Source organism: Eudoraea chungangensis (assembly GCF_029360665.1).
Taxonomy (GTDB): Bacteria; Bacteroidota; Bacteroidia; order Flavobacteriales; family Flavobacteriaceae; genus Eudoraea; species Eudoraea chungangensis.
Genome location: NZ_JARDUB010000008.1, coordinates 1 through 57671 on the forward strand (window position 1 = coordinate 1; position 57671 = coordinate 57671).

A 57671-nucleotide genomic window follows, 5' to 3' on the forward strand; every position below is an offset into this window, starting at 1 on the left:
TGTAGTTGGTTGGGGTAGCGGTAACCGGTACCAGGGCTGCTGTCTGTTCATCTGTATCATCCAAATAGATAGAAAGGTCGATTGGTGTTGCCGCGGGATTGTTACTAATCGTCAGGGTGTTAAGGGCAAGACTTAGGTCCTGAATTTCATCGGTTGGATTACCCCCTCCGCTGGCAAGCGCTGCATCAATTCCTTGTAAATGCGCTTCCACATCTGCCGTGGTGGTGCTGTAGTTGGTTGGGGTAGCGGTAACCGGTACCAGGGCTGCTGTCTGTTCATCTGTATCATCCAAATAGATAGAAAGGTCGATTGGTGTTGCCGCGGGATTGTTACTAATCGTCAGGGTGTTTAGGGCAAGACTTAGGTCCTGAATTTCATCGGTTGGATTACCCCCTCCGCTGGCAAGCGCTGCATCAATTCCTTGTAAATGTGCTTCCACATCTGCCGTGGTGGTGCTGTAGTTGGTTGGGGTAGCGGTAACCGGTACCAGGGCAGCTGTCTGTTCATCTGTATCATCCAAATAGATAGAAAGGTCGATTGGTGTTGCCGCGGGATTGTTACTAATCGTCAGGGTGTTTAGGGCAAGACTTAGGTCCTGAATTTCATTGATAGGATCGGCGTCGGCATCGTCAATAAAACCATCTAGATTAACAGAATTTCCAGAAGTCGCAGGGTTTGTTAAGCTTAAAATACTTCCTGAGAGTTGTAAATCTTGTAATTCATCAATAGGATTACCTCCGCCTCCGGTGACTATGGCGTCTAATTCGTCCTTTAGTTGAACAAGAGCTCCTTGTACATTAGGTGAAGTAATCGATGTATAGGCTGTAAAAGGTACTTCAGTAGCAATTTGATCATCTGATCCGGCCGCTGCTGCCAGGGCAGAGAGGTCTGCTGTCTGCGTATTGCCTCCTTCAAGGGTAATTGTTATTACATTCGTAAGATCATTAAAAGAGAAATTTGAAATGGTCTGATCGTCCGTATCCATATTGTCCAAAAATGGATTTAAATCTACCGTTCCTCCATTTTCGAGGGTTAAAATATTAGAGCCGGTTATGGTTAATTGTTGGTCATCTGTTCCTGCGGCGGTGGCAAGAGCAGATAGGTTAACGGTTTCTGTATTCCCATTTTCCAAGCTTATACTTAGGACATTCGATGGGTCATCAAAAGAGAAGTCGGTTATAGTTTGATTATCCGTATTGTCAAAAAAAGGATTAAGGTCTACACTACCTCCATTTTCGAGAGTTAAAACATTGCCTCCTGTTAATGATATTTGTTGGTCATCACTACCGGTACCGCTGAGGGAAGACAGGTCTACGATTGCGGAATTACCATCTTCAATATCTATTTGCAAGACATTCGTTGGACTAAGGCTTGCTCCCGTTAGGTTTTGATTATCTGTACCAGTTCCGCTTAGAGAAGATAGGTCTACTGAGGCAGAGGCACCATTTTCTATGTCAATTTGTAAAATATTTGTAGGACTTAGAGTAGCTGCGGTTAAGTCTTGTTCGTCTGAACCTACTCCCCTGAGATCAACGCTATTCGCATTGGTAAGCTGAAGTGTGTTTGCGGTAAGCTGAAGGTTTTGTATTTCATTTGTGGCATCTGTATCCTCATCGGCGGCAATGGCAGCCGTATTTGCTGCGATATTGTTCTGTAGTAAAGAATCGTCATAATATGCGCCGTTATTATCAATTATGGAATTGTTTAATTCGGAACTTACTATATTGGCGCCTGTAATATAGCCAGCGTCATTTGTAAAGTCATTCAAAGTAACTTCATTGTAATTTATTTCAGCGTCTCCCACCGTATTATCTTGTAATTCTTCACTGCCAACAGAATCTGCTGAGAGCTTTTCGGCTGAAATGGAATTATTCTGAATATCTATGCCCCCAATACTAAAATCAACTATGTTATTCCCTGTTATTTCTCCGACTTCAAAATTTCTATTATTACCATTTTCTGTTATTACTATGGTACTTATCGGGTTAACCAAAGGATCGGCCGTAAAAGAAAGTCCAAAGGTTTCACATAAGTTTGCCCAAGATATGCCGTCATAAAAAAATACACAGCCTACATCGGTATTATAAACCAAGGCTCCAGCTGAGGGAATAATAGAATTCATCTGACTCGTATTAATCCTGGTAATTACCAAAACACGCTCGTTACTTTCTAATTCTAAAACCGAACTAGGATTAATATTTTGAGGATTATCTCCGATTTTTATCTGGCCAGACAAAATATTACAGAGACAAAAACTTACTAGAAATACAACTTTTTTCATGGAGGTATTTTTTAAGAATTAAGATACTAGTATTCTGGATTTTATTGGAAATATTTATGTACTAGTTCAGTCTTTTATTCTGAATTTCAAATGGTTATGTATTGATTATTAGAGGGTTTACAAAAATAAGACTATCTAGTGTTATAATTAATTTTATACTCCAAAATACATGAATTGTAGTTGAAAGGCTTAAATAGTATTTAACAAATCAATTATAATCATTTGGACCGCACCTCGATTGCACAACTAAGGCAATTACTGCCTAATCTTAAAGAAATTAACAAAAGTTTTAAGGGTGCAAATTTTTTTATCAGGGAAACATACATTTTCTTTATAAACTGATATATTTAATAATGAAGATAGTTAATCAAGGTTGTCGTATTTTATTACTATTATTTGTTCTGGGGTCATTTAATCTGCAATCTCAGGAAGACGAGAGGACATTACTACGTGGCCAGGTACTATACCGTAATGTTAATGTGCCTAATGAGAATGTTATAAACAGTACCTCCCAAAGAGCAACTATAACTAATGATAATGGGGAGTTTGCTATACGCGTTAAGGTAGACGATGAGCTGGTATTTACTTCTATAAATTATCAAATAGAAATGATAAAAATCACACAAGAAATCCTGGATAATAACAGGCTTGTAGTAGAGGTTAATGAAAAAGTCACTGCCCTGGATGAAGTAGTTGTTAGTCCTGAAAACCAAGAAAGGTTTTTGCAATTACAGAATGAAGAGTTTAAAGGTTATGAATACGAAACAGATCAATCTACAGAGGTTGTGAACATTGCCCAAGATAAGATTTCCCGAGGGCTTTTAAAAGATGGAATAAATTTCGTAAATATTTTTAAAGCTCTAGTAAATACTGATGGAACTAAAAAAGATAATCCTGATGAGCCATTAAAGACTAGTGAGGTTTTAAGGCTGGTTTATGAGGATGACTTTTTTACGGAAGATCTTAATATACCAGAAGATAAAATTGATGCCTTTTTGTATTACTGTGACGAGCAGTTGCCACCCAAATCTTTGTTGAAAAAAGACAATGAGTTTGAACTGATTGATTTCTTGGTGAATCAAAGTAATTCTTTTTTAGAAATGTATGACAAGGATTAAATGGTTTATCCTACTATTATTTTTCGTCTGCATTAAAATTCAGGCCCAAACGAGTTATGATACTGAATTATCGGGAAAAGTAACTAATATGGGCGAAGGAGTCACGGATGTACATGTTTTAAATCTTACACAGAAACGAGCAACTATCACTAATAGTGAGGGAGAATTTTTAATACGTGCAGCCGTGAACGATACCCTGATGTTTTCGGCAATTCAACTTCAGAGAAAATCTTTAGTAATTACTCCCGCAATACTCAGTAGTGGTTATATTATAGTGCCACTTGGAGAATTTGTGAATGAATTGGATGAAGTAGTATTATTACCTTTTAATTTAACAGGTGACCTAAGCAGAGATATGAATAATATCGAGACTGACAAAGTTGTTGTTGCCTCTACGCTTGGTTTGCCTAATGCCTATGTAAAACCTATTACACAAGCAGAACGTAAATTGTTCGAAGCTACTACCGGAGGGGGCCTAGTGCCTTTAAATCCTATCTTGAATGCCATTACTGGAAGGACTAAATACTTAAAGAAGGTTCTGGCATATCAGGAAAAGTATGCCAGAACAAATAGGGTTCGTGATTTTTATGCGGATTCACTTTTTGTCCAAAATTTAGGAATCCCTTCAGATAAAATAGAAGATTTTATGTATTACTGTGAGATTGATTCCTCTTTTAGTTCTGTGGTAGACACCAGAGACCGACTTAAGATTTGGGAGTATCTAAAAAGACGAAGTAGTCAATACTTGGTATTATCGAATGAAGAATAAGCATGGGATTTTTTACTAAACCTGAATTTTGGAATTATTAGAAAGTTTTTTATGTATATAATAGGAAGACTAAAATTTATACCGTATGCGCTTTTAACCATGTTTATTCTGGGGGCATCATCTTTTACATACTATCATAAATTTTATGTAAGTGTTTCCCAGGTAGAATATTCTGAAAAAGACAAAGCAATTCAGGTAACTAGCAGATTATTTATTGATGATTTGGAAAAGGCTCTTCTAGAACGTTACGAGTTGGAAACGTATTTGGCTACGGAGAAAGAAGACATGAATTCTGATACTTGGATTGAAAAATACTTAACCAATAGATTGAAGTTTTCTATTGACGGGGTTTATACAAAAGCCAATTTTATTGGTAAGAAGTATGAAAATGACATGATTGTCTGTTTTTTAGAAATAGAGGATATTGATTTAGAAAGGATAAGTAATATCGAGGTAACAAACCTTATTCTTCTTGATGTTTTTCAGGAACAACAAAATATTACTCATCTGAGAATTGAGGATATAAAAAAGAGCTTCGTATTTAATAGTGACAATAATAAAGGAATGTTAAACTTGTAAGTTAGAACTATTATAATTTCTCATTTTTTCTATTTTCGCAGCTAAATTTTGATTTTATGTTGCGTAAGTTCTTTTTGGTTTTTTTGATTTCTACGGTTAGTATTACACTTATTAATGCACAAAATAACCAGCCTACTCCCCCCCAAGGACATTTAAATACTAACAAGTTTAAACAATTGTACGAAGAGTTCGCAACGCCCAATACTTATAGGTCTGCATCTGGGGCACCTGGACCAGATTATTATCAACAACAGGCAGACTACCAAATATCAATTGAATTAGACGACAAGGATGCCCGAATCTATGGGGAAGAAACTATAACCTATCACAATAATTCTCCGGATAACTTGGAATATTTATGGGTACAATTGGATCAGAACAGAAGGGCTAGAGATTCTAAAACTCCGTTACATGATCCCAGTAAAGGTCTTTCTTTGGCATATAGCTCTGATAAGTATGTGCAAAACATGATGTCAGAGACATTTGATGGAGGATTTAACATAGAATTCGTTAAAGATAACTCTGGAGATAATTTGCCTTTTACAATAAACCAGACAATGATGCGAATAGATCTTCCGGAAGTTCTTAAGAGCGGAGATCAAGTTAGTTTTTCTATAAAGTGGTGGTATAATATTCCAAATCATACCGTAGATAGAGCAAGATCTGGTTATGAATATTTTGAAGAAGACGGCAATAGATCTTATGTAATAGCACAGTTTTTTCCTAGAATGGCGGTTTATAATGATGTAGAAGGATGGCAAAATTTTCAGTTTTGGGGTGATGGGGAATTTGCCTTGCCTTTTGGGAACTATGAGGTAAGTATTACAGTTCCTGCGGATCATATTTTAGACGCTACTGGAGAATTAGCGAATAGAAAAGAGGTCTTTTCAAAGGAAATGATGAATCGTTATGAGAAAGCTAAAAAATCCTATGACAAGCCAGTTTTAATTGTTACTCAACAGGAAGCTGAAATTGCTGAGAAAGGGTTTTCTAAGGATAAAAAAACTTGGAAATTTAATGCGGAAAACGTTCGAGATTTTGGATTTGCCACGTCAAGAAAGTTTATTTGGGATATGCAGGCGGTAAAAATTGGAAACAGAGATGTTATGGCGGTTTCCCTGTATCCTAAGGAGGGTAATCCTCTGTGGGAAGATTATTCTACGAAGGCAGTTGCGCACACTTTAAAATCTTATTCTTCCCATACTTTTGATTATCCATATCACAAAGCAGTTTCTGTTCATGCCAAAAATCAAGGGATGGAATATCCTATGATTTGTTGGAATTATGGTAGGCCAGAGAAGGATGGTAGTTATTCTGACAGAGTAAAATTTGGGATGATAAGCGTAATTATACATGAAGTGGGACATAACTTTTTTCCCATGATTGTAAACTCTGATGAGAGACAATGGGCATGGATGGACGAAGGTTTGGATACATTTATGCAATATATGGCGGAACAGGAGTTCGGAGTGGCTTATCCGGATATTATTGCCCCAAATTTAGCATACCCATCAAGACGCGGGGCTCCGGCAAAGATTGTTCCTTATATGAAAGGAGAACAGAATACCTTATCGCCAATTATGTCTAATCCGGAAAACGTATTCCAGTTAGGTCCAAATGCTTATGGCAAACCTGCTACCGCCTTGAATATTTTAAGAGAAACCATTATGGGGCGCGAATTGTTTGATCATGCTTTTCGCGTTTATGCCAATAGATGGAAGTTTAAACATCCCTCTCCAGAAGACTTTTTTAGAACAATGGAGGATGCCTCAGCGGTAGATCTCGATTGGTATTGGAGAGGCTGGTTTTATTCAACAGATTATGTAGATATAGGAATACAATCTGTGAACAAATTCTATGTTAGTGATAAGCCCAATAAGAAAATGCAGGAGTATTTAAATTCTCGCGGATATTCAGAGGATAATTATCCTTCTTTTGTCTATCTCATGGATGAACAAGATGAGGATTTTAATGAAGAGCTTAAGGGAAAAGAAGCTTTTGAGACCGTCCCCACTTTAAATGAATATGTATTGGATAATTTATCAGTTCAGGAGCGAACTACTCTAAAGAACCCAAAGTATTTCTATGAAATAGTTTTTCAGAAGCCTGGAGGAATTCCAATGCCCATTATCGTAGAATATGCCTATGCGGATGGGACTAGCAAAAAAGTAACTTTTCCTGCTCAGATTTGGCGTTTGAATGATAAGTCGGTTAAACGTGTGATAGCATCTGAAAAGGAAATAATTGCCTTCACCATTGATCCGGATTTAGAAACAGCCGATATAGATCTTTCTAATAATAGCTGGCCGGCGAAAGAACAAAAATCAGAATTTGAGCGGTTTAAGAAGGAAATCAAAGGGAAATAGAGGTTATTTTCCTATCCTTAATTATTTAGTAGAAATAATGCCTGTTAAATGGACTTATTAGGCTTTTTTACAATAAATCTGTTGGTGTTTTAGGATCTTTTAAACGTTGGTATTTACGAAATCCAAAAGTTTTATTAGATCTTCTTCTTTGTTAAGTTTGATTTTATTCTGTTTTATAAAGGATTTTATTTCATCGGTTTTTTCACTGCCAAAAACGGCGCTTAATTCTTTTTTTGACCCTTTAAATAGAACAGGTATTTCCCTATCTACCGAAATAAAATATTCGTGCTTGTCGTCAAATTTAGGAGGGTAGGAAGGGTGCATGGATGTTGCAGCTTTTCTGCCTTCTATATATAGCTTACTTTTCTTTTCATAAAGGACAAATTTTGGCCCTTGATTAAGGCGGATTATATAACCCTCCTTAATTTCCCCCTTACCATCAAAATATTTTGAATATAAGTAGCTTTGATTGTCTACTATACATGTCAAAGAAGTACTCTTGTAAACAGATTCTAAGGGACTATCTTTAGATCTTCTTATTTCAATTTCATCATTGTAGGCGTTGTAACGCATAGGGTAACTATCGAATAGTTTATCCAGATAAAAAACATCCCCCTTAATAAATTCATCATTAAAATAGACAGAACCTTCTATGTTTTCAAGAGATATTTTAGAGGCAGAAGTTCTTATATTATTACTTGCATTATTAAGCCACCTTGTTAGCCGGTCTAAATCTCCAGAACCTCCAATACTTTGTAATCCTGTCGGTGATGCCCCGCCTGGCCCTGATTGAGCGTTTAGAGAAATGGTGATTATAAGAAAGAGTATTGCGAAACCTAAGGACTTTTTCATTTGATATATTCTTTTGTCTTCATAAGATAAAGAATATTCAGTATTAAAAAAAGGAGTCTCTACAAACTGATAGTTCCCTTAAACAGATAGCTATAGTTAAACCTAAATCAGAATAAACAGAAAAAGACGTTTTTGCATTGGAATACTTGAAGGAAAATGTTTGGCATCAACTATTCTAAAAGTTTGTAAAGCTCGGGTGAAAGCAAGAAAGTGTTTGTCCTTAAAACAGACGCTTTTTAGTCCTTGGGCGCAAAAAATCTTGGATTAATTTAGACAATTTGGATGACTACCTTTTTTATTAGGCATTGTCATTTACAAACTCCATAAGCTTAACTAAATCTTCTTCCTTGTTTAGTTTTATCTTATTTTTTTTGATAAAAGATTTTAATTCAGAAGCTTTTTCATTGCCAAATATGGCGGTTAACTCTTTCTTGGATCCTTTAAATTGCACAGGTACCTCGCCGTCAGCTGAAATAAAATAATCGTGCTTATCTTCAAATTTTGGCGGGTAGGTTGGATGCATAGAAGTTGCACCTTTTCTTCCTTCTTTATAGACTTTGGTTTTTTTCTCAAATAGGACGTACTTGGAACCTTCATTAAGACGAATAATATAACCCTCCTTAATTTCTCCTTTGCTATCGAAATATTTGGAATACACATAACTTTCATTGTCTATAATACATGTCAAAGAAGTGCTTTTATACACGGATTCTAAAGGACTGCCCTCCGTTCTTTGTATCTCTATTTCATCACTAAAAGCATTGTACCGCATCGGATAACTATCAAATAATTTTGTTAAATAAAACACGTCACCCTTGATAAAGTTTTCGTTGTAATATACAGAGCCTTCAATGGTACTAAGATCGAGTTTGCTTCTGCGGGCTCTATTCATATTATCAGCATTGTTTAACCATCTAAGTGCCATATCTCTGTCTAGAGGATTACCCTGCGCCCTGACGCTGCCTGGAGCCGTGCTTTGAGCGTTTAATGAGATGGAAATAAATAAAAAACTGAGAAAACTGAGGAGTGATTTTTGCATGATGAATTTTTTTTTTGAAGTTGCCAAATTACAAATAAGATTTAATATGAAAAAACAATTTTTAAAATGGACCACTAAACCAGTTGAAATACCTAGGCAAAGGGTCCTTTCTAACGAATCTATCTGTTTTAAAGCTTGTAATAACCTGTATTGATTTGAGAATTATTCGTAATACTCCATTCGGTTTAAAATCCATCAGAATACCCGAGGATGTTTCTTTTGTTATTTAATTTTTTTAATACGTAACCAACTTAACTATATTTGTTCTATGCAGGGAATGATTGTTTTATTTATTAGCGGCGCCGAGATTTTCTTTATTATGTTCATAGTAGTAATGGTTTTCGGTGCAGATAAAATTCCAGGGATAGCCAAGGGACTTGGGAAAGGGATGCGTCAATTAAGAGATGCTACGGACGATATTAAGAAAGAAATTCAAAAGAGTGCCGAAAAACAGGGTATAGATACCAGTTTTACCGATGATATTAAAAATGAAATTGACAAGGTGAAGAAAAATGTTGACGATGTCACGGGGACAATTAAGCGAAAATAAATCTATTTATGTTCAAAGATATTTTGATCTGGGACAAGAGAATATTAATTTATTTAAACAACCTAGGATCGGAGAGCTATGATTTATTTTGGATTAACACAACAGATATAGCTTCTTGGATTCCTCTCATAATTTCCTTAATTGTATTTGTGTTTATTAGGTACCCTAAGAAACGCGCTTCCATTATTATATCGGCCTTTGTTATACTTCTTCTATTTACCTTAGGCTTTACTGATCTGACCAAAAGTTATTTCGAAAGACTAAGACCTAATAACGACATGGATATTAAGCCCTTAATTAGAGTTTTAGTTAACGCACGCGGATTTAGTTTTTTTTCTGGCCATGCTTCTTCCTCTTTTGCAATGACCTCCTTCGCCATTTTACTTTTTAGGGAGAAAAATAAATGGGTTTGGAGCTTGCTTTTTTGGCCTATTATATTTGCGTATAGTAGAATTTATGTCGGTGTTCATTTTCCTTCAGATATTTTAGTCGGAGCGGTGGTTGGAATTTTTTTTGCTTATATCTTTTATGCAATTTTCAACTACCTTATTGCACTCTACAAAGTGTAAGTCCATCTCTTACAGAAAGCATTACTGTGGCCACTCGTGGATCATTTTTAAGATAGTTGTTGTATTCCAAAAGAGCCTTTGTAGCCTGGTCTTTTTTATTTAAAGGCTTGATAACCTTACCTGACCACAAAACGTTATCGCTGAGTATTAGTCCACCCTTAGCTGTCTTGGAAATTGCCGACTCATAGTATTTTTTGTATTCTTTCTTTTCGGCATCTATAAAGACTAAGTCAAAAGGTCCTTCTAATTCTGGAATAATAGTTAATGCATCTCCAGTATGCTGAATAATCCTATCCTCATTCCCACTTAAGGTAAAATACTTAGTTTGAATATTTAGGAGTTCCTCGTTAATATCAATTGTATGCAGAACACCTTTAGGAGCTAGTCCTTCTGCGAGGCATATAGCAGAATATCCGGTATATGTTCCAATTTCCAGTATTTTCTTCGGCTGAATAATTTTAGAGAGCATACTTAGAACTCTCCCTTGATAGTGCCCGGTAATCATTCTTGGCTGAATTACGGTTAAGTGTGTTTCACGCGTAAGACTTTTAAGGATTTCAGGCTCTTCCTGGCTGTGATCCGTTATATAATTCTCTAAAGATTCTTCGAGAAAATGCATTTTTACTTTTTGTAAAAATATAGATTAAAACATTATCTTGAATTAAAATATATTTAGATATGCTAAAGGATATTGTAGTTAGAAAGGCTACTTTGGACGATCTTCCAACCTTACAAAAGTTTGAGCAAGCTTTGATAAGGGCCGAGCGGCCTTTTGATCCCACAATACGAGAAGATCCTCTAAAGTATTATTCGCTTGAAAAAATCTTGACAGACAAAAATGCAGTGGTCTATGTAGCTGAGCATTTGAGTGAAATTGTTAGTTGTGGCAGTGTAACTATACGTGAGGCAAGACCCTATTTAGATCATGAGGAGTTTGCCAATTTTGGTTTTATGTTCACCTTGAAAAAGTATAGAGGTTTTGGTATTAATGGTATGATAATGGAGAATTGTAAAGAGTGGACTTCATTAAAAGGATTTAAGGAAATGAGATTAACGGTTTACACTGAAAACCAATCTGCAATCGCTGCTTATGAAAAAGTAGGCTTTAAAAGACATTTAATTCAAATGAGAATGCCAAGTAAATGAATTTTTTATACACTAAGCTTAGACAATTGGTATCATAAGATATCGTATTTTTGAAGTAAAATGCACTATGATATTTAAGAATTCACTTGAATTTGCGCAAAGTTTAGATAAAAAAGATCCTCTTAATAGATTTAAAGAGGCTTTCCATTTTCCCCAGATAGATGGGAAAGATGTTATTTATTTTACCGGAAATTCCTTGGGGCTTCAACCAAAATCTACTAAGAAATTTGTAGATGAAATAATGGAGGATTGGAAGAATCTTGCAGTAGATGGTCATTTTTATTCAAATAAACCGTGGTGGGATTACCATGAAAGACTGGCACCTCCTTTGGCAAAAGTAGTAGGTGCAAAAATTACAGAGATTTCAGTTATGAACAGTCTAACCATTAATTTACATCTTTTAATGGTGAGCTTCTACAGACCTAAAGGTAAAAGGTTTAAAATTCTATGTGAGGAAAAAGCATTTCCGTCAGACCAGTATATGTTTCAGAGTCAGGTTAAATTTCATGGGTATAATCCAGATGATGCTATTGTTGAAATAAAGAAGAGAGAAGGAGAGCATCATTGGCATATGGAAGATGTACTTAATAAAATTCAAGAAGTCGGTAATGAATTGGCCCTGGTTTTAATCGGCGGTGTCAACTATTACAATGGACAGGTGTTTGACATGCAAAAAATCACAAAGGCTGGTCGGGAACAAGGAGCATTGGTAGGATGGGATTTGGCACATGCAGTAGGCAATGTTAATTTGCAACTTCATTCTTGGGGTGTAGATTTTGCTGCCTGGTGTAGCTATAAATATATGAATAGCGGTCCAGGAAATGCCTCGGCGATTTTTGTGCATGAGAGGCATCTGACAGATGAGAATATGCCTAGATTTGAAGGTTGGTGGGGAACGAAGAAAGAGTCGAGATTTAAAATGGAACCCCAATTTGAACCTATTGGAACGGCAGATTCTTGGCAAATCAGTAACCCGCCAGTGCTGGCCTTAGCACCGTATTTGGCCTCTTTAGAAATGTTTGAAGAAGTAGGAATGGCTTCGTTGATAGAAAAGCGAGAGATATTGGTGGCCTATTTGGCGTTTATTCTGGAGGAAATTAGCCGGGAATTAGAAACCGATTTTGAAATTATTACTCCTGAAGACAGAGGATGTCAGCTATCTGTTTTCTTGCATGGAGAGGGTAAGTCTTTACATAAATATCTACATCAGAATGGGGTTATTACAGATTGGAGAGAACCTAATGTAATCAGGCTGGCACCGGCACCTTTTTATAGTAGTTTTGAGGATATGTTTAGGTTTGGGCAAATTCTAAAACAAGGAATACTTAACTAAATAATCCTCATTTTTTAATTTTAAAAGCAATTAATTGTACAAATGAAAATAGAACATATTGCACTATGGACCAATCAATTGGAAAAGATGAAAAAATTCTATGTAAACTGGTTCAGCGGTACTGCCAGTAATAAGTACCTCAATGACAAGACTGGTTTTAAGAGCTATTTCATTGATTTTATGTCTGGTAGTAGGCTAGAAATAATGCAAAAACAAGATATACCCGAAAATTCTAATGATACAGTCCATAAACAGCATATAGGATTAATTCATATAGCCTTTGGCGTTGATACTATGGAGGAAGTTGATTCTATGGCAATAAAAATGAAGAGTGCTGGCCTTAGAGTTCTTAGAGGTCCAAGAAAGACAGGAGACGGCTACTACGAATTTGAAACTTTGGACCCCGATAATAATAGGTTAGAAATCACTTCTGTTTTTAGGTAATACTTTATATTTGGCCTTTTCCATAGAAAACTATGAAATCCTTAAGGCTTATCCTTTCAAATCCAAGATACTTTGGCCCTGCCTGGGTTTTTGCAAGCCTTAATATTCTATTTGGCACATGGGCCATTTATATTCCTTCCGTAAAAGAAGATTTAGATATCAACAAGGCAACTCTTGGCATCGCTATTTTTTTTCTTTCTCTAGGGGTCTTTACTATTTTCCCAATAGCCTCCCGAATCATAAACAGTCTAGGAGTAGGAAGGGCAACGGTAATTGGTTTAGCATTAAGCTGTTTCTCCGCTTTGTTTCCTTTAATTGCACCTAGTTTTTATAGCCTGGCTTGTGCATTATTTGTCTTTGGAGCGGCAAATGGATTTACAGATATTTCTATGAATACTTTGGTAACTGAAATTGAAAAAGAAGACAGGCAGAATTTTATGTCCGCTTCGCATGGATTCTTTAGTTTAGGGGGTGTGTTGGCAGGTTTGGGGAGTTTTCTTATTCCAATATTGGCCAATAGATTTTTGCATATGACTATGGCGGTAAGCGTTGTTTTGCTAGTGAATCTATTATTTTTTAGATTCTATTATAGAATTACTGCTGCACCAATTGAAAAGGAAAAGTTTAGTTTTAAAAACTTTAGACCCTTATTACTTTTGGGAGTTATTTCTTTTATTGTCATGGGTAGTGAAGGAGCAATTGTTGATTGGAGCGGGTTATTCTTAAAGGAAGTATCCATGGCTCCGGTGGCGTTTTGGGGAGCAGGTTTTTTAGGGTTTCAAATATTTATGACCCTGGGCCGTTTTCTCGGAGATGCCATAAGCGCCAGAATAGGTTCTGTAAAGATAGTCGCTCTGGGATCTGCAATTGCCATATTGGGCTATGGCTTGGTATTAACGACTAGTCTTAACCTAGCCATTATAGGTTTTGCTTTAACCGGTTTGGGATTTTCGGTAATAGTTCCAGAATTATTTAGAATTGGCGGACATGTAAAAGGAGTGGAATCTTCTCAGGGCGTTGCATTTATTGCAGGAACTGGGTATGCAGGATTTTTAGTAGGCCCTGTTATACTGGGTTTTATAGCAGAAGAATTTTCATTAAGTTTTAGCTTTGTTTCTTTATTAATTTCTACGGTTGCTATATTACTTACCACATTTGTATTAAAGAGGACTGCAGATAAAAGACCGTAGTTAATTAACCTTTATATCTGTAAAATAAAGGGCGAAACTACCATCTTCATTTTTATGTCTTTTACCAATCTCAAGATTTTGGATAGCTTCATAGTCTTCCCATGTAGTAACTAAAGAATTCTCTTTTTGATTTCCTTTTCGAAATACCCATTCCCTTAGCAAATAATTATCTCCAAAATAAAAGTCATAGGCGTCGCCGGGGGTATACCCTCCGGAACCTCCATATACTATGGTTAGTTTTTGCATAGGACTTTTACTTATTGGAGCTATTTCCTCTGTACTATGGTCAAAGGAGTAAGCAGCCTGGTCCCAAATTAGATTGAAGGGAGCAAGTAGCCAATATTTATCATTTATAAAACCTGCATCCACCTTGGCGGTTAGAGAGTCTATTTCGGATCTGCTATAAGTCGTTGTGTCCAATTCGGTGATGGAAGTGACTTGGTTTTGTTTTAGATCCCAGATCCAAGTCCGCTGGAAATGCGAGGTGTCTCTATCAACATTAAAAGTAAACCTAATCTTGTCAACCTTTTTCCAATAATCTATACCATGAGCATGGGCGATTTTTTCCGGAATGCTTTTTTGAGGTTCCGGAGCTGTTTTTTCTTTTTTTGGCTCTGTTTTACAACTGAATATTAATAAGCAGGCAACTAATGGAATTAGGATAGATAATTTCATCTAAGTGTTTTTTTCAAAGATAAGTGGTTTTAGAATTTAATGGAAGTATAATACTTGGAATAATGAAGGTTCGAAATCCCAATAAAATGATTAATTTTGGTTTTTATCAAATCAGAAAAAATGAGTAAGAAAAAAGGAAAAGTTCAAGAAGCTATAGAGGATAAACTATTAAGTGAGCGTAAGGTCTTCTTATGGGGCATGGTCGATGACGATTCAGCAAAACATGTAATTGACAGATTATTATTTCTAGATTCTGAAAATAATAAAGAAATACAATTAATTATTAATAGTCCAGGAGGATATGTAACCTCGGGCTTTGCCATATACGATACTATTACATCTCTAAAAAGTCCTGTTTCTACGGTTTGTTCGGGCTTAGCGGCATCCATGGGTTCTATTTTATTGTCGGTTGGAAAAAAAGGACGTCGTTTTATTCAACCACATGCAAGAGTAATGATTCACCAGCCAAGTGGTGGGGCAAGAGGCCAGGCCTCGAATATAGAAATTCAGGCAAAAGAAATTATAAAGACGAAGGAAATTGGAGCACAGATTTTGGCAGATAATTGTGGTCAGTCTTTTGATAAAATCATGAAAGATTTTAATCGCGATTATTGGATGGATGCGGAAGAATCTGTCGCATATGGAATAGTAGATGGAGTTTTGGAATAACCCCAATATTAATCTATAAAGGGAAGGCCTTCTTAAATATAAAGAAGGCCTTTTTTATATATAGACGCCGTAGCGGATGGTGTAATAGATACGAGTTATTGAGATCAATTGGATTTTTAGAATCCAAATTTCTTAAACCCACAGTTATGTGTACTTTGAGATGTCCTAAGACTACCTGAAGATTAATTTTAGTACATTTACTCTTAAACCCCGGCATCACTTTTTTAATTATGACGCAACTAACTAAGAATATTGCCATTACTGGTTCGGGACTTATTGGCTCACTTTTGGCCATATACCTTAGACGGCATGGTCATCAGATTACCGTTTTCGACAGAAGACCAGATATTAGAACTATAAAGTTTTCCGGGCGCTCTATTAACCTAGCAATGAGCAACAGAGGTTGGAAAGCCCTAAAAGAAGTAGGTCTTGAAAAAGAAATAAAGGAAATCGCTATACCCTTATATCGCCGAGCGATGCATGTAAAAGGAAAGCCAATCTATTATCAGAATTACGGAAAAGAAAATGAAGCTATATGGTCTATTTCCCGAGGCTTACTGAATAAAAGAATGATTGAGCTTTCAGAGGCCGAAGGGGTTGAATTTCGTTTTAATGAAAAGGTCTGGGATATTGATTTACCAGACGCCCAGATTTTCACTGGTGACACGGAAAAGGGCGCTTGGAAAGAGTATGCATTTGATTTGGTTTTTGGCTGTGATGGGGCTTTTTCAAGAATCCGGCATAAAATGCAAAGGAGGAGCAGATTTGATTATTCACAAGACTTTATAGATGTAGGGTACAAAGAACTCACTATTGCTCCTAATGCAGATGGTTCGCATAAACTTGACAAAAATTCTTTTCATATATGGCCTAGAGACACGTTTATGTTTATCGCCATGCCTAATCTAGACGGAAGTTTTACCTGTACATTGTTTTTACCGTTCGAGGGGGATATAAGTTTTGAGCAGCTTCAAGAAAAGAAAGATGTTATACGGTTTTTTAAGGAATACTTTCCAGATGTCAAAGACCAAATTCAGGATTTGCAAGAAGACTTTTTTAAGAATCCCACAAGTGCCATGGTTACTATGAAATGCTACCCATGGACTTACTGGGATAAGGTAGCCTTAGTTGGTGATTCTGCCCATGCAATAGTTCCTTTTTACGGACAAGGTATGAATGCCGGTTTTGAAGATATTTATGTGTTAAATCAGTTAATCTTAGAACATGGAGATGAATGGGAGACAATTTTTCAAGCCTATCAGAAAAGTAGAAAGCCCAATGCAGATGCCATTGCAGAATTGAGTTATAGAAATTTCATTGAAATGAGCAGCAAAACTGCAAATCCCAGCTTTTTACTTCAAAAGAAAATTGAAAAGTCTTTCACAGAAAAGCACCCGGATAAGTGGATTCCAGTTTATTCAAGAGTAACATTCTCTGATCAACCATATGCCGAAGCCATGGCGATTGGTGATAAGCAAGAAAAAATTATGCAAAAAATAATGGCTATAGAAAATATAGAAGAAATTTGGGATAGTAGAGAAGTAGAAAACCAATTGCTTCAGTACCTGGCAGTGGAAGAAATAGCAGTTTAATTAGGCTTGTTTCGTATTTCCGATTGTCTCATGGGCATTTGATCTATTATCATGTATATTTCCCTAGGTTCTACGGGTAGCGGACTTCTGTATTTTACATAACCGTCTTTGCCTAGGAGAACAAGTTCTGAATTGGTTCGAAAAAATCCCTCAGGGAGAACAAGACTTTCATAAAAACCCTCCGTATCTTTCAATGTTTTACCATTGTAGAATAGTACGAGAATGTCTCTATCTTCAGTTTTTTCAAAGCTCTCTTTAAAAAGTGCAATCTGAGGACAGGAACTAGCGTCCTCATAAGCTGTATCTGCTATTACAACCAATCTTTTTTTCCATTTAAAACCAGCTAATTCCTGACTGCTCATAATAGAGGTACATAAGGTTAAAAATAGGCTAATAAGTATTCTTTGTACCATAAAGTAAAGAATCAAAAAAGCCACCCCATGGGTGGCTTAAGTTGTGTATAATAAATGCTTAAATCTTTTTAAACAATTTGTGCATTTTCTCTTGTTCTTCTTCCGCCAAAACAGGATCTACTAAAATACGACCACTATGCTCATCGGTGATGATCTTTTTTCTAGATGCTATTTCCACCTGCACCTGGGGAGGTATAGTAAAAAAAGAACCTCCGGAAGCACCCCTTTCAATTGGTACAACTGCAAGACCATTTTTAACATTATTGCGAATTCTTTTATACGCTAGCACCAATCTTTCTTCAATTTGTTTTTCGTAATCTTCAGATTTAGCTAAAAGGGCCTTTTCTTCTTTATCTGTTTCGGCAAGAATAGCATCTAATTCACTCTTTTTGTGCTTTAAATGAGCATCTCGTTCGCTAAGCCTTTCTTTAGTTTCACTAATGACTTCCTTCTTTTGGTCTATCTGAGCCTTGAATTCTTTAATGTTTTTCTCGGCTAGTTCAATTTCTAATTCCTGAAATTCTACTTCCTTAGCTAAGGAATTAAATTCCCTGCTGTTTCTTACGTTTTTTTGTTGTTCGGCATATTTTTTAATTAGCACTTTCGATTCTTCGATTAGATTCTTCTTTGCGCTAATTTCGTAGTTGATAGTTTCCAAATCGGTTTTAAGCTTGTCCAATCTAGTTTTAAGACCAAGTACATCATCTTCAAGATCTTCTACTTCAAGAGGTAATTCCCCTCTTACATTTCTTATTTCATCTACCCTTGAATCAATTAGTTGTAAATCATACAATGCTCTTAGTTTTTCCTCAACGGTCGTTTCTGCTTTTGCTGCCATATTTAATAATACTTGATAGGATTTGTTATACTCTCCGATAAAGAGATTGCAAAATTAGGTAATTTTTTTGTAAGATACTCAACCAATAGATTTTTTGTAAACTGCTCAGTTTCATAGTGTCCAATATCCGCTATAATAATCTTCCCTTCAGCTTGATAAAACTGATGGTATTTAATATCTGAGGTGATAAAGATGTCGGCCCCAGCTTTTTTGGCATCTTCGATAGCAAAAGCTCCACTACCTCCTAGTACAGCTACTTTAGAGATTTTTCTATTAATAAAATCGCTATGTCTTATCAGGGCAACATGCATTTTTTCTTTAAGTATGTCAAAGAACTCCTTTTCTTTTAAGGCAGGAGACAATTCTCCAAGCATGCCCATCCCAATGGTCCCTGTTGTATTGTCCAAAGTACTAATTTCATAGGCGACTTCCTCGTAAGGATGATGTTCTAATAGTTGCTTTATAATATTATTTTCTTTTTCTCTGGTAAAAACCACATTTATTTGGACTTCTTTTTCATAATGCTGTTTCCCAATGTCCCCTTTAAATGGTTTGGCATTACTGACTGGCAAATAGCTGCCCGTACCTTCTAGCAGAAAACTACAATTACTGTAATTACCCACCTTTCCGGCTCCTTCGGCATACAGTTTATTAAGGATAAATTCGGCCTGTTTTTCAGGCACATAGGTTATGAGTTTCTTTAGAGAAGCTTTCTGAGGAATAAGAACTTTGGTATTTGTTAATCCTAAAACTTCGCAAATTTTGGCGTTTACCCCGTCCTTGGCATTATCCAAGGCGGTATGCAGGCAATAAATGGCAATGTTATTTTGAATTGCTTTTATAATGGTTCGTTCCACATAGGTCTCTCCGTTTAACTTTTTAATACCCTTAAAGACAATCGGATGAAAACTGATAATTAAATTACAATCTTTAGATATTGCCTCCTCAACTACATTTTCTAAAGAATCTAAAGTCACCAAAATGCCATTAATTTCTTTATCCATATTGCCTAATAGTAAGCCAACATTATCAAAGTCTTCTGCAAAGGATAAGGGAGCCAGTTCTTCTAGGATCGTGGCTATTTCTCTTATAGTCATATTTTAAGCAAATATTTATGTGGTTTATTGCCATGAGGGTTTTATCAAAGATAAAATATTATATTTTCGTTCTTATGCAACTTCTTCGAAAATTGACTTGGCCGCTTTCGCTTCTTTATGGAGCAATAGTTTATGGTAGAAATTTGTTATATGATAAGGGATACTTTAAATCCAATACTTTTCTAACACCAACCTTGTGTATTGGAAATCTGTCTGTAGGTGGAACTGGCAAAACCCCAATGGTTGAATGGGTGTTAAATCAACTTCTAAATAAGAAGAAGGTTGCCGTTTTAAGTAGGGGATATAAGCGGAAGTCTAAGGGGTTCGTTTTAGCTCAGCCTTCTAGCAGTGCAGAAGATATTGGTGATGAGCCCTTACAGATATACAACAAATTTCCAAAGGCCACAGTTGCCGTTGATGCAAATAGGACTAATGGAATTGAGAAATTAGAAGATATATGTAAACCGGATCTTATATTGTTAGATGATGCATATCAGCATAGGAGGGTACAACCTACTGCATCGGTATTGCTTACTTCATTTGGAGATCTTTACACAGATGATATGTACTTGCCCGCGGGCAACCTAAGAGATAGTAAGAAGGCTGCTAATCGTGCAGATTTGATTATTATAACCAAATGTCCTCCTTTACTCGATAAATCAATTAAAACGTCTATTCGTGAAAAGTTAAGCCCCCAAAATAAGCAAAGAGTTATTTTTTGTAAGTTTTTATATAGTTCGGAGGTAAAAAATGAGCAAAAAGAATTAAAGATAGAATCTTTGTTAACAAAAAAGGTAACTGTGGTTACGGGAATCGCTAATCCCAATCCCCTGCTCGGATATTTGGCGTCCCAAAATATTTCTTTTACACATTGGCCTTACCCGGACCATCATTTCTATTCCGAAAAGGAAATTACCCTCTTTAATATGCAAGAATTGGTTTTAACTACGGAAAAGGATTTTATGCGACTTAAAGGGAAGGTCAAGAATTTATATTATTTAGAAGTCCAACATCAGTTTTTAGGAGATGGAGCTACACATTTTAGGCGGCTCTTGGAAAACCTAGGAAACTGATTTGTTAATTTTATGCTCTAGGATATTTTCACCAATTTTTTGATAAAAAACTTCTGGTTTGAACGGTTTGGTTACTACATCATTACAACCAGCAGCATAAAAACCTTCCAAACTATCGTCAAGAGATATTGCGGTAAGGGCTATAATAGGAATGTTTTTATTGAATTTCCTGATTTCAATTGTGGCTTCTACACCACTAATACCAGGCATATGAATATCCATTAAAATACCATCGTAGGTGTTTTTTTCTGCCATTTCAACGGCGAGAGTACCATTCCCTGCAATATCGCAGCTGATTCCTCTTTTAAGTAGCATTTTCTTGGTTATCACCTGATTAATTTTGTTATCCTCTACTACTAAAACATGCAGGTCGTTTAAATCGTAATTATTCTCTGTAATTTCAAAACTCAGATCGTCTACAACGCTGTCTTTTGATTTAAGATCCAGTTCAAAAAAGAATGAACTTCCTTTTCCTAAAACACTTTGCAATTGAATCTGACTATCAAATAAACCCAGTAGACTTTTTACAATAGTTAATCCTAAGCCCGTTCCTCCGTATTCTCTGTTTATTTGAATAGAACCCTGTTCAAAACTATCAAAGATGTTTTGCTGTTGCTCGTTAGAAATACCAATGCCATTATCCTTTACTTCAAAATAAATTTTTACATCTTCTTCTTGTTGCTTTAATAATTTAGCAATTATTTCTACCTGCCCACCCCGGGTAAATTTAATGGCGTTACCCACCAAATTCATAAAGATTTGAGAAATCTTTAAGGGATCGCTCATCAAATGCTTTGGAATCTCTTCATCATAATCCAGAATTAATTTTGTCTTGTTCTCTTTAGCACTTTGTTGTAAGGAACTAATAACATCTGCCAACACCTTTTTTAGACTAAACTCCATGCTTAAAGGCTCTAATTTATCCGCATCAATTTTATTTATTTGTAGAATATCGTTAATGAAATTTAATAAATAGTCTCCAGAGAATTTTAAGGATTTCAAGTGTTCTTTTTGATGTTCACTTGGATTTTCTTCGAGTAAAAGGTGTGCAAGACCAGTAACGGCATATAGAGGTGTTCGTAATTCATGACTAACTGTAGATAAGAAATTCGTCTTGGCATCCATAGCTTGTATGGCGGCATCCCGGGCAGACTGCAGTTCCCTGTTCTTTGTCTGGAGCAGATCGTTAGTCTTGAGCTTTATTTGGTTATTTCTAAAAAGTGATACTGCCAGTAAGGAGATAATGGTTAAGAAGGCAGAAGTTAAAATAGCAGTAATTTCTGATCTGTTCGCTGACTCATTTAAGTCTTCGATCTTGGCATCCTGACGGCTTATTTCATCGGCCATGAATTCAAACTGAATTCTGTCTGCCGCCTTTGATTCTGCCTTAACCTTTTCAATAGTAAATACGGAATCCTTTAAGGAAAGCAGATTTCTATTGTATACTAGCGAAAGATCGTATTTTTCTTGGGTTTCGTATGCTTTTCCTAGTAACTCATTAGCCTCAAAGATTTCCTTGGTAAACTGATTGGCCTCGGCAACCTCTAATGCCATAAGCCCGTTTTTAATACTCTCTTCAAGGTTGTTATTCTGTAAATAGAGGCGGGTAAGTCCCAGATAGGCTTGAGTTTGTAAATAGTCTTTTTCAAAAATATCCTGATTTACCACTAGCGAATTGTAACTCAATTCTGCACTTTCGAACTTCTCGATGCTCACAAAAATCTTGGCCTCGAGCAACAAAATATTGTTAAGTAGGTTTCTGTCATTCGAAAGTCTTTTGGCCTCATTTAACATAAAAATAGCCTGAAAAAACAAACCGCTGTCATACAACAAGGTAGCTTCAATGTATTTATGTACGGCATACCCATATGGATATGCTAATTCATTTAAAATAACCGTAGAACGATCCCAGTAAAAAATAGTGGTTTCTCTTTTGTCTAATTCTAAATACAGAAGAGCAAATTTGTGATAACAGTCTACCAGTGCCTTAGCATTATTGGTGTCTTCTGCTAATGCGGCTGCTTTATCTAGGGATTCCAGAGCAAGATTAATTTTATTCTGATTTTTAAATTCTCTGGTTTGGGTAAAAAAGGTCTCAATTCCCGCTTCAGGATTAGTTCTTTCCTGTGCGGGAGACCTATTACTAATTAAAAAGATAATGCAAATTAGTATTAGATGGAAATACTTCCTATGTAGAAATCTTGGATTCAAATAGCTGTCTTTACTAATGCCAAGCTAGTTAGCCGTTATTTTGTGGCTAAAACTAACTTTTTCATCTCTTGTTAACAATCTCTTTATAAACGACGCAATATAGTAACTATTGCTTTTTGGTCGACGAAGTGTTTTTTATCAAGACAAACACCATTCAGATTTAAGCTTTGCCTATTCTTATACTAAAAAAATTTATTTGGGTGATAAGTGTCTTATTTTATATGTTTATGTGCTTTGTAGGAGGATCTCACCAAGGCACCACTTTCTACATGCCTAAAACCCATTTCTAGTCCTAAAACCTCATATTTCTTAAATTGCTCCGGTGTTATAAACTCTTTAACAGGCAAATGTTTCTTTGAAGGTTGTAAATATTGTCCTATAGTAACCACATCTACTTTAGCCTCTCTTAAATCAACAAGGGTTTCAATAACTTCTTCTTCGTTCTCTCCAAGACCTAGCATTATGCCAGACTTAGTTCTATTTGCCCCATTATCTTTTAAATACTTCAAAACCCCAAGGCTTCGCTCGTATTTTGCTTGTATTCTAACCTCTCGTGTTAGTCGTTTTACAGTTTCCATATTATGGGAGATAACCTCTGGTGCCACTGCCAATATCCTATCCAAATGACTCTCAATTCCTTGAAAATCTGGGATTAGAGTTTCCAAGGTAGTATTGGGATTCATGCGCCTTACTGCTTTTACGGTTTCAGACCATATAATGGATCCCATATCTTTTAAATCGTCTCTATCAACGGAGGTTAAAACGGCATGTTTTATTTCCATAATTTTTATAGAACGTGCTACTTTTTCTGGCTCTTCCCAATCTACGGTTTCAGGGCGTCCTGTTTGTACGCCGCAAAAACCACAAGAGCGAGTACAGATATTTCCTAAGATCATAAAGGTAGCGGTACCTTCTCCCCAGCATTCTCCCATATTGGGGCAACTGCCAGAAGTACATATAGTGTGTAAATTATATTTGTCTACTAACCCCCTTAGCTGTGTATATTTTTTACCTGTGGGTAATTTAACCCTAAGCCATTTGGGTTTGCTTTTTAAAGCTGTATTGGGGGTAATTGTTTCTATGGCCATACCTATTTTTCTACAAATATACAATCTATAGATCGAATCAATTGCGAGTCGTTTTAACTTTTTGGTCTAAGTCTAATTATTTTTATGACGAATTATTTCTGCCAATAACTTTTTTGCCCTAAGAAGCTTAACCTTAATATTATTTATTGGTTCTCCGAGTTCATTGGCCATTTCCAAATAGGTGAGCTCATTAAAATAACGAAGGTTAATTACCTGTTGGTAATGTGGCTTCAATTGTTTTATATCCTGAAGAAGTTTGGCTAAGTTTTGATCTGTTATTAATTGATCTTCTGCAGAAGGGGCATCGTCTAGTACTTTCTTAATTGCCTCGTGATTTCCTTTATCTGTACTATCCAATATGTTTCTTTTTCTTTTCCGAATAAGGTCTACATGAAGATTTTTGGAGATAGTTATTAGCCAGGTTTTAAACTCGTAATTATCGTTATAGGTTGATAATTTGTCGAAGGCTTTGGAAAAGGTCTGAATGGTGATATCTTCCGCATCATTCTCATTTTGAGTTCTAACTAATTGAAAGCCATAGACATCATTCCAAAATGCGTCTAGTAAATTACTAAAAGCGATTTGATTACCATCCTTCGCGAGCTTGATGGTGTTTTGCAGATTTTCCTGAAATTTATCCAATGCGGGGGTTTTATTCTAATAAGAAGCGCTGCATTTAAAGTATTAAACCATAGGCTTATCGTTTGCACAGTCTTGTTCCCCAGGCATTTTACCACAGAAACCGCAGGCTTCTCCCTCCGAGTTCAAGTATGGATTTTGGCTTGCACAAGTTCCAGCAAATTTACCGTTCTTTTTAGACCATATTTTTATAGCTATACCAGCAAAAGCAAGCGCTAAAAGTCCAATAGTAAGAATAAGCAACTTCATATTAAAAATTTTCTCAAAGATATAAAAATAAAGCCCCAATAAAGGGGCTTTTGCAATACATTAGCTTTTATACCTTTTAATAAGAAATATTAGCAACAATATTTTTTACAGTGGGGGTATCTGTACCACCTTGGGATTCGATGGTAATATAGCTTATAGCATTCTCAGCATAAGGTAAAGGTCTTAGTTTATCTTTATTGTCAAGGCTGTTAATAACCCCTAAGTTTACCATTTCTCCATTAACTTCTGCCCACATCTGGTAGCACTGATTTTCAGGGAGATTAGGTAAATTTCGAACATTTATATAAGAAAGTTTTTTAACAGGATTTACATAAGCCACTGCCTTAAGGTCTTTTGCTTTTTTATTGCCATTAACCAAGTACTTTTTTGTCTGTGGGTTATTTAGAACAATAAATTGGTTTCTTACGTCTTCCAGTTGTTCCTTCATATCTTCTTCCAAGGTTTTAATCTTGGCGTTAACTAGAACATTTTCATCCTGTAAGGACTGATTTTGATTCCAGAAAAAGTATGAAGATCCCGCAAATAAAAAGGCTGTAATACTAGCCGCAATAGCAAATCTTCTGAATTTTCTTCGCCCCGTGTTTTGGGCCTTAATTCTGGTTAATATCTTGTCCTTTAATCCCTCTGGTGTATTTAAGGCATATAGATTTGCATAAGCCTGTAGATTGCTCTGTAATTCGTTATAGGACGTTCTTACTTCCGGATAAAGCGCAATATAACACGTTCTACTTGCAGCGTTTCTTCTTTTGTTGTACTTCCAATCAGATACTTCTCAAGTAAATCTGTCTCTAAAAATAATCGAATTTTATCTTTCATGTTATTAAACTTAAAAGGACTAATAGTATCGAGTTTTCACCATAAATCTTTTTTAGCTCTCTTAGGCCTATTTTTAATCTAGACTTAATAGTGCCAAGTGGAATGTTCAATTCGTCACTAGCTTCCTGCTGTGTCATACCTTGAAAAAATAAGGCATCCAGAACATCACAGTATTTTTTATCAATTTTCTCCATATTCTCCTTAACGTCTAAGAAGTCAGGATTGATACTACTAACACCTACATTATATACGTCAGAAACGTCTATTTGGATTTCCTTATCGGTTTTTGTGTGAACACTTCGCAGTTTATCAATGGCCGTATTCCTAGTAATTCTAAATAGCCAAGTAAATAATTTTGCCTTTGATGAATCGTAGGTGTCTGCCTTTTTCCATATTTTCACAAAACTTTCTTGTAATACATCCTGTGCTAATTCTGAATCTCTTAGAACCTTAAAGGCCACACCATAGAGGGTGTCGCCATAATGCTCATACAATAAGGAAATAGCCTTATCATTTCGTTCTTGAAGTAATTCAACAATATGTTTCTCAAGGAGTATACTCATAAATGACTAGCGTCAAAAAAAACCACCAAAAGCATCCAATCTGTTTTTTTGACTCGTATATACGCTAAACGCTAAAATATAAAATTGATTGCTAAGAAAGCGTTTTCTCAATTTAAATTAGAAAATATGCAACTGGTTATTGCATATTTAATTTTGGTTAGTTTGGTTTGGTATAACCCTCGTATTTAAGTGCGAGGGTTATTTTTTTATTTCCCCTATAATATTTACTTCGGGGACTATGGTTATGCCATATTTACATTGTACCGAGGCTTGTATTTTTTTTGCAAGCGTTAGGATGTCCATACCACTTGCGCTCCCGTAATTTACTAAAACCAATGCCTGTTTTTCGTGAACCCCAGCATCTCCATATCTTTTACCTTTATAACCACATTGTTCTATTAACCAGCCTGCGGGAATTTTATAAGTATCTTCCGATATTTTGTAAAATGGAGCTTTTGGGTTCTTCTCAATGAACTCTTCAAAAGCTTTTTTAGATATTTCCGGGTTTTTAAAAAAACTACCACTATTTCCCAAATTAGCAGGATCAGGAAGCTTAGATTGGCGGATTTTTATTACAGCCTGAGAAACATCTTGTATAGTTGGCTGTGCTGTGTGCCTTTGCAGTAACTCTGATTCAATAGCGCCGTATGAGGTATTTAATTGATGGGGTATTTTACTTAATTCAAAATCAACGGAGAGAATTATGTATTTGCCTCTTTGTTCTGTTTTAAATATAGAATTTCGATAACCAAATTGACATTCTTGCTTACTAAACGAAAGGAGTTTTTGAGTACTTATTTCTATCACCTGGCAGCTTATAAATAAATCCTTTAATTCCACACCATAGGCACCTATATTTTGAATTGGAGCGGTACCCACATTTCCGGGGATTAGGGAGAGATTCTCTAAGCCACCGTAGTTATTATTTACTGCCCATTCAACAAAACTATGCCAGTTTTCCCCAGCCATAGCCCTGATTTCAACCGTGTGTTCATCTTCTTTGAGGATTTGGATTCCTTTGAGATTTATACGAATTACTAAGGCATCAATATCTTCTACGATTAAAACATTACTTCCACCGCCTAAAACTAATTTATTGGGAAAATTTGGTAATTCGAGTACTGCTATGAGTTCTTCGATAGTATTAACGCAAACAAAATATCGAGCCTTGGCTTCTATCCCAAAAGTATTATATGCTTTTAACGATATGTTTTCTTCAATCTTTAACACTCTTGGTACTTTTTAAGTCCTTCTTTGAGAATCTTTACAGCCGATTTCAGGTTTTCCTTGTCTAAGACGTAGGCAATGCGGATTTGATTTTTACCAGCACCCTCCGTGGCATAGAAACCTCCTGCTGGGGCTACCATAACGGTTTTGCCATCTATATGAAAATGCTCTAGCAACCATTGGGCAAAATGATCGGCATCTTCAATGGGTAATTCAGCAATGCAATAAAACGCACCCTGAGGTTTGCCAACTAACACTCCTGGGATTTTAGTAATCTCGTCTAGAAGTAAATCCCGTCTACTTACATATTCCTTTATAACATCATCAAAATATTCCTGTGGGGTGTCTAAGGCAGCTTCGCTGGCAATTTGGGCGTAGGTGGGCGGAGAAAGTCTAGCCTGGGCAAATTTTAAGGCAGTAGAAATAACTGCTTTATTTTTACTTACCAGACAACCTATTCTTGCACCACACATACTATATCTTTTAGACACAGAATCTATTACGATTGCATGGTCTTCCATACCTACTTCTCTTAATATAGAATGGTGTTTGTGTCCTTCGTAGGTAAATTCTCTATATACCTCGTCTGCGACTAAAAACAAATCGTACTTTTTTACTAAAGAAGCTAGTTTTTGAATTTCTTCATGAGTATATAGATACCCTGTAGGATTGCCTGGATTGCATATTAAGATGGCCTTTGTTTTATTTGTGATTAGTTTTTCAAATTCGCTAATGGGGGGCAGGCTAAAATTATTTTCAATTTTAGACATTACAGGAACTACTTTTAATCCCATGGCGGTAGCAAAACCATTATAGTTTGCATAAAAAGGTTCTGGGATAATAAGCTCGTCTCCACTATCCGCTATGCTGCCCATTGCAAAAGATAGTGCTTCCGATCCGCCAGTGGTTACCAATATATCATGGAGACTAACGAATATTTCTTGCGACTTGTAGTAATTACTAAGCTTTTCTCGATAGGCATCAGACCCTTCCGTTCTGCTATAGGCTAAAACTTCTAGGGAATTATTTTTTACTGCGTCTAGTGCCTGTTTTGGGGTCTTTATATCTGGCTGACCAATGTTTAAATGAATGACTTCTATCCCCTTTTTTTTAGCTTCTTCAGCATAAGGTACAAGTTTCCTTATGGGAGATTGTGGCATATTGACACCCTTTTTTGAAATAGTAGGCATAGTGGTAAATTTTAGCAAAAATGCTAAATCATAATGACAAATCAATACAAAGTGTATTATTATCTTTTCATCTGTTTGAATGTTAAAGTCTGGGGATGCTCTTGTTTTTTTTAATATCTTTAAAAGAGATAGTACTAATTATGAGGAGGTTGCACTTACTTTTTATACTAATTTTTATTTTGAGCTTTTGCCTGCCACAACCGGCGAAAGGTCAAGGTTTTTCTTTGCCGGAAGGAGAAGAGGTAGAAAAAGTAAGATTTGAATTGATTAACAACCTCATTATAATTCCGATAGAAGTTAATGGAGCGAAATTGTCATTTATATTAGATTCTGGTGTTAGTACCCCCATATTGTTTAATGTTTCTGATCAGGATTCGGTTTTTTTGAAAAATGTATCCGAAATTACAATTAGAGGTTTAGGGGACGGAGATCCTATAAAAGCTTTAAGCTCTAAGGGCAACTCGTTTAAATTAAAAAACATAAAAAATTCAAATCAGAATCTTTACGTAGTCATGGATAAAGAGATGAATTTTTCACCAACTCTTGGAGTGCCTATTCACGGTATTATTGGGTATGATCTGTTCCGCGACTTTGTAGTAGACATCAATTATAATTCGGGTCTTATAAAGTTTTTTAATCCAGATGAGTATGTCCCTAAGAAATATAAGGATGAGGAACGGCTTCCTTTGATTATTCAAAAAAACAAAGCCTATGTTCAGGGTAATGTAGATTTGAATGATAAAAAGGATGTTCCTGTTAATCTTCTTATAGATACAGGTAGTAGCGACGCTGTATGGCTGTTTCCTGATAAGTACAAGGGCCTAGACGTGCCTGAAAAATATTACGATGATTTTCTTGGCAAAGGCTTAAGTGGAACCATTTTTGGCAAACGTACCAAGGTTAAGAGTATTCGTCTGGGATCTTATCGCTTAAAAGATGCCAAAACTGCCTTTCCTAACATGGATGCCTTTGGAAACGATGTTGATTTGGGTAATAGAAATGGGAGTATAGGTGGAGAACTTCTAAGGAGATTTAATATTACGGTAGATTACTCTACCAATGAAATTAGACTGAGAAAAAATCCCTATTTCAAAAAACCATTTCAGTATAATATGAGCGGTTTGCAAATAAAGCATAATGGATTAAGGTATATTGCAGACAGGATTGCCGATAAACGAGGAGTTGTTCATAGCAGCCAGAAATCTTTTGGTGATGTACAAATTTTAATGGAGGGATCTACCAGACTTAGTCTGGTTCCTGAAATAGTGGTTTCTGCCATTAGAGTGGGTAGTCCGGCTGAAGTGGCAGGATTGAAAGAAGGAGATATAATTTTGGCAGTAAATGGAAAGAAGGTACACAGTTATAAGTTGCAGGAGGTGCTGAAGATGATGAATGAAAAAGAAGGGAAGCGGATACGTGTATTAATTGAACGCTACAATAAAGATCTACTGTTTTCTTTTGTCCTTAAGAAGGTATTTGAATAAAAAAACCCGATTCTATAGAATCGGGTTTGATTTAAATTGTTAGGGAATTTCTATTTTCCTTCAACCGCCTTTACTTCTCCCTTTATTTTTAAGATTTTTGTAGGCGTATCCGCATTCGAAATAACCGTAATGGCCTTTCTAATTGGACCTACTCTCTTGGTGTCGTATTTCACTTGAATTTCCCCAGTTTTCCCTGGTAAAATTGCTTCTTCTGGTTTTTTAGGAATTGTACAACCACAGCTAGAGCTTACTTTGCTGATGATTAAAGGTGCAGATCCCGTGTTAGTGAATTCAAATACTCGAATGCCGTCACTTCCAGCTTCAATTACACCGTAGTCTACTGTCTCTGTTTTAAACTCTATTTTTGCAGCTTTATCTTGAGCAACAACATTTAAAGCAAGTAGGCCTACAAACATTAATAATACTACTTTTTTCATATTTTTTAGTTTTGGGTGAACCTCAAATGTAGATGATTTGTCATCAACATCCAAAATTCTTTTGTTATCTACTAACGTTACTTATTTTTGTTTCGTATTTATGCAAGGGCAAAATAGAAGTTTATTTTAAAGATTTAACACTATCTTAAAATAGGCTCTGCCAGCCCTTAATTTATTTGTTCAAAAACTATACCAAAATATGGATATCCCCTCAAAATATGAGCCTCAAATTGTTGAAGATCAGTGGTACAACTTCTGGATGGAGAACAATTTTTTTCAATCTAAACCAGATAGTAGAAAGCCATATACTATAGTTATTCCACCGCCAAATGTTACAGGAATATTGCATATGGGGCATATGTTAAACAATACTATTCAGGATGTACTTATAAGAAGAGCTCGTTTATTAGGCTATAACGCCTGTTGGGTACCTGGAATGGATCATGCCTCCATTGCTACCGAGGCAAAAGTGGTTAATAAGTTAAAAGAGTCTGGAATTCAAAAGAAAGACATAGGACGAAGTGCTTTCATGGAACATGCATGGGAATGGACCAACGAATATGGCGGTGTGATTTTAGAACAACTAAAAAAACTTGGTTGTTCCTGTGATTGGTCCCGTACTAAATTTACGATGGATGAAGATATGTCAGCCTCGGTAATTAAGGTATTTGCAGATCTTTACGAAAAAGGTCTAATTTATAGGGGATACAGAATGGTAAATTGGGATCCTGAGGCCAAAACTACCTTGTCTGATGAAGAAGTTATCTACGAAGAAAAAAACGGACAACTTTACTATTTATCGTATGCTATAGAAGGTTTTGACGAAAAAGTTACTATAGCAACTACACGACCCGAGACTATATTAGGGGATACGGCCATCTGTATTAATCCTGAGGACGAGCGCTATTCACATCTAAAGGGTAAAAAGGCCATTGTGCCCATTGCTAACAGAATTATTCCCATAATTGAAGACGAATATGTTACCATGGAATTTGGTACTGGTTGTTTAAAGGTTACTCCCGCTCATGATGAGAACGATAAATTATTAGGGGAGAAACACAATTTGGAGACTATTGATATTTTTAATGAAGATGCCAGTCTAAATTCTTTTGGATTGCATTATCAGGGTAAAGATAGGTTCGTGGTTAGGAAGGAAATTTCTAAAGAACTCAAAGAAAAAGGATTTCTTACTAAAGTTGAGGATTATGTAAATAAAGTAGGCACTTCGGAACGAACTGGCGCTGTGATTGAACCTCGACTATCAGATCAATGGTTTTTAAAAATGGAAGAATTGGCAAAACCAGCTATTGATGCCGTTCTTAAAACGGAAGAAGTAAGACTTTTTCCTAAAAAGTTTGAAAATACCTATCGCCATTGGATGGAAAATATTCGTGATTGGAATATTTCTAGACAATTGTGGTGGGGCCAGAGGATACCGGCCTATTACTACGGGGATGGGAAGAATGACTTTGTTGTTGCCGAAAATCCGGAAAAAGCTCTTTTAAAAGCTAGAGAAAAAGCCACTAATAACCAACTTCAATTAGCTGACCTGAAGCAGGATGAGGATGTTTTAGACACTTGGTTTTCTTCTTGGCTATGGCCCATAAGCGTATTCGGAGGGGTATTAGAACCAGAGAACGATGAAATAAATTACTATTATCCAACAAGTGACTTGGTGACAGGACCGGATATTTTGTTCTTTTGGGTGGCAAGGATGATTGTTGCTGGCTATGAATTACGAGATACAAAACCCTTTGAAAATGTCTATCTCACTGGCCTTGTAAGAGACAAGCAGGGACGCAAAATGTCTAAATCACTTGGAAACTCCCCTGATGCACTAGAATTAATGAAAGACTATGGGGCGGATGCCGTACGCGTTGGACTACTTCTAAGTTCTGCTGCTGGGAATGACTTGCTTTTTGATGTATCGCTCTGTCAGCAAGGGAAAAATTTTGCTAATAAAGTATGGAATGCTTTCCGTCTTTTTAAGGGTTGGGAAATAGCGGATATACCTCAGTCTGAGGCTGCCAAAATTGGAATTGATTGGTATACAAACAGGTTTCAGGAGGTTTTGGCGGAGGTTGAAGATCATTTCAAAAAATACCGAATATCAGACGCCTTAATGGCTATCTATAAACTAGTTTGGGACGATTTTTGTTCCTGGCTTCTAGAAATTGTAAAGCCAGCATACCAACAACCAATTGACAGAATCACCTATGACAGTATATTGCATATTTTTGAAAAAAATCTCAAGCTCTTGCATCCATTTATGCCGTTTCTTACAGAAGAGATTTGGCAGCGGATTGGTCAGAGGAGACCTATGGAGGCTCTTATAGTATCCAAATGGCCGGAAAATGAGTCATTTGACGATTCTTTAATAAGGGAATTCTCTTTTGCCAAAGAGGTAATTGCTGGTATAAGAAATATTCGTAAAGAAAAGAATATCTCCTATAAAGAGTCTTTAGATCTATTTGTTTTAAACAAAGAAGGTTTTTCAAAGGATTTGGATGTAATTATTTCGAAACTTGCCAATATAGCAGTGATCAAAGATACCCAAGAACCGGTAGCTGGCACATTGACATTCAGGATAAAAAGTAACGAGTATTTTATTCCTGCTTCTGAACAAATAGATGTAGCTGAAGAAGTTAAAAAGCTAGAAGAAGAATTGCGATATACCAAGGGCTTTTTACAAGCGGTGAATAAGAAACTTGCAAACGAAAGGTTTGTTGCAAATGCTCCCGAGAAGGTAGTATCTATTGAACAAAAGAAAGCGGCAGATGCCCAGGCTAAAATAGCCACCTTGGAGCAGAGTTTACAAAGTTTAAAATAGGGTTTTTTTGATGTAACAAATACAATTAAAAATTTGCTTGTATTTAGAATCAATAATACTTGTTTTACAATAAGTCTATCTCTTAACCGTACTAAGATATTCCCTTACCCGAAGTAAACAGTAGGTTGTACACTTCTCATGGAACTGTAATTTTATACAATAAGATCTCTTGATGTTGTTAGGGTAGTGATTTTGTTTTATGGTTTGTTTGAGGATCAAATATGGATTCTTATCTTTAAAAGAAAGTAGAAATTATGTTATACAGAAGTTTATTTATTCTTTTATTACTCCCATTTATGGGATTCTCACAGAATTCGGAAGTTAAGATATTGCCAGAAGACATACAGATCAAAACGGCAGTATTACCTGCTCCAGAAGATCAGAAAGACGGGGCTATGGTTTACGGTTATAACAAGGAAGGCACACTTGTTGTTTTAAGAGAAGGTTTCAATAATTTGGTTTGCCTGGCAGACGATCCCAATAAAGAAGGCATTAGTGTAAGCTGTTATTACAAGAAATTGGATCCGTTTATGGCCAGAGGCAGAGAGCTTTCTTTAGCGGGAAAAGATGTAAAAGAAAAGAGAGAGATTCGTGCTCAGGAAGTGGCTTCAGGAAAATTAAAAATGCCCTCAGAACCAAGTATGATGTATATCTTTTTTGGAAAGGATGAAAATTACAATCCGAAAACTGCCGAGCTCAAAGATGGGAAGTACAGATATGTAATATACACGCCTTTTGCGACTACGGAATCTACAGGTTTGCCAGATAAACCGCACGCCAATGGCATGCCCTGGTTAATGGATCCAGGGACACATCGGGCCCATATAATGGTTGGGCCTTTTAAGTAAGTTTAACTATACCTCTAGGTTTCTATATTCGAATACCTCGCACTATTCTTCCTTAGCCAGCCTTGTTTAGTTGTTTATATAAAATGAAATCTTATCTGATTATTGTTTTAATTTTTGCCCTTTATTTTATGGGCATTAATACCCTTAATGCACAGGAAAATGGTGAATCTCTCAAGGAAGAAAAACAATTGGAGGATGAAGAGTTTATTCAGGAAGTAGAGGACTCAAAACAACCTTATAAGGTTTTACATGCCGAACCTTTGTATGTAGACCTCATTCGGGATTTAGGCGCCAGGAAAGGAGAAAAAGAATGGAATGTTGGTTTTGGTTTATTCGATAAAACGGACTACGAAGAATACGAGCTTTTAGTGGAATATGAGTTTGCTCCGGTTAATAGACTTGGTTTTGAAATAGAACTTCCTTTCGCTTTTTTTTCATCTGATGTGTCCGTAGATGGAACCCCAAAAAATACTTTAGAAGGACTGCAACTCGCTACGCAGTATACTTTTCTAGTGTCTAAAAGGGCGCATACGTCTTTGGCTATTGGTTATTTGCACAAATTTAAATTTATATCATTCGATAGTTTTGGGGATGAGAATATACATGAGGGCAATGTCTTTAATCCCTTTTTTGTTGCGGCTAAAAGATGGGGTAGAAGTCTACATACCTTGATATATACAGGCCCGGAATTTGAACGTTTATTTAATTCAGGAAAGACGGAGACCGTAATGGCAATAAATGCAAATTTCCATTATATGGTTCCGGGTACTACCAACTTTATTGGACTGGAGATGAATATGGAAGTTGAAGATAATGATTTTGAGATGACTATGAGGCCTCAGATTAGAGTGGAGATAAGTGATAATATATTAATGGGTTTGGTAGCGGGGATACCAATAGATAGACAAAATGAGCGACTCAGTATGTTTTGCCGTTTAATTTATGAGCCTTAGAAGATTAGAATTATTAGGCTAAATTTGATATAAGAATTAAAGTATATGGAAACCTATGCTACAACGCTTCTTTATGCAATTCCCTTTTTTGTTTTATTACTGGGGTTAGAAATGGTATATGGGTATTTAAAAAATGATCAAAAATATAAGGTCTTGGATACGGTTAGCAGCATTAGTTCAGGACTCACAAATATATTGAAAGACGTACTTGGTCTTAGTATATTAATCATAAGTTACCCATTTCTATTAGACCATTTAGCCCTTTTTTCTTTCGATTCTTCGCTAATAGTATGGTTAATTGCCTTTGTTGCAATTGATTTTGCGGGTTATTGGAACCATAGATTAAGCCATCGAATAAATTTTTTTTGGAACCAGCATATTATTCATCATAGCAGTGAAGAGTTTAATCTTGCCTGTGCTCTTAGACAATCTATTTCCAATGTTTTAGGATACTTTCCCATATTTCTTATTCCTGCTGCCATTTTTGGCGTACCCACTTCCGTAATTGCTGTTATAGCTCCAATTCACCTTTTTGCTCAATTCTGGTATCACACACAGCATATTGGAAAAATGGGATGGTTAGAATACATCATAATTACCCCGTCACAACATAGGGTACACCATGCAATTAATCCGGAATATATCGATAAAAATTTAGGTCAGATACTATGTCTTTGGGATAGGCTGTTTGGTACTTTTCAAGAAGAGCTGGAAGAAATTCCGCCGCAGTATGGAGTACTGAAGCCGGTGAGAACTTGGAACCCTATACTGATTAATTTCCAGCATCTTGGAAATTTAATTAGGGATGCGTGGAATACGGATAATTATTGGGATAAATTACGAATATGGTTCATGCCTACAGGCTGGAGACCAGCGGATGTAGTAGACAAATATCCCATTTTGATAATAGAGGACGTATATAGCTTTGAGCGCTATGGTTCAGAGGTTACAAATTTTTTTAAAAGCTACGTTGTTTATCAGCTTTTGGCAACATTGGCATTAACACTGTTTTCATTCTATAATTATAGTCTAATTGGATATGATGGATTGCTTTTAACAGGCCTGTTCATATTTTGGACTATTTATGGTTATTCTTCGTTAATGGATCAGAATAAATACGCCGTTTGGATAGAAATAGGAAGATGTCTATTCGGATTTGGACTAGTGTATTACACGGATAACATTTTTTATAATGGCTCAGAGTTTGGTGTAGTAACTTATATGATAACTTTTTATCTTATCTCAACTTTTTTTGGAGCCGTGTATTTTACTTTTATGGAACAGCAAGAAATTAATAAACCTTTAGTCAATGAATAAAATAAGACCCTATATCCTTGCCGAGACCAATTGGCAGACTCTGAAGGATGCCAGTTTCGATTTGGCTATTTTACCTTGGGGAGCTACAGAAGCACATAATTATCATCTTCCATATGCAACGGATAATTACGAAGCAGATTATTTGGCCGCCGAAGGGGCTCGTCTGGCCTGGGAGCGAGGTGCCAAGCCGATTGTGTTGCCTACTATTCCCTTTGGAGTTAACACTGGGCAGTCGGATATATACTTAGATATTAATATTAATCCAACTACCCAGCTTGCTATATTAGAAGACATACTTACAACGCTTAGTAGACAAGGAATTTATAAGTTGATGATATTTAATAGTCATGGTGGAAATAATTTTAAGCCCTTAGTCAGAGAACTGGGATTAAAATTCCCTAAAATGTTTATATGTTTTGCGAGTTGGTTTCAGGCAATGAATAGAGAAGACTATTTTGTAAAGGACGGTGATCATGCGGAAGAGATGGAGACTAGTTTAATATTATACCTTAAACCTCATTTGGTGCTTCCAAAATCGTTTTGGGGAAAGGGTTCTTCTAAAAAATTTAGAATAAATGCATTTTCGGAAGGATGGGCATGGGCTGAGAGGAAATGGTCTGAAGTTTCCGAGGATACGGGAATTGGAGATCCAGAATTAGCCACTGCCGAAAAAGGCGAAAAATTTTTTACAGATGTTAGCAAAAAAATGGGAGATTTTATGTTTGATCTTTGTGAAGCCGACCTAGAAAACCTTTATGAGTAAGATTATTGTAAAAGTTCCTTCTTCACTAATTTAATATATAATTTCATCGCTTCATCCCTGTCTATGCTTTGGGCCTGTATTAAGGCATTGGCCTTAAAAGCATTTATTAAAGGTGTTTTACTTCCAGGATTGTTGTAGTTTTTATTAGCAATCTTATAATAGGCATAAAGTTTCAAAAGGAGATCGGCGGGTAAAGGGTCGGTATAGTTGTTAACGTACTCAACCGATTTAAGAAAGTCTGTATGTAATTTACTTTTCTTCATTTATATCCAAGGCAGTGGCAATGCAGGTTTTGGCGCCTACAACTTTTTGATTTATTTTCACCGTTATACCACAATCGATGGGTAGGAATAGATCAACTCTTGACCCAAATTTAATAAAACCAGAGTCATCTCCCTGATGCACATGATCTCCAGTTTCTGCATAATTTACAATTCTTCGAGCCATAGCTCCTGCTATTTGACGGTATAGAATATCCCCAAACTTCGGAGTATGTACTACCACAGTTGTTCGTTCGTTTAGCTCACTGCTTTTCGGGTGCCATGCTACCAAATATTTGCCTGGATGGTATTTAGAGTATTTTATGACACCACTGGCAGGATACCTGGTTACATGCACATTAATGGGAGACATAAACACTGAGACCTGTATGCGTTTATCGTTAAAATATTCGGTTTCTTCTACTTCTTCAATGGCTACTACTTTGCCATCTACAGGAGACAAAATATCGTCAAAATTTCTTTTCACAACCCGCTTGGGGTTTCTAAAAAATTGAAGGATTGAAACAAGGAATAATAGCGCAGCAAGTTGTAATAACATTCTAAGCCATGAAGTGTCTACAAAAAAATGAGCCACTAATACTATGGAACAACAAACAAAAAAGCTAGCTAAAACTATTCTCTGTCCTTCTTTATGAAACATATGAAAACAACATTAATGTTAAATACGCAAAAGGTGCCGCAAAAATAAGGCTATCTAACCTGTCTAGCATGCCACCATGACCGGGTAGGATAGCACCACTATCTTTAACACCAGCTTGTCTTTTTAATTTAGATTCTATTAAATCACCCAGACTTCCCATTAAAACTATTACTCCCGCCAGAATTACCCATTGAGTCGGATTTACAATATGCTCATAATTAGCCATTATGTAGGCAGCGACCAAGGTTGCAAACAGGCCCCCCAAGCTTCCTTCAATTGTTTTTTTGGGAGAAACAGATGGGAATAGTTTAGTTTTTCCAATAGTCTTTCCAACCAAATAGGCAAATGAATCATTTACCCAAATAAGAATAAAAATACCCATTATTAGATATTTGGCAAAGGCATTGTCTTTATAAGGAATCATTGTTAGGAAGATACATCCTCCGCCTACATAAAACAAACCAATAATAAACTTTTCATAAGTGTAATGAATTTTCTTCTTTTTAGAAAAAAGATAGTAAAGTAGCATGCAATCCACGAAAATGGTTAAGAAAACCAGCATGTTAATAAGCACCTTGTCGTTTATTAAATAAATATAGGCCCACCACAGCCCTAAATAGGCAAGAAAGATATAGTAACCTTTTAGATTCACCAGTCTTTTATACTCATAGAGACAAGCCAATCCAAAAACCATAAATAAAAAATCAAAGGCGTCTGAACTTAAAAAAACGGCTGATAATAATAGAATAACATATACAGCACCCGTTAATAATCTCCGAAGTAGTTCCGTCATACTATAGGTCCTCCATCAGTAATAGGTACAAATGCTTTGTGCTACTACCATAGGTTAGGTAGTCGTCTGCGTTTTCTTCCGTGCTTTGAAAATGCTTTATGGTAGTAATGTTTGTAGGTATACCTTGTTTGTATTTCTTTTTGATGGTTTTTAGTCCTTCGCCTATAGTCTCTACCAACTGACTGGTGGTAGCAAATACAACAACGTTTACAGGGAGTTCATTGAGTTTCTTTTCTTTTAATTGATTAGAGCAAACCAATATGGATCCATTTTGAGCTACTAGATGTTCGCAAGTAGTAAAGAAAACTTCACTTTTATGAAGATTTTCCGTAAAGGATATCTGATCTTTTGAAAATTTATCCTGCAACCTTGGATCTAGAATATAAAAAGGATGGTCTTCCCAAGAATTCTCCTTTACAATATTCTGCAGGGCCTCGGAAACTTCTTTTATGGAGTCACAATAGATAAACTTCCCACCATTTTTCTTAAAGTGAATGGTAAATTTTTCGTCTACAGGAATGTTCAGGTCGGGCATATGCATTCCCCTGGTCTCAGCAGTATCTTTGGAAACCTTTTTTTTACCTCCTCCAAAAAGCTTGTCAAAAATGCCCATTTAATTATAGCTCCTAAGGTGTTTTTTAAACAACGTTTTGTCTTCTTATTTATTTTCTTCCGCAGATTCCTCAGGAGTCATTTGATCGTCAGATACAACTTCTTGTCCTTTTTTATCAAATTCTATTTCATGAGGGCGCTTACCGAATATTTTTTCTAAATCTTCTTTAAAGATAACTTCTTTTTCCAATAAGCGCTCGGCGAGAGCGGTAAGTTTATCTTTATTTACTTCAAGAACGTCTATAGCTCTTCTGTATTCCTCTTCAATAATTTTTGAAATTTCCTGATCTATTACTTGGGCTGTTTCTTCACTATAAGGTTTTGTAAACCCATATTCACTCTGCCCGGAATCATAATACGTTAAATTTCCAATTTCTTCATTTAGGCCATAAATGGTAACCATGGCCCTAGCTTGTTTTGTAACTTTTTCCAAGTCGCTTAGAGCTCCGGTAGAAATTTTGTTAAAAATGACTTTTTCGGCTGCTCTTCCTCCTAGGGTGGCACACATTTCATCTTTCATTTGTTCAGGACGGACAATAAGTCGTTCCTCCGGAAGATACCAGGCAGAACCAAGAGACTGACCTCTAGGGACTATGGTAACTTTTACTAATGGTGCGGCATGCTCTAACATCCAACTTACCGTAGCATGACCTGCTTCATGGTATGCTATGGTTTTCTTCTCTTCAGGAGTAATAATTTTATTCTTCTTCTCAAGACCTCCAACAATTCTATCCACAGCGTCGAGAAAGTCTTGTTTACTTACAGCCTTTTTTTCTTTTCTAGCGGCTATCAATGCTGCTTCGTTACATACATTGGCTATATCCGCACCAGAGAATCCAGGGGTTTGTCGGGCTAAAAAATCCAAATCCAAAGTTTCAGAAGTCTTAATAGGGCGTAAGTGTACTTCGAAAATTTCTTTTCTTTCTCTTATGTCAGGTAAGTCGACGTAAATCTGTCTGTCAAATCTCCCTGCTCTCATAAGAGCTTTATCTAATACATCGGCACGGTTAGTTGCTGCTAAAACTATGACATTAGTATTGGTACCAAAACCGTCCATTTCTGTTAGAAGCTGATTCAGTGTGTTTTCACGTTCGTCATTCGAACCGGTGAAATTATTTTTGCCCCTAGCTCTTCCTATAGCATCAATTTCATCTATAAATATGATGGCCGGAGATTTATCTTTTGCTTGTTTAAACAAGTCCCTCACTCTTGATGCTCCGACCCCTACAAACATTTCAACAAAATCTGAACCAGATAGAGAAAAGAAAGGAACCTTTGCCTCACCAGCGACTGCTTTAGCCAAAAGTGTTTTACCTGTTCCTGGAGGTCCTACCAATAAGGCTCCTTTAGGAATCTTACCTCCAAGAGAGGTGTATTTATCGGGGTGTTTAAGAAACTCTACTATTTCTTCTACCTCTTCTTTAGCTCCTTCCAAACCTGCTACATCTTTAAAAGAAGTTCTGGTATCTGTTTTCTCATCAAAAAGTTTTGCCTTTGATTTTCCAATATTGAATATTTGGCCTCCAGCTCCGCCTCCAGCGCCCCCAGACATTCTTCGCATCAGGTAAATCCAAATTCCAATAATAAGAACAAAGGGAAGAATAGAGAATAGTAATTCCATAAACATATTCGATTCCTTATCGAACTCAACTATAGTGTCTAGGTTATTCTCTTTTTTAATTTCCGTTATTTCATTTTGAAATATTTGAAGATCACCATAGTCCAAAACGTATTGCGGAACCGTCCCAGTAGAGGGGAATAATGGCTTTTCCGAAACATCTTTATGAACATCTTTCGCCAATGCTTCATCGGATAAGAAAACTTTCGCCTGATTGGTGTTGGTAATGATTAAAATTTTGGTAATATCCCCGTTTCTGAGATATTCCTGTAATTCCGAGGTAGTGGTTTTCTTTGTAGAAGTGAGATTATCACTTCCAAAAAATTGGAATGCAATTAAGAAAACTGCAATTAAACCATATATCCACCAACTACTGAATTTAGGCTTTTTTTGAGAGTTATTTTTATCTTTTGCCATTGTTTTTTTTTACTGATTAAAGCTTTGAACTACCGAAGTTACCTTTGCATCTCCCCAAAGTCCTTCTACATCATAGAATTCACGAATATGCTTTTGAAAAACGTGAACTACAACATTTACATAGTCCAAAAGAACCCACTCAGCATTTTCCGAACCTTCTACATGCCAAGGTTTGTCTTTGGTAGTTTTGCTTACCATTTTTTGTATAGAATTAACAATGGCATTAACGTGAGTATTAGAAGTGCCATTGCAAATAATGAAGTAGTCGCATACAGTGTTTTCTATTTCTCTAAGATCTAGAAGATTAATTTCTAATCCTTTTACTTCTTCGATGCCATCTAAGATAGAGGTGATTAACTCATCTGTACTGGCTTTCCCTTTCTGCATTCAAATAATTTAATTTCTACAAAGTTATTGTTTTTTTGTTTTCTTAGCTAATGCTTTTCGCATAACATTGCAGTAAAGAAAACAAGATCTGTTATGCAAATAATCAAACTTGATGCCACGGATTCAACTAATTCTTACCTGAAGAATCTAATTATGAAAGATTTAAAGGAAGACTTTACCGTTGTTGTTGCAAGATCTCAAAACAAGGGTAGGGGGCAAATGGGGACTAATTGGGAATCAGAGGAAGGTAAGAACCTGACATTTAGTGTCTTGAAGAATTTCACCGCTTTTAAAATAGTAGACCAGTTTGCTATAAACATTATTGTTTCACTTGCAATTTATGATTCTCTAGAAGCCCTTAAAATTCCCAATATTAAAATAAAATGGCCAAACGACATTCTGTCAGGCACTCAAAAAATTTGCGGTATTCTGCCAGAAAATACTGTTAAAAACGATTTGTTAAGTTCATCCGTGATAGGTATTGGACTAAACGTCAATCAAATTAATTTCAAAGTCCTACCGAAGGCCACTTCTTTAAAGAATATTACAGGATCAGATTACAATATTGAAGTAATTTTGAGTCTCATTTTAAAGGAAATGCAAAAGGGATTTAGGGCTTTGGAGGATAATACTATGGCAAGGTTGTATAGAGAATACGAAGCCAAATTATTTCGAAAAGATAAGGTATCTACCTTTAGAAGAAAAAATAAGGAAGTATTTACAGGAATAATCAGAGGTGTCAAAGCAACAGGTGCAATTCAAATAGAATTGGAAGACCATGTCTTTGAAGAATTTGCTTTTAAGGAAATAGAGTTGTTGTACTAATAAAATTGCAAACCAAAATACTGCTGTTCTTGTCTAAAGCAGTTAAATTTTAGATAAATTTTCTGTCAGAGCCCCGATAAAATTAGTGATTGGATTCTTTATCATCATTGCCATCATGGCATTAAATTCTCCTTCAAATACTAGTCCTACTTCGGTTTCACTTTCAGTAATTTCCATTAAATCGGCAGTTAGAGTAAATGGAAGCTTGTCACTTGCAGCCCCTAAAACAAGTTTGTTATAAGCCATTTGTTCTTTTCGTTTAAGCACAATTTGCGGCATGCCTTTGAGGGCAAATAGGAAAGTGTCCTGGTCTATTACCTCGAACTTGTCAATACTCTCTGGCATTAACTTTTCAAAGTTCTTTAAGTCAGTAATAAAAGCGTATACGTCCTTAATGTTTTTACTTACGATTCTTTTTTCGGATTCTATATTCATATTATTTGGATTCCCATTTAGAGGGGTTATTACGCCAAGCAATTAACGTAGTCATTTGTTCTTCTTTAATTTGATTTTGATTCGAAGCTTTTTCAATCAATGCGTCATAATCACTAAGTGTGTGGAGCTCTATTTCAGCTTCTTCAAAATTATGATTGGCTACTTTAAAACCATAGCTAAAAATTGCAATCATTCCTTTGATAACGGCCCCTTGTTCCTTTAAGGCTTTAACCGCATTTAGGCTACTCTTACCTGTGCTAATTAAGTCCTCGATGACTACGACGGTTTGGTTTGGATCTAGTTGTCCTTCTATCTGATTTTTTCTTCCATGAGACTTAGCCTCAGGTCTCACATAGACAAATGGCAGTCCTAAATAATCAGCAACCAACATGCCAATGCCAATTGCCCCTGTGGCTACACCAGCAATGACATCGGGCTTGCCATATAGATGTATTAGCTGTTTCGCCATTTCTTCACGAACATAGTTTCTTACAGGTGGGTACGATAAAATTATTCGATTATCGCAATAAATTGGGGATTTCCAGCCAGAAGCCCAAGTAAATGGATTTTCTGGTTTCAACTTAATTGCATTAATTTGCAGAAGAAGTTCTGCCGTTTGTGATGCGGTGTGCTTATCTAAAACCATCTCGCAAATGTATAAAGTTTTTGTCAAAGATGCCCCCTTGATTTTAACAAACAAGCTAGCAGAAAATGTAAATGGTGAATACTTTATGTTGAATACTGAGGCTATTGGTATTGCCATAGATAAGTTAATTAAGAAAAAGATTGACAAAGCCTTTATATATCATCCAAATAGTGAAGAAATCCTTAAAAAATTTACAAAGAAGATTCCGAAAGAAGTTGCAGCTGGGGGCGTAGTAACGAATAAGGAAGGTAAGGTTTTGTTTATTTATCGAAATGATAAATGGGATTTGCCAAAAGGTAAATTGGAAAAGGGCGAATCTATTGAAGAATGTGCTCTTCGTGAAGTAGAAGAAGAAACCGGGGTAAAGAACTTAAAGCTTGAAAATTTTCTTAGAATTACCTACCATATTTTTAAAAAAAATGGAGAATATAGATTAAAGGAAGTACACTGGTATGCTATGAGGACCAGCTATAAGGGGAAGCTTACTGGTCAAAAAAGTGAAGGTATTGAAAAAGTTAAATGGAAAGGGCCGCAAAAAATTCATAAGGCTCTGGAGAACTCTTACACAAATATTAAATTACTCTTCTCGGAGTGATTTGATTTATCACTACTTTTTTATTCGGACCGTAGAGGGTACCAAAACCGTATAATCGCCCCCATTTCTTATCACATCTCTTACAATTGATGAACTTATATACGACTTTCCCGAAGAGGTGAGTAGAAAAACCGTCTCAATCTCTGACAGTTTCCGGTTGGTATGTGCAATAGCCTTTTCGAATTCAAAATCTGCAGGATTTCTAAGGCCTCTTAAAATATAGTCGGCCTCTACCTTTTTGCAAAAATCTATAGTTAAACCCTTGTAGGTTTTTATTCTAATTTTAGGTTCCTTATGGAACGCTTCGTTTAAAAATCCTAGCCTTTCTTCCAAGGAAAACATGTATTTCTTATCGGCATTCACGCCTATGGCAATGATTATTTCATCAAAAAGAGAAATGCCTCTGGAAATGATATCATAATGTCCTAGAGTAATAGGGTCAAACGATCCTGGGAAGATGGCGCGTTTCATTTTATAAGGTTTAATGCCTAAAAGTACTGAATTTACTGCAAAGCCTCTTCAATTGCACTTTCAAAAAGCTCGGAAAGCGTTATTCCTGCTTTCTGGGCTTGTTGTGGGAGTATACTTTCTTCAGTAAGTCCGGGAGTGGTATTCATCTCTAATAAATACGGGGTGTCTCCTAAAAAGATAAACTCACTTCTGGTAAATCCTGTCATTTTTAAAATGGAATAAATTTTCTTCGCACAAGATTTTACATTTTCTTCCTGAGCCTCTGATATTCTTGCGGGAGTAATTTCTTGAGATTTACCTTCATATTTGGCTTCATAGTCAAAAAAATCATTGTCGGTAACAATTTCCGTTACGGGAAGTACTTTAAGTGCTCCCTTATAAGTTATTACCCCAACGGAAACTTCAGTCCCTTCTAAAAAGGACTCTATAAGAATCTCATTATCCTCTTTAAAAGCCTTTGTAATGGCCTTATTCAGTTCTTCTTTTTTGTAAACCTTTGAAATTCCAAAACTACTTCCGGCTTTATTGGCTTTTACAAAGCAAGGAAGGCCAACCTTTGTTATAATAGCATCTTCTTTTATACTATCCCCTAAATTTAAATAGTAAGAATCTGCCGTCTTTATCCCATATGGTTTTAGAGTACTGAGAAGATCTCTTTTATTAAATGTCAGGGCTGCCTGATAATGTTCACAGGCAGTTTGTGGTATATTTAATAATTCAAAATAAGCCTGTAAGAGCCCATCTTCCCCGGGCGATCCGTGAATAGCGTTAAATGCGCAATCGAAATAAATAACTTCTCCTTGGTAGTTGATACTAAAATCAGCTCTGTTGACAGGGAACTCTTTATTCTCTTCGTCTAAATAAAGCCATTTCTCCCTGGTTATTAGAATTCTATAGACATTGAATTTAGCATTGTCTAAATATTTAAAAACAACATTGCCACTTTTAATGGAAATTTTGTGCTCACTGGAATGCCCACCCATCAGAATAGCAATATTTTTTTTCATATCATGTTATGATTAACAAATTCTAGTACCTGAAAGACAAATATCAAGATTTTACCGTAAATATAAAACGATAGGGTTTTCTATCTTTACAAAATATTAGTAGCGAAATGAGAAATTTTATAAACTTTTTAAAAAGTAAGACCTTCTTAATAAATATTGGCTTGGCCATATTAGCGGCTGTTGTGATAACATTTGGGGTTCTACAATGGTTAAAAAATTCTACGAATCACGGAGAATTTGTAGAGGTTCCAGATTTGGCTAAGTTGTCGGTTCAGGAGGTACGTGGCATTGTTAAAGAAGCGAACTTGCGTTATGAAGTTCTAGATTCCGCAAATTTTAATCCTAATTACCCAAGATTTTCTATAATTGAACAAGAACCCCCTGCGGGAAACAAAGTCAAGGAAAATAGAAAAATCTATATTACTGTAAATCCATCAGGTTATAAAAAAGTTACCATACCAAAGATTATTCAGGTAACGCAGAGAAATGCAGGATCTATGCTTAAAGCCGTTGGTTTAGACGTGGAACGAATTACTTATATAGACGAATTAGGGAAGGACATGGTCTATTATATAAAGTATAAAGGAAAGACTGTGAATCCCGGAGACAAATTGCCCAAAACTTCTAAAATAGAGTTAGTCTGTGGAAACGGTACAATTCCAGGGCAGGCTAAGGTTAAGGCAGATTCAGAAAACTAGATATGTCAGAAAAAAAAATAGAAGCTAGCGAAGAGGAACTCTTTGAACACTATAGTTTTACAGCTTCTAAGGGACAAGATCCGCTGAGAGTGGACAAGTTTTTAATGAATTTTATTGAGAATGCTACGAGAAATAAAATTCAACAAGCTGCCAAAGATGGTCATATTTGGGTAAATGACACGATTGTTAAACAGAATTATAAAGTAAAGGCCGGGGATGAGGTAAAGGTACTCTTTGAACACCCCCCATATGAGTTGTTACTCTCTCCTGAAGACATTCCACTGGAGATTCCGTATGAAGATGATTCTTTGCTTATTGTTAACAAACCAGCCGGAATGGTTGTTCATCCTGGGCATGGAAATTATTCAGGAACCTTAATTAATGCCTTGCTATTCCATATTGAAAATTTACCTGCCAATTCAAATGAAAGACCAGGACTTGTACATAGAATAGACAAAGATACTTCTGGCTTATTGGTGGTAGCCAAAACCGAAGAGGCCATGACCCATTTGGCAAAACAGTTTTTCGACAAGACGAGCGAGAGAGAATATATTGCTTTGGTTTGGGGTAATGTAGAGGAAGATGAAGGCACCATCGTTGGTGCAATTGGGAGAAATCCGAAAAACCGCTTACAGATGCAGGTATTTCCCGAAGGGGAACAAGGAAAGGATGCTGTAACGCACTATAGAGTTATAGAAAGATTGGGCTATGTAACACTTGTTTCTTGTCGGCTAGAAACCGGAAGAACACATCAGATAAGGGTGCATATGAAGTTTATTGGACATACCTTGTTTAATGATGAAAGGTATGGCGGAGATAAAATTTTAAAAGGGACTTCGTTTACAAAATACAAGCAGTTTGTAGACAATTGTTTTAAAATATTGCCAAGACAAGCCCTTCATGCCAAAACTCTTGGCTTTATACACCCGGTTACAGGAAGGACCATGCGTTTTAGCTCAGACTTGCCGCAGGATATGACCGACTGTATTGAAAAATGGCGACATTATTCCAAACATTCCTTTTTGTCATAAGAATATTTGATAGGAGTATTGATAAGTCTTTCTCTAAATGAGGCTAAAATCTAATAAATCCATATTATTTTTATCCTAAACTATAGAACTGATGAAGATTGTTATATCACCGGCAAAATCTTTAGACTTTGAAAGAGACCTGCCCTTAGAGAGATATTCCGAACCAATGTTTTTAGATCGTTCGGTCAGACTTAATAAGTTATTGCAAAAGAAAAGTCCCAGGGTACTTTCAAGATTGATGGGTATCTCAAGTGATCTGGCTAATTTGAACTGGGAGAGAAATCAGAAGTTTACACTACCATTTACCCCTGCCAACGCCAGACAGGCAGTTTTCGCCTTTAATGGCGATGTTTATCAAGGTTTGGACGCCTATAGTCTTAAGGAGGATGAACTGACTTCCCTCAATGACAAATTGCTTATTTTATCTGGATTATATGGTGCTTTAAGACCACTAGATTTAATTCAACCTTATCGATTGGAAATGGGCACCTCTCTAAAAGTAGGTCGAGCAAAAAACCTATATGAGTTTTGGAAACCAACTTTGACCTCCTTTCTAAATGATCAGCTGGAGGAGGATGAATTGTTTATTAACCTTGCCAGTAATGAATATTTTACAGCAATTGATCGTAAGAAATTAAAAGTTCCGGTAATCACGCCTGTATTTAAGGATTGGAAAAATGATAAACTGAAGGTAATTAGTTTTTTTGCAAAAAAGGCTAGGGGTTCTATGGTTCGATATATAATTACCTCTGATGTACAGTCTTTGGAAGCACTAAAAGGCTTTAATCTGGATGGTTATATTTATAGTAAGGAACATACATTAAAAGAGAACGAACCCGTTTTTATCCGATAGAATAAAATGTAATTTGCTCCGTTTATACAGTAAGACAAATACCTTTAAAGCTGTTTAGATGAAAAGATTTGGTATTCTATATATTGTGATTATTGCTGTATTCTTAAGTTGTACAGATAGAGATGATAACCTAGACTCTATTAACATAAGAATAAAGAACGATAGTGATATTCTTTTCAATGAAGTGCAAATTGGGGACAATGAAGAAGTATATGAGAATGTGGAATCAAATTCTTACTCAGACTACCTAATTTATGTGGAAGGGTTCACTGCGAATACCATCTACATTACCGCAGGAGAAGAAACCTATCGCTTTACCCCCGAAAATATGGATGGGGAGATGGAGCTTCCTATTGGCTTGTATACCTACAAGCTAAATCTTAATGCCGAAGGCGAAGTGCTTTTTGAATTTGTCATCGACTAATTGTACTTGCTTCCGAAATGCTATTTACCTGAATACCATATTCAACATTCACTTCTTTCAGAATTTCCGGCGCATTTTTTTATCTTTCTGCTTGATTAGTATTTAAAAGCACCTAGGAGTTGTTTCTGCATTCACACCCATACCCACCTTTTATTGATGAAGATTCTACTAGATTAATAGTGGGGACCTTGCCTCCACCTAGATTTACTACAGGACTTTTAAAGGAAGGAGATGTAGATTTCTGTTACGGTAGCAGAGATGGTCAGCTATGGCGGATTCTAGATCGGATATATAGCCTTGAATTAGTATATGAAACCTCTCAAAGAGCGATTAGACAGCGTAAGGAGTTTTTAAAAAAACAAAAAATTGGAGTTTGTGACATTGTAGAAAGTGCCAAGCGACATAAAATAGATGCTTCTGATCTAGGAATGCAAGATGTAATTTTGCGCGATATTTTAAGCTATTTAAAGAAATATGAAAAAGTGGATACTTTGATATTTACAGGTGGAAATAGTAAGAATGGACCCGAGTATTTTTTTAGAAAAATTCTAAAAGAAAAAAGAATACCATTAGAAGTAGTGGATGATCAGGTACCTAGAAAACATAAGTTTCTTTTGGAAGCAAAAAAAAACAGAATTATACATACTGTGTCTTTAACTGCACCCTCTGGTGCCGCAAACCGAGCGGTAGGCAGCCTATTGGCCTTTAAAAGGGTAAAATCGGTTAACCCAAATTACAATACTTTTGACTTTAGAATAGACCAATACCGGCCAGTTTTCATGGATAAAATGTCGTACTAGGCGTATTTATCTCCTCTAAGAATAGCCCATCTTTGCTATACTTTCCGCAGTAGTAAATCTAAATACTCTTGTTAATTTTCTTTTTGGAGAAAGTTATTTTGTGATTTGACTTTTTTTCTGTGTTTATATTCTGAATAATGATGATCTTTGAGAAGAACTGAATAATGTTTCCCAAGAAATTAATATGGCGTTTTCCTGCCTTAAGGCCTTAGTTTTATGCATCAAATTGAAAGACTAGAAGAGTTTAAAAAATCTGTGACTAATAAGTTTTATGTCTATAATAGCTTATTTCTTAATTTACCATATCGGAATATTGAAAATGTTGGTATTCTTATACCACTGCTTTTACATCAGTGCGAAGAAGGCCTAAGCTCTGGTAAGAACCCAGAACAAATCTTGGAGTTATTCTTTCATAAATACGCCAACTTACCCAGCGAGAAAGAGCAAATAGACTTTATGTTCCGGATAATTCAATATGTAGAAAGGCAGGTTGTGCTTTATGACAGTGTGGAAGATGCTGCTTTTCCGAAATTACATGAGCATACAAACTCCTTATCCATAAAAGATTATTTCCAGCTGGTTAATAAAAACAAAAGTTGGGATAAAATAGCTAAGAAACTATCTACTTTCAGTGCTAGGATTGTACTAACTGCCCATCCTACACAGTTTTATACTCCTGCAGTCCTTGATATAATAGAGGAATTAAAAAGACTCATCTTAAAGGATAGTATTAATGACATAGATGTTGTATTGCAACAATTGGGTTTAACTTCTCTTATAAATTCAAAAAAGCCTACTCCTTTAGATGAGGCCAAAAACATTATCTATATTCTTCGAAATGTATATTATGATGCGGTAGGTAGCCTTTTTTCGTATATCAAGAGCAATATAGACAATGATTCATTTGATAATTACGATATCATTAAACTTGGCTTTTGGCCAGGTGGTGATCGTGACGGCAATCCATACGTTACTGCTGAAATAACGGAAAAGGTAGCTGATGAGCTGCGCATCAATCTAATGAAGTGCTATTATAACGACCTAAAAAGTCTTCGTAAAAAGTTGACATTTAAAGAGCTTCGACCAAGTTTAAATAGTCTCAGGGATCAGTTGTATGTGGCGATGTTCGACCCCAAGGCGTTCATAAATTATACTGATATTATTAACCCACTTATAGAAGTAAGGGATCTTCTAAAAGATAGATACAATAGTTTGTATATAAATGATCTGGATATTTTAATAGATAAAGTAAGAATATTTAAAACACATTTTGCTACCCTCGATATACGGCAAGACCATAGTAAACACTTGTTGGTACTAGAATCTATCCTTAAAAAGCAGGGTATAATAAAAGAGTCATTGGAGGAAAAATCGCAAGATGAGCTCACCAAGATATTACTTCACTCAGACCTCCAAATTGCTCCAAGGGATTTCAAAGACGAATTAGTTAAAGATACATTGATAAATGTTGGGCAATTAAAGAAGATTCAGCAAAAGAATGGAGAGGAAGGTTGTAATCGATATATTATTAGTAATTCAGAGGATATTTTTTCTGTACTAATTGTATATGCTCTGTTTAGGTGGTGTGGATGGAAAAGTGATGCAATTACCTTCGATATTATTCCCTTATTCGAAACTATGACAGGCATGGACCAGGCCGAAGCAACCATGCAAACTCTTTTTAGTTTGCCAGAATACAGGCAACATATAGAGCGTCGGGGAAATAAACAGACCATAATGTTAGGTTTTTCTGATGGTACAAAAGATGGAGGCTACTTAAAGGCTAATTGGTCTATTCTAAAGACAAAAGAAGTTTTATCGAAAGTATGTAAAAACAATGGAGTACAGGCCCTGTTTTTTGATGGGAGGGGTGGGCCGCCTGCCCGGGGAGGTGGAAAGACTCACAGGTTTTATGCTGCACAGACAAAAGATATAGCTAATAATGAGATTCAGTTAACAATTCAGGGCCAGACCATTACGAGTACCTATGGCACCAAGGAACAGTTTATGCACAATTCCGAACAGCTACTAACTGCTGGTCTATCTAATAATTTGTTTGGAAAAGAAAATGTTATTTCCAAAGACTCCAGAAAGCTCTTAGAAGAATTAGCTGCGCTTAGTTTTGAAAAATATGATGCCTTAAAACAGCATGAAAAATTTATCTCTTATTTAGAGAACAGAAGTACTTTAAAGTATTATACCAAGGCAAATATTGGTAGTAGACCAGGAAAACGGGGGAAAAAGGCTAAACTAGAACTCACGGATCTCCGGGCTATTTCATTTGTGGGTTCATGGAGTCAGTTAAAGCAAAATGTGCCAGGGTATTTTGGTCTTGGTACGGCAATCCAAACCCTTAAAAATGAAGGTAGATTAAAAGAGGTTAAAAAGTTGTACAGAGAAGTTCCGTTTTTCCAAACCCTTATGCTTAATAGTATGATGTCTCTATCGAAGTGTTATTTTGAACTTACTTCCTATATGAAAGAGGATGCTGAATACGGAGATTTTTGGAATATATTACATGATGAGTATTTATTATCTAAAAAAATGCTGTTAGAAATAAGTAGCTCAAAAGTACTGATGGAGAATGAGGCCGTTTCTCGTGAATCTATAAAGATAAGGGAGAGTATTGTATTACCATTATTAGTAATACAGCAATACGCTCTTTTTCAGATTAGTCAAGATTCACCACATAAAGCCGAATATGAAAAAATAGTAACCAGATCTTTATATGGGAATATTAATGCGAGTAGAAATTCGGCTTAAGCTGTTATTAATTATACCTCTATCTCAATTGCCTTTTTGCTAAGATTTAATTCATATTTGTGCTAAGAATGCTATAGAAAGCCTCAATGCCATAGGCTATTTGTGCAATCTTTAGGTTCTCATTTGGGCTATGTTGGTTATTATCCGGATTTACCATTGGTACCAGAAAAGCCGGAATATTAAGTTCGTTAATGAATGGCGCTATTGGCACCGTACCTCCCATGATTCTTATTTGAACTACTTCTTCTGAGAAAGCTTGTTGAAGAGTATTTGCAATGAAAACCCCATATGGGTTGTCTAGATTAGTTCTAAAGGCACTGGTAACAGAACCTTCTGTTATAGTAACAATACGATCGTATTTAAGCCTGTCTGCCTTATTTGGCACCCTATCTAATACTTCATATCCTTGCTTTTCCACATGCGTTTTTACTAATGCCTTAAGTCTATTTCCATCTGTTTCCGGAACTAAGCGAATATCAATTTCTGCGGTGGCACTGGCCGGAACTATAGTTCTAGCCTTATCACCAACCCAACCCGAAGAAAGACCTCTGACATTTAAAGAAGGATATTGCAAAGACTCCTGATAAAAACTACCTACTTTCTCGGCCCTTTTAATTTGTAATTTTTCATTTATTTCGGCCGTGTTATCGGGAACATTTTGAAGAACTTTTAGTGTTGGACCATTGACTTCTATTCCATCGTAATATCCGTCTATCAATACCCTGCCATTTGAATCTTTCATGCTCGCGAGAATCTGCGATAATTCAAATCCAGGATTTGGCGCATAGTTTCCATAGTGGCCGCTGTGTTGCGGAAGTATAGGACCATAAGTAGAAAGGGTCAAGGTAGTTATTCCTCTACATCCATAAACTATGGTGGGTTTTCCAGAACTGTGCACCGGGCCGTCTGAAATAATCAAAAAATCTGCACTGAGAAGCTCTCTGTAATCTTTCACCGCCTGGGGTAAAGGAGCACTGCTTCTTTCTTCTTCACTATCTAAAATAATTTTAATATTAAAAGGTAATACTACTTCGTTTTTTTGGAGTAAGTCAATCGCATTTAAAAACATTACAATAGGACCCTTGTCATCTGAGGTAGACCTACCAAACAAACGCCAATCGTAGTTGATGTCATCCTTAAGACTATTAAATGGTATGGTCTTCCATTCACCTTCTTCTTCGGTTTTTAATACCACTTCATAGGGATTGGGTTGGTCCCACCGGGCGGGGTCTACAGACTGTCCGTCAAAATGCATATAGAACAAGATAGTAGGTTTTTCATCCTCCATAGGTAAGGAGGCAAAGAATAAAGACTCCCCTGAGGTGGGAAGAATAGATGAGTTAAATCCTCTGGCATTGAATTTTTCTGTTAGCCAAGTCAAATTTCTATTGATATCAGCATGCTGAAGGGCATCATTGGGTATTGCCACAAACTCAACAAGTTCGTCAATACTATGCTTAACCTGTGATTTTAAATCTATTTTCTGCGCAAAAAGACTTCCTGAAAATAAAACAATGGCAAGTGTGCTAAAGTATTTCATACTTTTAATTAGTTGGTTTTTAAATGTAGGGATTCTATTTGTGGGAAGCTCTTTTTATTCTAAAAAAAATAAATAATAAAAGCAAAAGAAATGGGAGCCCATGGAAAAGCAAATCAAACCAATCCATTGGTTGCATTCCAACAGCCCCTCCTGCAAGCCATTTTAATTTTCCCCAAAGATGAGGTTCAGGAAAATAGGGGGCAAGTCCTAAGGTAAGACATAAGATTAAAATCAGCTTTCCATACTCTAATATTTTAGCCATTTTTACCTGATCTTCTTTATAAAATCTGCAATTCCTATAACACCATCGTTGTTTAACATTTTAATAAATGCAGAACCTATAATGGCTCCTTTGGCATATGTTGTTGCTTGTTTAAACGTCTCCGCATTACTTATTCCAAATCCTACTATTTGTGGATTATTCAAATTCATTTCTTGAATACGATGGAAGTATTTCGCCTGCTTATCTCCGAACCCATCCTGTGCCCCTGTGGTGCTGGCAGAACTTACCATGTATATAAATCCCTTCGAAGCAGCGTCTATTTCGTTGATTCGTTTCACACTAGTTTGTGGTGTAATAAGAAACATATTTAGAAGGTTGTATTTCTTAAAGATAGATTCATATTCGTTCTTATAAACATCTAAAGGAAGGTCGGGCAGAATTAAACCATCAATTCCAATATCTGCACAGTTTTTGCAGAATGCTTCAACACCATATTGCAAAACGGGGTTAAAATATCCCATAATGATAAGGGGTATTGAAATGGTATTTCGAACGGTTTTTAGTTGCTCGAATAAAACTTCTGTATTCATACCATTTCTTAAAGCCTTTGTAGAACTCTGTTGGATAGTAGGTCCGTCTGCCAAAGGATCGCTAAATGGCAGTCCAATTTCTATCATATCAACTCCTGCTTTTTCTAAAGCTTCCATAATAGGCACGGTATCGTTTAATTGTGGATAACCCGCTGTGAAATAAATAGAAAGAAGATCTTGTTTTTCTTGTAGTTTAAGCTGTATTCTATTATTCATTCTATTTATAATTTAAAATAATCAATATAGGTTTGCAGGTCTTTATCTCCTCTTCCAGAGAGATTTACCACAACGACGTCTTCCGGTTGAAATTTTTTGTGCTCAAAAACTGCAAATGCATGAGAAGTCTCAATGGCAGGGATAATTCCTTCCAACTGGGAGACCAGAAGTCCGGCCCGCATAGCTTCTTCATCGTCAATAGAAATAAATTCTCCTCTGCCGGAGGTATAGAGATGTGCATGCATAGGTCCTACACCGGGATAATCCAGTCCGGCCGAAATAGAATAGGGTTCTGTTATTTGACCGTCTTTTGTTTGCATCAATAGTGTCTTACTGCCATGAATGATACCAATTTTTCCCAGAGCCGAAGTTGCTGCGCTTTCTCCTGAATGAATTCCTTTACCTGCGGCTTCAACAGCAATAATCCCAACTTCTTCATTGTCTAAAAAATGGTAATATGCCCCGGCTGCGTTACTACCCCCGCCAACACAAGCTACAACATAATCGGGATCGGTTCTTCCTTCTTTCTCTTGTAATTGTATTTTAATTTCCTCAGAAATAATAGATTGAAACCTAGCTACCATATCTGGATAGGGATGAGGTCCAACTACCGAACCAATTATATAGTGTGTGTCCTCTGGATTATTGATCCAGTCCCGTATGGCCTCATTGGTTGCGTCTTTAAGTGTTTTACTGCCAGATTTTGCCGCCCGTACTTCTGCCCCTAACATTTTCATTCTTGCTACATTTGGTGCTTGCCTTTTGATATCAATTTCCCCCATATAGACGACACATTTAATACCCATAAGCGCACAAACTGTGGCTGTTGCCACACCGTGCTGGCCAGCTCCAGTCTCAGCGATGATTCGATTTTTTCCTAGTCTTTGCGCCATTAAAATTTGGCCTATTGTATTATTTACTTTATGAGCTCCTGTATGGCACAAATCTTCTCTTTTGAGATAAATTCTGGCATTGTAATTTTCAGAAAGTCGTTTGGCATAATATAGAGGAGTAGGTCTGCCAACATAATCTTTTAATAAAGCCTCAAAATCCTTCCTAAAGGATGGCTCATTCATGATTTTAATGTAATTCTCTCTTAATTCTTCGGTATTAGGATAGAGCATTTCGGGAATATAGGCTCCTCCAAACTCTCCGTAATATCCTTTATTATCTGCATTATAACTCATAGCTTAATTTTTATGTATTGCGGATATTTTATTTATAAAACTTTCTATTTCTGCTATCTTTTTTACTCCTGGTTGTTTTTCAAATTTACTGTTTATGTCTAAGGCATAACAGTATTTTGCCATGGGAGATTTTAAAAAGCCATCTATTTTTTCCAAGTCATTCGGACCAATCCCTCCACTAAGGAAAAAGGGTTTTTTAGAGGGGTAATTTTGCAGTAATGACCAGTTAAATTGTGAACCATTTCCACCGGGTAATTTCCCTTTGGTATCAAAGAGAAAGAAATCACAAACCCTTTCAAAGGGAAGCAATTTGTCAAAATTAAAACTGTCTTTCAGTTGGAAGACTTTTATGATATTAATTTCCAACTTTCTCTCAAGGATTTCCTCTTTTAGGCTTTTGCAAAATTGAGGGGATTCTTTCCCGTGAAGTTGTATGGCTTGTAAATCATAGAGACTAATTTTTGAAAGAATCTCGCCAATGGACGCATCTACGAAAACACCAACTTTTTCAATGTTCTGATTTAAATCCGGTAATGGGAGATTAAAAAATCTTGATGATGGTTCCCAGAAGATAAAGCCCAAGTAATCAGGCAATAGACCAGCTACTTCCAGAACATTTTCTCCCATTCCGCAAACTTTTAATTTCATTTGTTTAGTTCCTTAATAAATTGATAGGCATTTTCTCCAGGATTTTTGGTGCGCATAAAATTTTCACCAATTAAAAAACCTTTAAATCCTGCTGCTTTAAGTCCATTAATTGCGTCTATGGAACTAATACCACTTTCGGAGACTTTAATATACTCTTCAGGAATATGTCTGGCCAACTCATAACTGGTTTTTAGATCTACTCGAAAGGTTTTTAAATTCCTATTGTTAACACCTATCATGTCTATTTCCGGAAGAATAGACTTCTGTAATTCTTCTTGGTTGTGCACCTCTAAGAGAACATCCATTTCTAAACTCTTTGCCGTTTTAGAAAGTTGTTCTAGTTCTTTTTTATCCAGAATAGCCGCGATTAGCAAAATAGTGTCTGCTCCAAAAGACTTCGCTTCAATTAATTGGTATTCATCAATAATAAATTCCTTTCTTAAAAGAGAGGTGTTTACAGAGGCCCTAGCTAGGACTAAGTCGTCCAAGGAGCCACCAAAGTACTGCCCATCAGTTAAGATAGAAATTCCGGATACTCCGGCTTTTTCATAGGCCTTAACTACTTCAGAAACACTTAAACTCTGATTGATAACCGACTTTGACGGCGATCTTCTCTTGTGTTCTGCTATAATCCCGGAGGTACTTTTATTTAGTTCCTGGGACATTGATATTGTCTTCCGTTCAAAAAGTCTGGAAGCCTCCAAGGTTTTAATTGGGACTACTTCTTTTTTAAGAGCTACTT

General features: G+C 36.2%; 60 protein-coding genes (1 of these 60 running past the window's edge). 27 read left to right on the top strand and 33 right to left on the bottom strand.

All coding sequences use genetic code 11. The features are described from left to right. Positions 1 to 2281, bottom strand: a 2281-nt coding sequence (locus tag PXG98_RS15865; protein ID WP_276392780.1) for a hypothetical protein, incomplete at its 3' end; no start/stop codon positions are given. 353 nt (positions 2282 to 2634) lie between these two features. Here PXG98_RS15865 and PXG98_RS15870 point away from each other — a divergent pair. The 4 genes from PXG98_RS15870 to PXG98_RS15885 are packed head-to-tail and all read left to right on the top strand — an operon-like array spanning position 2635 to position 7113. Further along, on the top strand, positions 2635 to 3399 hold the full coding sequence (locus tag PXG98_RS15870) for a carboxypeptidase-like regulatory domain-containing protein (RefSeq protein ID WP_276392781.1): 765 nt from the start codon (positions 2635 to 2637) through the stop codon (positions 3397 to 3399). Beyond that, entirely contained in the window at positions 3386 to 4168 is a 783-nt protein-coding gene (locus PXG98_RS15875) for a peptidase associated/transthyretin-like domain-containing protein (protein WP_276392783.1), read from the top strand. Before PXG98_RS15870 ends, PXG98_RS15875 begins: the two co-directional genes overlap by 14 nt. 51 nt (positions 4169 to 4219) lie before the next feature. Further along, entirely contained in the window at positions 4220 to 4747 is a 528-nt protein-coding gene (locus tag PXG98_RS15880; RefSeq protein WP_276392785.1) for a DUF6702 family protein, read from the top strand. A gap of 56 nt (positions 4748 to 4803) precedes the next feature. Further along, positions 4804 to 7113 (top strand): M1 family metallopeptidase, encoded by a 2310-nt coding sequence (locus tag PXG98_RS15885; protein ID WP_276392786.1) that lies wholly within the window; start codon positions 4804 to 4806, stop codon positions 7111 to 7113. A 99-nt stretch (positions 7114 to 7212) separates the two neighbouring features. On the opposite strand, the gene PXG98_RS15890 is transcribed toward PXG98_RS15885, so the two are convergent. Both PXG98_RS15890 and PXG98_RS15895 read right to left on the bottom strand, forming a co-directional pair. Beyond that, positions 7213 to 7965 carry a hypothetical protein gene (locus tag PXG98_RS15890; protein WP_276392788.1) on the bottom strand — a complete coding sequence of 251 codons (753 nt, stop codon included), beginning with the start codon at positions 7963 to 7965 and terminating at the stop codon, positions 7213 to 7215. Positions 7966 to 8263: 298 nt separating this feature from the next. Further along, positions 8264 to 9004: a hypothetical protein gene (locus tag PXG98_RS15895; protein ID WP_276392790.1), complete on the bottom strand. Its 741-nt coding sequence runs from the start codon at positions 9002 to 9004 to the stop codon at positions 8264 to 8266. 268 nt (positions 9005 to 9272) lie between these two features. Here PXG98_RS15895 and PXG98_RS15900 point away from each other — a divergent pair, with 268 nt between their 5' ends. Continuing rightward, the gene (locus PXG98_RS15900) at positions 9273 to 9554 is read left to right on the top strand and encodes a Sec-independent protein translocase subunit TatA/TatB (protein ID WP_276392791.1); all 282 of its coding nucleotides are present in this window, start codon (positions 9273 to 9275) and stop codon (positions 9552 to 9554) included. 8 nt (positions 9555 to 9562) lie between these two features. After that, complete coding sequence (locus tag PXG98_RS15905) at positions 9563 to 10123, top strand: phosphatase PAP2 family protein (RefSeq protein WP_276392792.1); 561 nt, start codon at positions 9563 to 9565, stop codon at positions 10121 to 10123. On the opposite strand, the gene PXG98_RS15910 is transcribed toward PXG98_RS15905, so the two are convergent. Continuing rightward, complete coding sequence (locus PXG98_RS15910) at positions 10101 to 10742, bottom strand: O-methyltransferase (protein WP_276392793.1); 642 nt, start codon at positions 10740 to 10742, stop codon at positions 10101 to 10103. The genes PXG98_RS15905 and PXG98_RS15910 overlap by 23 nt on opposite strands. A 59-nt stretch (positions 10743 to 10801) precedes the next feature. Between PXG98_RS15910 and PXG98_RS15915 the strand changes: the two genes are divergently transcribed. From PXG98_RS15915 to PXG98_RS15930, 4 genes are all read left to right on the top strand, one after another. Beyond that, a complete protein-coding gene (locus PXG98_RS15915) occupies positions 10802 to 11269 on the top strand; it encodes a GNAT family N-acetyltransferase (RefSeq protein ID WP_276392795.1) in 468 nt (155 codons plus the stop codon). A gap of 67 nt (positions 11270 to 11336) precedes the next feature. Beyond that, positions 11337 to 12602: a kynureninase gene (gene kynU, locus PXG98_RS15920; protein ID WP_276392796.1), complete on the top strand. Its 1266-nt coding sequence runs from the start codon at positions 11337 to 11339 to the stop codon at positions 12600 to 12602. Between the two features lie 42 nt (positions 12603 to 12644). Further along, entirely contained in the window at positions 12645 to 13046 is a 402-nt protein-coding gene (locus PXG98_RS15925) for a VOC family protein (RefSeq protein ID WP_276392797.1), read from the top strand. Between the two features lie 32 nt (positions 13047 to 13078). Then, the gene (locus PXG98_RS15930) at positions 13079 to 14236 is read left to right on the top strand and encodes an MFS transporter (protein ID WP_276392799.1); all 1158 of its coding nucleotides are present in this window, start codon (positions 13079 to 13081) and stop codon (positions 14234 to 14236) included. On the opposite strand, the gene PXG98_RS15935 is transcribed toward PXG98_RS15930, so the two are convergent. Further along, positions 14237 to 14911, bottom strand: a complete 675-nt coding sequence (locus PXG98_RS15935; protein ID WP_276392801.1) for a hypothetical protein — start codon at positions 14909 to 14911, stop codon at positions 14237 to 14239. Between the two features lie 120 nt (positions 14912 to 15031). Here PXG98_RS15935 and PXG98_RS15940 point away from each other — a divergent pair, with 120 nt between their 5' ends. Together PXG98_RS15940 and PXG98_RS15945 are read left to right on the top strand one after the other, a co-directional pair. After that, entirely contained in the window at positions 15032 to 15580 is a 549-nt protein-coding gene (locus PXG98_RS15940) for a ClpP family protease (RefSeq protein ID WP_276392802.1), read from the top strand. A gap of 230 nt (positions 15581 to 15810) precedes the next feature. Next, entirely contained in the window at positions 15811 to 17172 is a 1362-nt protein-coding gene (locus tag PXG98_RS15945; RefSeq protein WP_276392803.1) for an FAD-dependent oxidoreductase, read from the top strand. Here PXG98_RS15945 and PXG98_RS15950 read toward each other — a convergent pair. The 3 genes from PXG98_RS15950 to PXG98_RS15960 are packed head-to-tail and all read right to left on the bottom strand — an operon-like array spanning position 17169 to position 19520. Then, positions 17169 to 17585 carry a DUF4174 domain-containing protein gene (locus PXG98_RS15950; protein WP_276392804.1) on the bottom strand — a complete coding sequence of 139 codons (417 nt, stop codon included), beginning with the start codon at positions 17583 to 17585 and terminating at the stop codon, positions 17169 to 17171. The two genes, PXG98_RS15945 and PXG98_RS15950, sit on opposite strands and share 4 nt — an antisense overlap. A 58-nt stretch (positions 17586 to 17643) precedes the next feature. Further along, positions 17644 to 18423 (bottom strand): zinc ribbon domain-containing protein, encoded by a 780-nt coding sequence (locus tag PXG98_RS15955; RefSeq protein ID WP_276392805.1) that lies wholly within the window; start codon positions 18421 to 18423, stop codon positions 17644 to 17646. Positions 18424 to 18425: 2 nt separating this feature from the next. Continuing rightward, positions 18426 to 19520, bottom strand: a complete 1095-nt coding sequence (locus tag PXG98_RS15960; RefSeq protein WP_276392806.1) for a Nif3-like dinuclear metal center hexameric protein — start codon at positions 19518 to 19520, stop codon at positions 18426 to 18428. A 74-nt stretch (positions 19521 to 19594) separates the two neighbouring features. Here PXG98_RS15960 and lpxK point away from each other — a divergent pair, with 74 nt between their 5' ends. Next, the gene (lpxK, locus tag PXG98_RS15965; protein WP_276392808.1) at positions 19595 to 20593 is read left to right on the top strand and encodes a tetraacyldisaccharide 4'-kinase; all 999 of its coding nucleotides are present in this window, start codon (positions 19595 to 19597) and stop codon (positions 20591 to 20593) included. On the opposite strand, the gene PXG98_RS15970 is transcribed toward lpxK, so the two are convergent. From PXG98_RS15970 to PXG98_RS16005, 8 genes are all read right to left on the bottom strand, one after another. Beyond that, positions 20582 to 22804, bottom strand: a complete 2223-nt coding sequence (locus PXG98_RS15970) for a hybrid sensor histidine kinase/response regulator (RefSeq protein WP_276392809.1) — start codon at positions 22802 to 22804, stop codon at positions 20582 to 20584. The genes lpxK and PXG98_RS15970 overlap by 12 nt on opposite strands. Before the next feature lie 212 nt (positions 22805 to 23016). Further along, entirely contained in the window at positions 23017 to 23892 is an 876-nt protein-coding gene (gene lipA, locus PXG98_RS15975) for a lipoyl synthase (RefSeq protein ID WP_276392810.1), read from the bottom strand. 72 nt (positions 23893 to 23964) lie between these two features. Beyond that, positions 23965 to 24534, bottom strand: a complete 570-nt coding sequence (locus PXG98_RS15980; protein WP_276392811.1) for an RNA polymerase sigma factor — start codon at positions 24532 to 24534, stop codon at positions 23965 to 23967. A gap of 42 nt (positions 24535 to 24576) precedes the next feature. Then, positions 24577 to 24780 (bottom strand): membrane or secreted protein, encoded by a 204-nt coding sequence (locus PXG98_RS15985; protein WP_276392812.1) that lies wholly within the window; start codon positions 24778 to 24780, stop codon positions 24577 to 24579. A gap of 76 nt (positions 24781 to 24856) precedes the next feature. Beyond that, the gene (locus PXG98_RS15990; protein WP_338150254.1) at positions 24857 to 25516 is read right to left on the bottom strand and encodes an anti-sigma factor; all 660 of its coding nucleotides are present in this window, start codon (positions 25514 to 25516) and stop codon (positions 24857 to 24859) included. 97 nt (positions 25517 to 25613) lie between these two features. Further along, entirely contained in the window at positions 25614 to 26180 is a 567-nt protein-coding gene (locus PXG98_RS15995; RefSeq protein WP_276392814.1) for an RNA polymerase sigma factor, read from the bottom strand. 198 nt (positions 26181 to 26378) lie between these two features. After that, positions 26379 to 27410 carry a UDP-N-acetylmuramate dehydrogenase gene (murB, locus tag PXG98_RS16000; protein ID WP_276392816.1) on the bottom strand — a complete coding sequence of 344 codons (1032 nt, stop codon included), beginning with the start codon at positions 27408 to 27410 and terminating at the stop codon, positions 26379 to 26381. Next, positions 27404 to 28597, bottom strand: a complete 1194-nt coding sequence (locus tag PXG98_RS16005) for a pyridoxal phosphate-dependent aminotransferase (RefSeq protein WP_276392817.1) — start codon at positions 28595 to 28597, stop codon at positions 27404 to 27406. Before PXG98_RS16005 ends, murB begins: the two co-directional genes overlap by 7 nt. Before the next feature lie 179 nt (positions 28598 to 28776). Here PXG98_RS16005 and PXG98_RS16010 point away from each other — a divergent pair, with 179 nt between their 5' ends. After that, on the top strand, positions 28777 to 30081 hold the full coding sequence (locus PXG98_RS16010) for an aspartyl protease family protein (RefSeq protein ID WP_276392819.1): 1305 nt from the start codon (positions 28777 to 28779) through the stop codon (positions 30079 to 30081). A gap of 50 nt (positions 30082 to 30131) precedes the next feature. Here the strand turns inward: PXG98_RS16010 and PXG98_RS16015 are convergent, their stop codons facing one another. Then, on the bottom strand, positions 30132 to 30518 hold the full coding sequence (locus PXG98_RS16015) for a DUF1573 domain-containing protein (RefSeq protein ID WP_276392820.1): 387 nt from the start codon (positions 30516 to 30518) through the stop codon (positions 30132 to 30134). 199 nt (positions 30519 to 30717) lie between these two features. Here PXG98_RS16015 and PXG98_RS16020 point away from each other — a divergent pair, with 199 nt between their 5' ends. From PXG98_RS16020 to PXG98_RS16040, 5 genes are all read left to right on the top strand, one after another. Then, a complete protein-coding gene (locus PXG98_RS16020; RefSeq protein ID WP_276392822.1) occupies positions 30718 to 33348 on the top strand; it encodes a valine--tRNA ligase in 2631 nt (876 codons plus the stop codon). A 254-nt stretch (positions 33349 to 33602) separates the two neighbouring features. Next, positions 33603 to 34196, top strand: a complete 594-nt coding sequence (locus PXG98_RS16025; RefSeq protein ID WP_276392824.1) for a hypothetical protein — start codon at positions 33603 to 33605, stop codon at positions 34194 to 34196. Between the two features lie 83 nt (positions 34197 to 34279). Continuing rightward, the gene (locus PXG98_RS16030) at positions 34280 to 35149 is read left to right on the top strand and encodes an HAEPLYID family protein (protein ID WP_276392825.1); all 870 of its coding nucleotides are present in this window, start codon (positions 34280 to 34282) and stop codon (positions 35147 to 35149) included. Positions 35150 to 35194: 45 nt separating this feature from the next. After that, on the top strand, positions 35195 to 36466 hold the full coding sequence (locus PXG98_RS16035) for a sterol desaturase family protein (protein WP_276392827.1): 1272 nt from the start codon (positions 35195 to 35197) through the stop codon (positions 36464 to 36466). Beyond that, complete coding sequence (locus PXG98_RS16040; protein ID WP_276392829.1) at positions 36459 to 37229, top strand: creatininase family protein; 771 nt, start codon at positions 36459 to 36461, stop codon at positions 37227 to 37229. Before PXG98_RS16035 ends, PXG98_RS16040 begins: the two co-directional genes overlap by 8 nt. A gap of 2 nt (positions 37230 to 37231) precedes the next feature. Here the strand turns inward: PXG98_RS16040 and PXG98_RS16045 are convergent, their stop codons facing one another. Genes PXG98_RS16045 through rsfS form a run of 6 tightly spaced genes read right to left on the bottom strand, consistent with a single transcriptional unit; the run spans position 37232 to position 41977 of the window. Further along, positions 37232 to 37492, bottom strand: coding sequence for an acyl-CoA-binding protein (locus PXG98_RS16045; RefSeq protein WP_276392831.1), 261 nt, complete (start codon positions 37490 to 37492; stop codon positions 37232 to 37234). Next, on the bottom strand, positions 37479 to 38150 hold the full coding sequence (locus tag PXG98_RS16050) for a phosphatidylserine decarboxylase family protein (protein ID WP_276392833.1): 672 nt from the start codon (positions 38148 to 38150) through the stop codon (positions 37479 to 37481). Before PXG98_RS16050 ends, PXG98_RS16045 begins: the two co-directional genes overlap by 14 nt. Then, positions 38140 to 38943 carry a phosphatidate cytidylyltransferase gene (locus tag PXG98_RS16055; protein WP_276392835.1) on the bottom strand — a complete coding sequence of 268 codons (804 nt, stop codon included), beginning with the start codon at positions 38941 to 38943 and terminating at the stop codon, positions 38140 to 38142. Before PXG98_RS16055 ends, PXG98_RS16050 begins: the two co-directional genes overlap by 11 nt. Position 38944: 1 nt before the next feature. After that, on the bottom strand, positions 38945 to 39556 hold the full coding sequence (locus PXG98_RS16060) for an LUD domain-containing protein (protein WP_276392836.1): 612 nt from the start codon (positions 39554 to 39556) through the stop codon (positions 38945 to 38947). A gap of 45 nt (positions 39557 to 39601) precedes the next feature. Next, positions 39602 to 41590: an ATP-dependent zinc metalloprotease FtsH gene (gene ftsH / locus PXG98_RS16065; RefSeq protein WP_276392837.1), complete on the bottom strand. Its 1989-nt coding sequence runs from the start codon at positions 41588 to 41590 to the stop codon at positions 39602 to 39604. 9 nt (positions 41591 to 41599) lie between these two features. After that, complete coding sequence (gene rsfS / locus PXG98_RS16070) at positions 41600 to 41977, bottom strand: ribosome silencing factor (RefSeq protein WP_276392839.1); 378 nt, start codon at positions 41975 to 41977, stop codon at positions 41600 to 41602. Between the two features lie 93 nt (positions 41978 to 42070). On the opposite strand from rsfS, the gene PXG98_RS16075 reads away from it, so the two are divergent. After that, positions 42071 to 42802, top strand: a complete 732-nt coding sequence (locus PXG98_RS16075; RefSeq protein ID WP_276392841.1) for a biotin--[acetyl-CoA-carboxylase] ligase — start codon at positions 42071 to 42073, stop codon at positions 42800 to 42802. 42 nt (positions 42803 to 42844) lie between these two features. Here the strand turns inward: PXG98_RS16075 and PXG98_RS16080 are convergent, their stop codons facing one another. Both PXG98_RS16080 and pyrE read right to left on the bottom strand, forming a co-directional pair. Continuing rightward, entirely contained in the window at positions 42845 to 43237 is a 393-nt protein-coding gene (locus PXG98_RS16080) for an SRPBCC family protein (protein ID WP_276392843.1), read from the bottom strand. Position 43238: 1 nt separating this feature from the next. Further along, the gene (gene pyrE, locus PXG98_RS16085; protein WP_276392845.1) at positions 43239 to 43883 is read right to left on the bottom strand and encodes an orotate phosphoribosyltransferase; all 645 of its coding nucleotides are present in this window, start codon (positions 43881 to 43883) and stop codon (positions 43239 to 43241) included. A gap of 7 nt (positions 43884 to 43890) precedes the next feature. On the opposite strand from pyrE, the gene PXG98_RS16090 reads away from it, so the two are divergent. Next, positions 43891 to 44478, top strand: a complete 588-nt coding sequence (locus PXG98_RS16090) for an NUDIX hydrolase (protein WP_276392846.1) — start codon at positions 43891 to 43893, stop codon at positions 44476 to 44478. Positions 44479 to 44490: 12 nt separating this feature from the next. Here PXG98_RS16090 and coaD read toward each other — a convergent pair whose 3' ends face one another. Both coaD and PXG98_RS16100 read right to left on the bottom strand, forming a co-directional pair. Beyond that, complete coding sequence (coaD, locus tag PXG98_RS16095) at positions 44491 to 44949, bottom strand: pantetheine-phosphate adenylyltransferase (protein ID WP_276392848.1); 459 nt, start codon at positions 44947 to 44949, stop codon at positions 44491 to 44493. Between the two features lie 32 nt (positions 44950 to 44981). Further along, on the bottom strand, positions 44982 to 45956 hold the full coding sequence (locus PXG98_RS16100; protein WP_276392849.1) for a D-alanine--D-alanine ligase: 975 nt from the start codon (positions 45954 to 45956) through the stop codon (positions 44982 to 44984). Positions 45957 to 46063: 107 nt separating this feature from the next. Here PXG98_RS16100 and PXG98_RS16105 point away from each other — a divergent pair, with 107 nt between their 5' ends. The 6 genes from PXG98_RS16105 to PXG98_RS16130 all read left to right on the top strand — a co-directional run bounded on the left by PXG98_RS16105 (position 46064) and on the right by PXG98_RS16130 (position 52525). Then, the gene (locus tag PXG98_RS16105; protein WP_276392850.1) at positions 46064 to 46654 is read left to right on the top strand and encodes a PASTA domain-containing protein; all 591 of its coding nucleotides are present in this window, start codon (positions 46064 to 46066) and stop codon (positions 46652 to 46654) included. A gap of 2 nt (positions 46655 to 46656) precedes the next feature. Continuing rightward, the gene (locus tag PXG98_RS16110) at positions 46657 to 47685 is read left to right on the top strand and encodes an RluA family pseudouridine synthase (protein WP_276392851.1); all 1029 of its coding nucleotides are present in this window, start codon (positions 46657 to 46659) and stop codon (positions 47683 to 47685) included. 91 nt (positions 47686 to 47776) lie between these two features. After that, entirely contained in the window at positions 47777 to 48538 is a 762-nt protein-coding gene (yaaA, locus tag PXG98_RS16115; protein WP_276392853.1) for a peroxide stress protein YaaA, read from the top strand. 58 nt (positions 48539 to 48596) lie between these two features. After that, positions 48597 to 48962: a hypothetical protein gene (locus PXG98_RS16120; RefSeq protein ID WP_276392854.1), complete on the top strand. Its 366-nt coding sequence runs from the start codon at positions 48597 to 48599 to the stop codon at positions 48960 to 48962. 119 nt (positions 48963 to 49081) lie between these two features. Then, positions 49082 to 49762, top strand: coding sequence for a uracil-DNA glycosylase family protein (locus PXG98_RS16125; protein ID WP_276392855.1), 681 nt, complete (start codon positions 49082 to 49084; stop codon positions 49760 to 49762). Between the two features lie 216 nt (positions 49763 to 49978). Continuing rightward, positions 49979 to 52525, top strand: coding sequence for a phosphoenolpyruvate carboxylase (locus tag PXG98_RS16130; RefSeq protein WP_276392857.1), 2547 nt, complete (start codon positions 49979 to 49981; stop codon positions 52523 to 52525). Positions 52526 to 52571: 46 nt separating this feature from the next. Here the strand turns inward: PXG98_RS16130 and PXG98_RS16135 are convergent, their stop codons facing one another. The 6 genes in view from PXG98_RS16135 to trpC are tightly spaced (at most 34 nt apart) and all read right to left on the bottom strand, a layout consistent with a single transcriptional unit that may run on beyond the window. Beyond that, positions 52572 to 54065 carry a M20/M25/M40 family metallo-hydrolase gene (locus PXG98_RS16135; protein ID WP_276392859.1) on the bottom strand — a complete coding sequence of 498 codons (1494 nt, stop codon included), beginning with the start codon at positions 54063 to 54065 and terminating at the stop codon, positions 52572 to 52574. Between the two features lie 34 nt (positions 54066 to 54099). Continuing rightward, positions 54100 to 54327 carry a hypothetical protein gene (locus PXG98_RS16140; RefSeq protein ID WP_276392861.1) on the bottom strand — a complete coding sequence of 76 codons (228 nt, stop codon included), beginning with the start codon at positions 54325 to 54327 and terminating at the stop codon, positions 54100 to 54102. A gap of 2 nt (positions 54328 to 54329) precedes the next feature. Then, a complete protein-coding gene (gene trpA / locus PXG98_RS16145) occupies positions 54330 to 55094 on the bottom strand; it encodes a tryptophan synthase subunit alpha (RefSeq protein ID WP_276392863.1) in 765 nt (254 codons plus the stop codon). 5 nt (positions 55095 to 55099) lie between these two features. After that, a complete protein-coding gene (trpB, locus tag PXG98_RS16150) occupies positions 55100 to 56281 on the bottom strand; it encodes a tryptophan synthase subunit beta (RefSeq protein WP_276392865.1) in 1182 nt (393 codons plus the stop codon). A gap of 3 nt (positions 56282 to 56284) precedes the next feature. After that, positions 56285 to 56929, bottom strand: coding sequence for a phosphoribosylanthranilate isomerase (locus tag PXG98_RS16155; protein WP_276392866.1), 645 nt, complete (start codon positions 56927 to 56929; stop codon positions 56285 to 56287). Further along, positions 56926 to 57671 carry the 3' portion of an indole-3-glycerol phosphate synthase TrpC gene (gene trpC / locus PXG98_RS16160; protein ID WP_276392868.1) on the bottom strand. Its footprint extends 40 nt past the window's final position, so 746 of the gene's 786 nt are visible here — the last part of the coding sequence; its start codon lies off the right edge, out of view; the stop codon is at positions 56926 to 56928. Before trpC ends, PXG98_RS16155 begins: the two co-directional genes overlap by 4 nt.

Excerpts from the sequence above, each read along its gene's own strand:
- PXG98_RS15870 (WP_276392781.1), top strand. The coding sequence starts at position 2,635 with ATGAAGATAGTTAATCAAGGTTGTCGTATTTTATTACTATTATTTGTT.
- PXG98_RS15875 (WP_276392783.1), top strand. The coding sequence starts at position 3,386 with ATGACAAGGATTAAATGGTTTATCCTACTATTATTTTTCGTCTGCATT.
- PXG98_RS15880 (WP_276392785.1), top strand. The coding sequence starts at position 4,220 with ATGTATATAATAGGAAGACTAAAATTTATACCGTATGCGCTTTTAACC.
- PXG98_RS15885 (WP_276392786.1), top strand. The coding sequence starts at position 4,804 with ATGTTGCGTAAGTTCTTTTTGGTTTTTTTGATTTCTACGGTTAGTATT.
- PXG98_RS15890 (WP_276392788.1), bottom strand. The coding sequence starts at position 7,965 with ATGAAAAAGTCCTTAGGTTTCGCAATACTCTTTCTTATAATCACCATT.
- PXG98_RS15895 (WP_276392790.1), bottom strand. The coding sequence starts at position 9,004 with ATGCAAAAATCACTCCTCAGTTTTCTCAGTTTTTTATTTATTTCCATC.
- PXG98_RS15900 (WP_276392791.1), top strand. The coding sequence starts at position 9,273 with ATGCAGGGAATGATTGTTTTATTTATTAGCGGCGCCGAGATTTTCTTT.
- PXG98_RS15905 (WP_276392792.1), top strand. The coding sequence starts at position 9,563 with ATGTTCAAAGATATTTTGATCTGGGACAAGAGAATATTAATTTATTTA.
- PXG98_RS15910 (WP_276392793.1), bottom strand. The coding sequence starts at position 10,742 with ATGCATTTTCTCGAAGAATCTTTAGAGAATTATATAACGGATCACAGC.
- PXG98_RS15915 (WP_276392795.1), top strand. The coding sequence starts at position 10,802 with ATGCTAAAGGATATTGTAGTTAGAAAGGCTACTTTGGACGATCTTCCA.
- kynU (WP_276392796.1), top strand. The coding sequence starts at position 11,337 with ATGATATTTAAGAATTCACTTGAATTTGCGCAAAGTTTAGATAAAAAA.
- PXG98_RS15925 (WP_276392797.1), top strand. The coding sequence starts at position 12,645 with ATGAAAATAGAACATATTGCACTATGGACCAATCAATTGGAAAAGATG.
- PXG98_RS15930 (WP_276392799.1), top strand. The coding sequence starts at position 13,079 with ATGAAATCCTTAAGGCTTATCCTTTCAAATCCAAGATACTTTGGCCCT.
- PXG98_RS15935 (WP_276392801.1), bottom strand. The coding sequence starts at position 14,911 with ATGAAATTATCTATCCTAATTCCATTAGTTGCCTGCTTATTAATATTC.
- PXG98_RS15940 (WP_276392802.1), top strand. The coding sequence starts at position 15,032 with ATGAGTAAGAAAAAAGGAAAAGTTCAAGAAGCTATAGAGGATAAACTA.
- PXG98_RS15945 (WP_276392803.1), top strand. The coding sequence starts at position 15,811 with ATGACGCAACTAACTAAGAATATTGCCATTACTGGTTCGGGACTTATT.
- PXG98_RS15950 (WP_276392804.1), bottom strand. The coding sequence starts at position 17,585 with ATGGTACAAAGAATACTTATTAGCCTATTTTTAACCTTATGTACCTCT.
- PXG98_RS15955 (WP_276392805.1), bottom strand. The coding sequence starts at position 18,423 with ATGGCAGCAAAAGCAGAAACGACCGTTGAGGAAAAACTAAGAGCATTG.
- PXG98_RS15960 (WP_276392806.1), bottom strand. The coding sequence starts at position 19,520 with ATGACTATAAGAGAAATAGCCACGATCCTAGAAGAACTGGCTCCCTTA.
- lpxK (WP_276392808.1), top strand. The coding sequence starts at position 19,595 with ATGCAACTTCTTCGAAAATTGACTTGGCCGCTTTCGCTTCTTTATGGA.
- lipA (WP_276392810.1), bottom strand. The coding sequence starts at position 23,892 with ATGGCCATAGAAACAATTACCCCCAATACAGCTTTAAAAAGCAAACCC.
- PXG98_RS15985 (WP_276392812.1), bottom strand. The coding sequence starts at position 24,780 with ATGAAGTTGCTTATTCTTACTATTGGACTTTTAGCGCTTGCTTTTGCT.
- PXG98_RS15995 (WP_276392814.1), bottom strand. The coding sequence starts at position 26,180 with ATGAGTATACTCCTTGAGAAACATATTGTTGAATTACTTCAAGAACGA.
- PXG98_RS16005 (WP_276392817.1), bottom strand. The coding sequence starts at position 28,597 with ATGCCTACTATTTCAAAAAAGGGTGTCAATATGCCACAATCTCCCATA.
- PXG98_RS16015 (WP_276392820.1), bottom strand. The coding sequence starts at position 30,518 with ATGAAAAAAGTAGTATTATTAATGTTTGTAGGCCTACTTGCTTTAAAT.
- PXG98_RS16020 (WP_276392822.1), top strand. The coding sequence starts at position 30,718 with ATGGATATCCCCTCAAAATATGAGCCTCAAATTGTTGAAGATCAGTGG.
- PXG98_RS16025 (WP_276392824.1), top strand. The coding sequence starts at position 33,603 with ATGTTATACAGAAGTTTATTTATTCTTTTATTACTCCCATTTATGGGA.
- PXG98_RS16030 (WP_276392825.1), top strand. The coding sequence starts at position 34,280 with ATGAAATCTTATCTGATTATTGTTTTAATTTTTGCCCTTTATTTTATG.
- PXG98_RS16035 (WP_276392827.1), top strand. The coding sequence starts at position 35,195 with ATGGAAACCTATGCTACAACGCTTCTTTATGCAATTCCCTTTTTTGTT.
- PXG98_RS16040 (WP_276392829.1), top strand. The coding sequence starts at position 36,459 with ATGAATAAAATAAGACCCTATATCCTTGCCGAGACCAATTGGCAGACT.
- PXG98_RS16045 (WP_276392831.1), bottom strand. The coding sequence starts at position 37,492 with ATGAAGAAAAGTAAATTACATACAGACTTTCTTAAATCGGTTGAGTAC.
- PXG98_RS16050 (WP_276392833.1), bottom strand. The coding sequence starts at position 38,150 with ATGTTTCATAAAGAAGGACAGAGAATAGTTTTAGCTAGCTTTTTTGTT.
- PXG98_RS16055 (WP_276392835.1), bottom strand. The coding sequence starts at position 38,943 with ATGACGGAACTACTTCGGAGATTATTAACGGGTGCTGTATATGTTATT.
- PXG98_RS16060 (WP_276392836.1), bottom strand. The coding sequence starts at position 39,556 with ATGGGCATTTTTGACAAGCTTTTTGGAGGAGGTAAAAAAAAGGTTTCC.
- ftsH (WP_276392837.1), bottom strand. The coding sequence starts at position 41,590 with ATGGCAAAAGATAAAAATAACTCTCAAAAAAAGCCTAAATTCAGTAGT.
- rsfS (WP_276392839.1), bottom strand. The coding sequence starts at position 41,977 with ATGCAGAAAGGGAAAGCCAGTACAGATGAGTTAATCACCTCTATCTTA.
- PXG98_RS16075 (WP_276392841.1), top strand. The coding sequence starts at position 42,071 with ATGCAAATAATCAAACTTGATGCCACGGATTCAACTAATTCTTACCTG.
- PXG98_RS16080 (WP_276392843.1), bottom strand. The coding sequence starts at position 43,237 with ATGAATATAGAATCCGAAAAAAGAATCGTAAGTAAAAACATTAAGGAC.
- pyrE (WP_276392845.1), bottom strand. The coding sequence starts at position 43,883 with ATGGTTTTAGATAAGCACACCGCATCACAAACGGCAGAACTTCTTCTG.
- PXG98_RS16090 (WP_276392846.1), top strand. The coding sequence starts at position 43,891 with ATGTATAAAGTTTTTGTCAAAGATGCCCCCTTGATTTTAACAAACAAG.
- coaD (WP_276392848.1), bottom strand. The coding sequence starts at position 44,949 with ATGAAACGCGCCATCTTCCCAGGATCGTTTGACCCTATTACTCTAGGA.
- PXG98_RS16100 (WP_276392849.1), bottom strand. The coding sequence starts at position 45,956 with ATGAAAAAAAATATTGCTATTCTGATGGGTGGGCATTCCAGTGAGCAC.
- PXG98_RS16105 (WP_276392850.1), top strand. The coding sequence starts at position 46,064 with ATGAGAAATTTTATAAACTTTTTAAAAAGTAAGACCTTCTTAATAAAT.
- PXG98_RS16110 (WP_276392851.1), top strand. The coding sequence starts at position 46,657 with ATGTCAGAAAAAAAAATAGAAGCTAGCGAAGAGGAACTCTTTGAACAC.
- yaaA (WP_276392853.1), top strand. The coding sequence starts at position 47,777 with ATGAAGATTGTTATATCACCGGCAAAATCTTTAGACTTTGAAAGAGAC.
- PXG98_RS16120 (WP_276392854.1), top strand. The coding sequence starts at position 48,597 with ATGAAAAGATTTGGTATTCTATATATTGTGATTATTGCTGTATTCTTA.
- PXG98_RS16130 (WP_276392857.1), top strand. The coding sequence starts at position 49,979 with ATGCATCAAATTGAAAGACTAGAAGAGTTTAAAAAATCTGTGACTAAT.
- PXG98_RS16135 (WP_276392859.1), bottom strand. The coding sequence starts at position 54,065 with ATGAAATACTTTAGCACACTTGCCATTGTTTTATTTTCAGGAAGTCTT.
- PXG98_RS16140 (WP_276392861.1), bottom strand. The coding sequence starts at position 54,327 with ATGGCTAAAATATTAGAGTATGGAAAGCTGATTTTAATCTTATGTCTT.
- trpA (WP_276392863.1), bottom strand. The coding sequence starts at position 55,094 with ATGAATAATAGAATACAGCTTAAACTACAAGAAAAACAAGATCTTCTT.
- trpB (WP_276392865.1), bottom strand. The coding sequence starts at position 56,281 with ATGAGTTATAATGCAGATAATAAAGGATATTACGGAGAGTTTGGAGGA.
- PXG98_RS16155 (WP_276392866.1), bottom strand. The coding sequence starts at position 56,929 with ATGAAATTAAAAGTTTGCGGAATGGGAGAAAATGTTCTGGAAGTAGCT.